Source organism: Rhodospirillum rubrum ATCC 11170, assembly GCF_000013085.1.
GTDB classification, from domain to species: Bacteria; Pseudomonadota; Alphaproteobacteria; order Rhodospirillales; family Rhodospirillaceae; genus Rhodospirillum; species Rhodospirillum rubrum.
Genome location: NC_007643.1, coordinates 2,851,903 through 2,908,249, shown reverse-complemented (window position 1 = coordinate 2,908,249; position 56,347 = coordinate 2,851,903). Strand labels below are relative to the sequence as shown.

The 56,347-nt window shown below is 66.1% G+C and carries 50 protein-coding genes (2 of these 50 running past the window's edge); 18 read left to right on the top strand and 32 right to left on the bottom strand.

From position 1 onward, the window contains the following. Together RRU_RS12935 and RRU_RS12930 are read right to left on the bottom strand one after the other, a co-directional pair. Window positions 1–111, bottom strand: partial view of a universal stress protein gene (locus RRU_RS12935; protein ID WP_011390254.1) — the beginning only. The gene continues 411 nt to the left of window position 1, outside the view; 111 of the gene's 522 nt are visible here — the first part of the coding sequence; its start codon is at window positions 109–111; the stop codon falls past the left edge of the window. 161 nt (window positions 112–272) lie between these two features. Further along, complete coding sequence (locus RRU_RS12930) at window positions 273–602, bottom strand: rhodanese-like domain-containing protein (protein WP_014626394.1); 330 nt, start codon at window positions 600–602, stop codon at window positions 273–275. A gap of 118 nt (window positions 603–720) precedes the next feature. Between RRU_RS12930 and RRU_RS12925 the strand changes: the two genes are divergently transcribed. Continuing rightward, window positions 721–1,011 (top strand): sulfurtransferase TusA family protein, encoded by a 291-nt coding sequence (locus RRU_RS12925; RefSeq protein WP_014626393.1) that lies wholly within the window; start codon window positions 721–723, stop codon window positions 1,009–1,011. Here RRU_RS12925 and RRU_RS12920 read toward each other — a convergent pair. Beyond that, window positions 998–1,828 carry an ABC transporter permease gene (locus RRU_RS12920; protein ID WP_011390252.1) on the bottom strand — a complete coding sequence of 277 codons (831 nt, stop codon included), beginning with the start codon at window positions 1,826–1,828 and terminating at the stop codon, window positions 998–1,000. The two genes, RRU_RS12925 and RRU_RS12920, sit on opposite strands and share 14 nt — an antisense overlap. Continuing rightward, the gene (locus RRU_RS12915) at window positions 1,825–2,808 is read right to left on the bottom strand and encodes an ABC transporter ATP-binding protein (RefSeq protein WP_011390251.1); all 984 of its coding nucleotides are present in this window, start codon (window positions 2,806–2,808) and stop codon (window positions 1,825–1,827) included. Before RRU_RS12915 ends, RRU_RS12920 begins: the two co-directional genes overlap by 4 nt. A 303-nt stretch (window positions 2,809–3,111) precedes the next feature. Between RRU_RS12915 and RRU_RS12910 the strand changes: the two genes are divergently transcribed. The 6 genes from RRU_RS12910 (at window position 3,112) to RRU_RS12885 (ending at window position 10,232) form a co-directional block, all read left to right on the top strand. Next, a complete protein-coding gene (locus RRU_RS12910; protein ID WP_011390250.1) occupies window positions 3,112–4,704 on the top strand; it encodes a peptide chain release factor 3 in 1,593 nt (530 codons plus the stop codon). 58 nt (window positions 4,705–4,762) lie between these two features. Next, window positions 4,763–6,034 carry a lipopolysaccharide biosynthesis protein gene (locus RRU_RS12905; protein WP_011390249.1) on the top strand — a complete coding sequence of 424 codons (1,272 nt, stop codon included), beginning with the start codon at window positions 4,763–4,765 and terminating at the stop codon, window positions 6,032–6,034. 29 nt (window positions 6,035–6,063) lie between these two features. Continuing rightward, the gene (locus tag RRU_RS12900) at window positions 6,064–7,008 is read left to right on the top strand and encodes a glycosyltransferase (RefSeq protein ID WP_237703767.1); all 945 of its coding nucleotides are present in this window, start codon (window positions 6,064–6,066) and stop codon (window positions 7,006–7,008) included. Next, window positions 7,005–7,973 (top strand): glycosyltransferase family 2 protein, encoded by a 969-nt coding sequence (locus RRU_RS12895; RefSeq protein WP_011390247.1) that lies wholly within the window; start codon window positions 7,005–7,007, stop codon window positions 7,971–7,973. The genes RRU_RS12900 and RRU_RS12895 overlap by 4 nt, the downstream gene beginning before the upstream one ends. A gap of 64 nt (window positions 7,974–8,037) precedes the next feature. After that, window positions 8,038–9,120: a glycosyltransferase gene (locus RRU_RS12890; RefSeq protein ID WP_014626391.1), complete on the top strand. Its 1,083-nt coding sequence runs from the start codon at window positions 8,038–8,040 to the stop codon at window positions 9,118–9,120. After that, complete coding sequence (locus RRU_RS12885) at window positions 9,117–10,232, top strand: glycosyltransferase family 4 protein (RefSeq protein WP_011390245.1); 1,116 nt, start codon at window positions 9,117–9,119, stop codon at window positions 10,230–10,232. The genes RRU_RS12890 and RRU_RS12885 overlap by 4 nt, the downstream gene beginning before the upstream one ends. 7 nt (window positions 10,233–10,239) lie before the next feature. On the opposite strand, the gene RRU_RS12880 is transcribed toward RRU_RS12885, so the two are convergent. Continuing rightward, window positions 10,240–11,457, bottom strand: a complete 1,218-nt coding sequence (locus RRU_RS12880; RefSeq protein WP_011390244.1) for an MFS transporter — start codon at window positions 11,455–11,457, stop codon at window positions 10,240–10,242. Window positions 11,458–11,546: 89 nt separating this feature from the next. On the opposite strand from RRU_RS12880, the gene RRU_RS12875 reads away from it, so the two are divergent. Continuing rightward, on the top strand, window positions 11,547–12,329 hold the full coding sequence (locus RRU_RS12875; RefSeq protein ID WP_237703766.1) for an AraC family transcriptional regulator: 783 nt from the start codon (window positions 11,547–11,549) through the stop codon (window positions 12,327–12,329). 59 nt (window positions 12,330–12,388) lie between these two features. Here RRU_RS12875 and RRU_RS12870 read toward each other — a convergent pair whose 3' ends face one another. Next, entirely contained in the window at window positions 12,389–13,843 is a 1,455-nt protein-coding gene (locus tag RRU_RS12870) for a catalase (RefSeq protein ID WP_011390242.1), read from the bottom strand. A 353-nt stretch (window positions 13,844–14,196) separates the two neighbouring features. On the opposite strand from RRU_RS12870, the gene RRU_RS12865 reads away from it, so the two are divergent. Next, window positions 14,197–16,011 carry an Eco57I restriction-modification methylase domain-containing protein gene (locus tag RRU_RS12865; protein ID WP_011390241.1) on the top strand — a complete coding sequence of 605 codons (1,815 nt, stop codon included), beginning with the start codon at window positions 14,197–14,199 and terminating at the stop codon, window positions 16,009–16,011. A 2-nt stretch (window positions 16,012–16,013) separates the two neighbouring features. Continuing rightward, window positions 16,014–17,264, top strand: coding sequence for a BsuBI/PstI family type II restriction endonuclease (locus RRU_RS12860; RefSeq protein WP_011390240.1), 1,251 nt, complete (start codon window positions 16,014–16,016; stop codon window positions 17,262–17,264). Here RRU_RS12860 and glk read toward each other — a convergent pair. The 6 genes from glk to RRU_RS12830 all read right to left on the bottom strand — a co-directional run bounded on the left by glk (window position 17,261) and on the right by RRU_RS12830 (window position 23,901). Then, on the bottom strand, window positions 17,261–18,235 hold the full coding sequence (gene glk, locus RRU_RS12855) for a glucokinase (protein ID WP_011390239.1): 975 nt from the start codon (window positions 18,233–18,235) through the stop codon (window positions 17,261–17,263). The two genes, RRU_RS12860 and glk, sit on opposite strands and share 4 nt — an antisense overlap. Next, entirely contained in the window at window positions 18,228–19,610 is a 1,383-nt protein-coding gene (locus RRU_RS12850; RefSeq protein WP_011390238.1) for an alpha,alpha-trehalose-phosphate synthase (UDP-forming), read from the bottom strand. The genes glk and RRU_RS12850 overlap by 8 nt, the downstream gene beginning before the upstream one ends. Before the next feature lie 154 nt (window positions 19,611–19,764). Further along, entirely contained in the window at window positions 19,765–21,456 is a 1,692-nt protein-coding gene (locus RRU_RS12845; RefSeq protein WP_011390237.1) for a methyl-accepting chemotaxis protein, read from the bottom strand. 111 nt (window positions 21,457–21,567) lie between these two features. Then, entirely contained in the window at window positions 21,568–23,106 is a 1,539-nt protein-coding gene (locus RRU_RS12840) for a bifunctional metallophosphatase/5'-nucleotidase (protein WP_011390236.1), read from the bottom strand. Between the two features lie 116 nt (window positions 23,107–23,222). Next, window positions 23,223–23,606: a helix-turn-helix domain-containing protein gene (locus RRU_RS12835; RefSeq protein WP_011390235.1), complete on the bottom strand. Its 384-nt coding sequence runs from the start codon at window positions 23,604–23,606 to the stop codon at window positions 23,223–23,225. A 1-nt stretch (window position 23,607) separates the two neighbouring features. Then, on the bottom strand, window positions 23,608–23,901 hold the full coding sequence (locus RRU_RS12830) for a type II toxin-antitoxin system HigB family toxin (protein WP_011390234.1): 294 nt from the start codon (window positions 23,899–23,901) through the stop codon (window positions 23,608–23,610). Between the two features lie 320 nt (window positions 23,902–24,221). Between RRU_RS12830 and RRU_RS12825 the strand changes: the two genes are divergently transcribed. The 3 genes from RRU_RS12825 to meaB all read left to right on the top strand — a co-directional run bounded on the left by RRU_RS12825 (window position 24,222) and on the right by meaB (window position 29,590). Then, complete coding sequence (locus RRU_RS12825; protein ID WP_011390233.1) at window positions 24,222–26,318, top strand: methylmalonyl-CoA mutase family protein; 2,097 nt, start codon at window positions 24,222–24,224, stop codon at window positions 26,316–26,318. Beyond that, on the top strand, window positions 26,315–28,513 hold the full coding sequence (scpA, locus tag RRU_RS12820) for a methylmalonyl-CoA mutase (RefSeq protein WP_011390232.1): 2,199 nt from the start codon (window positions 26,315–26,317) through the stop codon (window positions 28,511–28,513). Before RRU_RS12825 ends, scpA begins: the two co-directional genes overlap by 4 nt. Window positions 28,514–28,588: 75 nt before the next feature. After that, window positions 28,589–29,590: a methylmalonyl Co-A mutase-associated GTPase MeaB gene (gene meaB, locus RRU_RS12815; RefSeq protein WP_011390231.1), complete on the top strand. Its 1,002-nt coding sequence runs from the start codon at window positions 28,589–28,591 to the stop codon at window positions 29,588–29,590. Window positions 29,591–29,711: 121 nt separating this feature from the next. Here the strand turns inward: meaB and proX are convergent, their stop codons facing one another. From proX to RRU_RS12790, 5 genes are all read right to left on the bottom strand, one after another. Beyond that, a complete protein-coding gene (proX, locus tag RRU_RS12810) occupies window positions 29,712–30,743 on the bottom strand; it encodes a glycine betaine/L-proline ABC transporter substrate-binding protein ProX (protein WP_011390230.1) in 1,032 nt (343 codons plus the stop codon). Beyond that, window positions 30,740–31,813 carry a glycine betaine/L-proline ABC transporter permease ProW gene (proW, locus tag RRU_RS12805; RefSeq protein ID WP_011390229.1) on the bottom strand — a complete coding sequence of 358 codons (1,074 nt, stop codon included), beginning with the start codon at window positions 31,811–31,813 and terminating at the stop codon, window positions 30,740–30,742. The genes proX and proW overlap by 4 nt, the downstream gene beginning before the upstream one ends. Then, window positions 31,806–33,005, bottom strand: a complete 1,200-nt coding sequence (proV, locus tag RRU_RS12800) for a glycine betaine/L-proline ABC transporter ATP-binding protein ProV (RefSeq protein WP_011390228.1) — start codon at window positions 33,003–33,005, stop codon at window positions 31,806–31,808. The genes proW and proV overlap by 8 nt, the downstream gene beginning before the upstream one ends. A gap of 344 nt (window positions 33,006–33,349) precedes the next feature. Further along, a complete protein-coding gene (locus RRU_RS12795; protein ID WP_011390227.1) occupies window positions 33,350–34,927 on the bottom strand; it encodes an ABC transporter substrate-binding protein in 1,578 nt (525 codons plus the stop codon). 41 nt (window positions 34,928–34,968) lie between these two features. Continuing rightward, complete coding sequence (locus RRU_RS12790; RefSeq protein ID WP_011390226.1) at window positions 34,969–36,621, bottom strand: sensor histidine kinase; 1,653 nt, start codon at window positions 36,619–36,621, stop codon at window positions 34,969–34,971. A gap of 233 nt (window positions 36,622–36,854) precedes the next feature. Between RRU_RS12790 and RRU_RS12785 the strand changes: the two genes are divergently transcribed. Then, entirely contained in the window at window positions 36,855–37,487 is a 633-nt protein-coding gene (locus tag RRU_RS12785; RefSeq protein ID WP_011390225.1) for an acyloxyacyl hydrolase, read from the top strand. Window positions 37,488–37,556: 69 nt separating this feature from the next. On the opposite strand, the gene RRU_RS12780 is transcribed toward RRU_RS12785, so the two are convergent. From RRU_RS12780 to RRU_RS12765, 4 genes are all read right to left on the bottom strand, one after another. Further along, window positions 37,557–37,838: a FeoC-like transcriptional regulator gene (locus RRU_RS12780; protein ID WP_011390224.1), complete on the bottom strand. Its 282-nt coding sequence runs from the start codon at window positions 37,836–37,838 to the stop codon at window positions 37,557–37,559. Between the two features lie 67 nt (window positions 37,839–37,905). After that, a complete protein-coding gene (gene feoB, locus RRU_RS12775; protein ID WP_011390223.1) occupies window positions 37,906–40,266 on the bottom strand; it encodes a Fe(2+) transporter permease subunit FeoB in 2,361 nt (786 codons plus the stop codon). 81 nt (window positions 40,267–40,347) lie between these two features. Next, window positions 40,348–40,593, bottom strand: a complete 246-nt coding sequence (locus tag RRU_RS12770) for a FeoA family protein (RefSeq protein WP_011390222.1) — start codon at window positions 40,591–40,593, stop codon at window positions 40,348–40,350. A 13-nt stretch (window positions 40,594–40,606) separates the two neighbouring features. Then, window positions 40,607–40,894: a FeoA family protein gene (locus tag RRU_RS12765; RefSeq protein ID WP_011390221.1), complete on the bottom strand. Its 288-nt coding sequence runs from the start codon at window positions 40,892–40,894 to the stop codon at window positions 40,607–40,609. 306 nt (window positions 40,895–41,200) lie between these two features. On the opposite strand from RRU_RS12765, the gene ykgO reads away from it, so the two are divergent. Next, window positions 41,201–41,326 (top strand): type B 50S ribosomal protein L36, encoded by a 126-nt coding sequence (gene ykgO, locus RRU_RS12760; RefSeq protein WP_014626389.1) that lies wholly within the window; start codon window positions 41,201–41,203, stop codon window positions 41,324–41,326. A gap of 132 nt (window positions 41,327–41,458) precedes the next feature. Here ykgO and gloA read toward each other — a convergent pair whose 3' ends face one another. The 3 genes from gloA to RRU_RS12745 form a co-directional block, all read right to left on the bottom strand. Beyond that, window positions 41,459–41,899, bottom strand: coding sequence for a lactoylglutathione lyase (gene gloA / locus RRU_RS12755; RefSeq protein WP_011390219.1), 441 nt, complete (start codon window positions 41,897–41,899; stop codon window positions 41,459–41,461). Window positions 41,900–42,002: 103 nt separating this feature from the next. Beyond that, entirely contained in the window at window positions 42,003–43,439 is a 1,437-nt protein-coding gene (gene pyk, locus RRU_RS12750) for a pyruvate kinase (protein WP_011390218.1), read from the bottom strand. 120 nt (window positions 43,440–43,559) lie between these two features. Then, window positions 43,560–44,825, bottom strand: coding sequence for a glycerate kinase type-2 family protein (locus tag RRU_RS12745; RefSeq protein ID WP_011390217.1), 1,266 nt, complete (start codon window positions 44,823–44,825; stop codon window positions 43,560–43,562). 136 nt (window positions 44,826–44,961) lie between these two features. On the opposite strand from RRU_RS12745, the gene RRU_RS12740 reads away from it, so the two are divergent. Together RRU_RS12740 and RRU_RS12735 are read left to right on the top strand one after the other, a co-directional pair. Beyond that, window positions 44,962–45,777: an N-formylglutamate amidohydrolase gene (locus RRU_RS12740; protein ID WP_011390216.1), complete on the top strand. Its 816-nt coding sequence runs from the start codon at window positions 44,962–44,964 to the stop codon at window positions 45,775–45,777. 54 nt (window positions 45,778–45,831) lie between these two features. After that, window positions 45,832–47,001 carry a carboxylate-amine ligase gene (locus RRU_RS12735; protein ID WP_011390215.1) on the top strand — a complete coding sequence of 390 codons (1,170 nt, stop codon included), beginning with the start codon at window positions 45,832–45,834 and terminating at the stop codon, window positions 46,999–47,001. Between the two features lie 58 nt (window positions 47,002–47,059). Here the strand turns inward: RRU_RS12735 and RRU_RS12730 are convergent, their stop codons facing one another. The 5 genes from RRU_RS12730 to RRU_RS12710 all read right to left on the bottom strand — a co-directional run bounded on the left by RRU_RS12730 (window position 47,060) and on the right by RRU_RS12710 (window position 52,406). Further along, a complete protein-coding gene (locus RRU_RS12730) occupies window positions 47,060–47,653 on the bottom strand; it encodes a CHAP domain-containing protein (RefSeq protein ID WP_014626387.1) in 594 nt (197 codons plus the stop codon). 205 nt (window positions 47,654–47,858) lie between these two features. Then, entirely contained in the window at window positions 47,859–49,556 is a 1,698-nt protein-coding gene (locus RRU_RS12725; protein ID WP_011390213.1) for a methyl-accepting chemotaxis protein, read from the bottom strand. A 502-nt stretch (window positions 49,557–50,058) separates the two neighbouring features. After that, window positions 50,059–50,664, bottom strand: a complete 606-nt coding sequence (locus tag RRU_RS12720) for a DUF924 family protein (RefSeq protein WP_011390212.1) — start codon at window positions 50,662–50,664, stop codon at window positions 50,059–50,061. Next, window positions 50,661–51,854, bottom strand: a complete 1,194-nt coding sequence (locus tag RRU_RS12715; protein ID WP_014626386.1) for a GNAT family N-acetyltransferase — start codon at window positions 51,852–51,854, stop codon at window positions 50,661–50,663. The genes RRU_RS12720 and RRU_RS12715 overlap by 4 nt, the downstream gene beginning before the upstream one ends. 90 nt (window positions 51,855–51,944) lie before the next feature. Further along, window positions 51,945–52,406 carry a RidA family protein gene (locus tag RRU_RS12710; RefSeq protein WP_011390210.1) on the bottom strand — a complete coding sequence of 154 codons (462 nt, stop codon included), beginning with the start codon at window positions 52,404–52,406 and terminating at the stop codon, window positions 51,945–51,947. Between the two features lie 108 nt (window positions 52,407–52,514). Between RRU_RS12710 and serA the strand changes: the two genes are divergently transcribed. After that, on the top strand, window positions 52,515–53,750 hold the full coding sequence (gene serA / locus RRU_RS12705) for a phosphoglycerate dehydrogenase (protein WP_011390209.1): 1,236 nt from the start codon (window positions 52,515–52,517) through the stop codon (window positions 53,748–53,750). Window positions 53,751–53,872: 122 nt separating this feature from the next. Here the strand turns inward: serA and RRU_RS19870 are convergent, their stop codons facing one another. The 3 genes from RRU_RS19870 to RRU_RS12695 form a co-directional block, all read right to left on the bottom strand. Continuing rightward, window positions 53,873–54,034, bottom strand: a complete 162-nt coding sequence (locus RRU_RS19870) for a hypothetical protein (protein ID WP_011390208.1) — start codon at window positions 54,032–54,034, stop codon at window positions 53,873–53,875. A 385-nt stretch (window positions 54,035–54,419) separates the two neighbouring features. After that, window positions 54,420–55,391: a hypothetical protein gene (locus tag RRU_RS12700; protein WP_011390207.1), complete on the bottom strand. Its 972-nt coding sequence runs from the start codon at window positions 55,389–55,391 to the stop codon at window positions 54,420–54,422. Between the two features lie 80 nt (window positions 55,392–55,471). After that, a protein-coding gene (locus RRU_RS12695; RefSeq protein WP_011390206.1) for an SLC13 family permease crosses the window boundary here: on the bottom strand, window positions 55,472–56,347 show its 3' portion. 366 nt of this gene lie beyond the right edge of the window; 876 of the gene's 1,242 nt are visible here — the last part of the coding sequence; its start codon lies beyond the right edge, outside the window; the stop codon is at window positions 55,472–55,474.

Here is a 56,347-nt window from a genome sequence, read left to right as displayed (position 1 = left end):
CACCCGCATCTCGGCCGAGTTGTCGACGACAACCAGGAACGTGCGCTGGGTCGCCGCCGACCAACTGGCGCTGGCGCGCTGGCTTTCCGCGGTCTCTTTACGAAGCAACATCGCCGGTCTCTCCCATCGGGTCCCCTTTAGGGGGCCTTCTTATAGAACTAATGATGGCGACCCTTGGGAGGGATGGCAACGGGTCTTGGTTGCTGCGGCGCACCAAATCAACCAAGGCGACTAGTGTTGCGGCGCACTCCATCAACCCCTGCGTTCCGGCCTCACCCGCTGACCACCGGACCGCCGGCGGCTTGCCAAGCGATGATGCCGCCAGCCATGCGGTTGATCTTGCCCTGGAAGCCGCTGGCCCGCAGGCGATCGGCGGCATGGCCGCAGCGCACGCCGCTGCGGCAGTGCAAGACGACGGGAACCGGGCTGTCGGTGGGGATCAGCGAGGCGTCGAAGCGCGACAGGGGATTGGGAATCGCCCCTTCGATATGGGCGGCGGCGAATTCCTCGGGCTCGCGGACATCGAAAACGGTGACCTTGCCCGCCTTGACCCAGGCGATGACGCTTTCGGCGTCGACGATGGTGACTTCAAATCCGGACACGGGGGGTGGCTCCTTCCACTCGTTGGGTCTTTCTAAAGAACAAGACGAGGCGGTTTGCGCATTGCGGGCGCGACGGGGCATTGTCAAACTGCGCGTCCCACAGTGCAAAGGAAGAAAGATGACCACCCAAGACCCGCCCGCCGCCGCCGATCGGGCGCCCCTGGTTCTGGACGCCCGTGGGCTGGCTTGTCCGCTGCCGGTGCTGCGCGCGCGCAAGATGCTCAACCGCATGGAGCCCGGCGCCCTGCTCGAGGTTCTGGCGACCGATCCGGGGTCGATCAAGGATTTCGCCGCTTTCTGCCGCCATACCGGCGATGTTCTGGTGGAAAGCGGCCAGGAGGACGAGGTCTTGCGCTATCTGATCCGCCGCCGCGACGATGGGGCGGCCGGGGCGGTCAAGAAGGACTAGGGGCCCCGCGTTCGCGCCGGCCGACCCGCCAGGCCGAAGCCCCCAGGGCCAGCACCACCCATAGCGCGACGACGGCCAGCGATCCCAGATAGGAGCCGTCGCTCAGCAGGGCGCCCGGCGCCTCATAGAAGGGGGCGCGCAGGATGGTCATGCCATGGGTGACCGGGTTGATCATCATCAGCCCCTCGAGCACGGCGGGAACTCCCTGAACCGGGAACAGCGCCCCCGACAGGAACCACAACGGCATCAGCACCAGCATCATCACCGCATGGAAGCCGCTGGTCGAGGCCATGCCCCAGGCGGTCAGGAATCCCAGGCCGGTGAAGCCGAGCGACAGCAAGGTCAGGGTGACCAGGATCAGCAGATAACCCAAGGGTCCGGTGGAAAAGCCCAGCACCGGCGCGGCGCACAGCAAGACGATCGACTGGAACAAGGCGATGGCGGCGGCGCCGCCGACCTTGCCCAGCACGATGGCCAGCCGCGAGACCGGGGCGACCAGAACGCCTTGCAGGAATCCCTGGTCGCGGTCCTCGATCACGGTGATCGTTGAAAAGACGCTGGCGAACAGCACCATCATCAACAGCATGCCGGGGTAGAAATACTCGGTGTAGCTCATCGCCGCCATGCCGGTGGGGCGGAAGCTGGGCGACAGGCCCGAGCCGAGGACCAGCCAGAACAGCAAGGGCTGGCCGATCGAGCCGGCCAGCCGGGCGGGCTGGCGCACGAAGCGGGTGAATTCGCGCTTGGCGAGGGCGAATGCCACCGAGGGCACGGACACCCGGGGCGGGTCGGAGAGGGGGGTGGACAGGGCGGTCATTGGGCGGCCTCGACGGACGCGGCGGAAACCGATCCGGGCCGGGGCCGGGAAGCGGTGGTTCCGGTGATGTGGATGAAGACGTCCTCCAGCGTCGGCTGGCGGACGGCGATGCTTTGGATATCGCCGCGGAAGGCGGACAAGATGGCGTCGATCAGCGGCACCGGTCCGCTGGCCGGGATGGCCTCGATGCGGATTTCCGCGCCGTGACGGCTGACGGCGAGGCCAAGCGTTTGCCCCAGGCGCGGGGCCAGGGCCTCGGCGTCCCGCGCCGTGACCACCAGCATGTCGCGGCCAAGCTGGCGGCGCAGGGCCGCCGGGCTGTCATGGGCCAGCAAGTCGCCATCGCGCAAGATCGCCACCTTATCGGCGTCCTCGGCTTCCGAGAACACATGGCTGGTCATCAGCACGGTCATCTTGCGCTGGCGCTGAATGGCGGTCAGGGCATCGAGAAAGGCCCGGCGCGCCGCCGGATCAAGACCGCTGGTCGGTTCGTCGAGCAACAGCACGCGCGGATAGGTCAGCAGGCATTTGGCCAGCTCGACCTGACGGGCGAGCCCTCCCGACAGCGTGCCGACCCGGTCGCCAAGGCGACCCTCCAGCCCGCTCCAGGCCAGGGCCTCGTCGCGTCGGGCGGCCAGGGCCTTGCCCGACAGGCCGTAAAGCCGGCCATGCAGGGCGAGGTTTTCGGCCACCGACAGTTGCTTGTCGACGGCGGGCGACTGGAAAACCACCGACATCAGCGCCCTGGCCGCGGCCGGGGCGGCCAGCAGGTCGTGGCCGCCGATGCGCACCCGCCCGCTGCTGGGCAGGCACAGGCCGCAGAGGATGCGAAACAGCGTCGATTTGCCGCTGCCGTTGGGACCGGCCAAAATGGTGAAGCTGCCCTCGGCGACGCCAAGCGTCAGATCGCGCAAAGCGAGGCGCGCGGGCTTTCCCCGGCGGCCGGGGTAGGCGTGGGAAAGATCGTCGATGCGAATCATGACGGGACTCGAAGCTCCAGCGACGGAACGGACAAGACGGGAACGGGGCGCGGCGGGGCGATGGGGCGCATGCGGCCAGGGCCGCCACCGGGTCGGGGGTCCGCCTGACAAAGCGGGGGAGTGGAGCGCGGCGCCATGCTAGCGGTCTTCTGGAACAATTCCAAGTTTTCTGCCCCTTGTCGACAAAGTCCGTCCCGACCGGTGACGGGGGGGCGGAAAAAAACCTCTGGCTTTCGGCGGCCGGGGGAAGCAGAGTCCGGCCCCTTGTCCAGCCCCTCTTTCCTGTCGTCAGACCACGGATCCATGACCGCGATCGAAGATGAAGTCCAGCGCCGGCGTACCTTCGCCATCATTTCCCACCCGGACGCGGGCAAAACCACGCTGACCGAGAAGCTTTTGCTGTTCGGGGGAGCCATCCAGCTCGCCGGTGCGGTGAAGGCGCGGGGCGAGGTGCGCCGCGCGCGTTCGGACTGGATGAAGGTGGAACAGGAGCGCGGCATTTCCGTTGCCTCCTCGGTGATGAGCTACGAATACGCCGGCCGCGCCTTCAATCTGCTCGACACCCCCGGCCACGAGGACTTCAGCGAAGATACCTACCGCACCCTGACGGCCGTGGACAGCGCGGTGATGGTGATCGACGCCGCCAAGGGCATCGAAGAGCAAACCCGCAAGCTGTTCGAAGTCTGTCGTCTGCGCGACGTGCCGATCATCACCTTTATCAACAAGCTCGACCGCGAAGGCCAAGATCCCTTCGATTTGCTCGACGAGATCGAACAGACCTTGGCGCTGGACGTGACGCCGGCCAGTTGGCCGATCGGCATGGGCCGTGACTTCCTGGGCTGCTACGACCTGTTCAACGATCGTTTGGCGCTGATGGCCAAGGGGGCCAAGGGAAGCCTGCCGACGCCAGGGGAACGCTGTGAAGGTCTGGACGATCCCAAGCTTGACAAGATGCTGCCCGCCGATGCGGTGGCCAAGCTGCGCGGCGATGTCGAGATGGTGCGCGGTCTCTGTCCGGCTTTCGATGCCGAGGCCTATCGCGCCGGCACGATGACCCCGGTCTTCTTCGGCAGCGCCGTCAATAATTTCGGCGTGCGCGAACTGCTCGAAGGCGTGGCCCATCTGGCGCCGTCGCCGCGCCCACAACCGACCACCACCCGCGACATCCAGCCGACGGAAGACAAGGTCACCGGCTTCGTTTTCAAGATCCAGGCCAATATGGATCCCAAGCACCGCGACCGCATCGCCTTCGTGCGCCTGTGCTCGGGTCCGTTCCGTCGCGGCATGAAGCTGTTCCATGTGCGCACCGGCAAACAGATGAACATGCATAATCCGGTGATGTTCCTGGCCCGCGAGCGCGAACTGGCCGAAGAGGCCTTCGCCGGCGATATCATGGGCGTGCCCAACCACGGCCAGCTGCGCATCGGCGATACCCTGAGCGAGGGCGAGAACCTGCGGGTCACCGGCATTCCCAGCTTCGCGCCGGAAATGCTTCAGAAGGTGCGGCCCAAGGACCCCTTGCGCGCCAAACATCTGGGGCGGGCCTTGCAGCAGATCGCCGAAGAAGGCGCCGCGCGCGTCTTCAAGCCGATCATGGGCGCCGATTGGATCGTTGGCGTGGTTGGTCCCTTGCAGTTCGAGGTTCTGGCCGATCGCATCCGCACCGAATTCGATGTGCCGGTTTTGTTCGAATCGACAGCGCTGTACACGGCGCGCTGGGTGACGGCCGAGGATCCTTTGGTTCTCAAGAAGTTCCTCGATGGCAATCAGGCTTCGCTGGCCGAGGATCATGACGGCGATCCGGTCTTCCTGGCCCGCAACGCCTGGCACCTGGACCGCGCCGCCGAGGATTTCCCGCTGATCGTCTTCCATAAGACCAAAGAACAGGCGGTGTGACGGGGCGGGGGCCCGCCGGTCCCCGCCGCGTTCCTTCCCTTTTTCGGATCCGCAGCCGATGTCCGGTCTTGTCGACAGGCGCTTCAAAAGAAACGTGCTCGTCAATTACGGCGCGACGGCGATCAGCGTCGCCGCCGGCTTCGCCCATGTCACCCTGGTAACGCGCTTCGGCGGCGTCGATGTCTACGGCTCGTTTGGCATCCTGGTCGCCTTTTCGGCCATGCTGACCAATCTGATGACCGTGCGCACCAATGACGCCGTGGTGGTTTTCTATAAGCGCGGGTCGGCGACCGGGGATCCCGGGCTGTGCAAGATGGCCCTGCTGGTTGGGCTTTGCCTGGATATCCTGATCGGCGGCCTGCTGTTTGGCGCCTTCGCGCTGTGCGCGCCGTGGATCGCCCAGGCCGTGCTCAAGCGCCCCGATCTGGCCTCCGATGTGGCGCTCTATGGCTGGATCCTGCTGGCGACCTTCCTGCGCGGCACGCCGATCGGCTATTTGACGGCGCGCGAGCACTTTCCCTTGATCTACGCCATGAACGCCGGCGAGCCGGTGGTCCGCATAGCCCTGATCGGGCTGGTGGTGCTGTCGGGGGCGGCGGTCACCCTTCGCGATGTGATCACCGCCGTTCTGCTGCCCACCGCCGCCTTCAGCCTGATCGCCTATATCCTGGTGCTGGTTCCGCTGCTCGGGCGCCTGCGGCCTGTCCCCGCGGCTTGGGGGGCCTTGCGCGACTACGCCAAATTCAGCCTCAGCACCTTTTTGTCTTCGACCATCCGCGCCGCTGGCGGCATCGATACGGTGGTTCTGGGCTATGTGACCAATCCGGCCACGGTGGGGCTGGTCAATATCCTGCGCCAGTTCCTCGCCCCCTTTCCCTTTCTGGCCGCGCCGATCAACGGTCAGGCCTATCCGCGCTTCGTTCAGGCGGTCAGCGAGCACAAACGGGCCGAGATCACCGCCACCATCGCCCAGGTCAATCAAAAGCTGCGTCTGGTGGCCCTGCCGCTGATCGCCGTTCTGGCGCCGGGGCTGGTCGGTTATACGCTGTGGGTTGGCGTGCCGCTGGCCGCCACCGATTATCTGGCCTTCGGCCTGATGGCGCTGACGGCGGTGGTGACGAGCACGATGTGGTGGTGCCGGCCGCTGTCCCATGCCACCAATCCCAATATTTCGCTGCGCGCCGATATCCTCTCGACCCTGACGCTGGTGGTCACGGTCTATCCCTTAGCGCTGTTTTTCGGGGTGCTTGGCGTGGCGCTCTGTCAGGCCACCGTTCTTGCTAGTATTTATTTCTACTGGCGTCGCGTGTTGCGGGGGTTCGTCGTTTGACGGCGGGCGGTCCCCTGATCACTGCGGCCTTGACCGCCTATGACGCCGAGGACACCATCGCCGGCGCCCTGGCCTCGGCCCTGGCCCAGGATTGGCCCAGCCTGGAGGTTCTGATCCTCGACGACGCCTCGCGCGATGGCACGCGCAAGGTCATCGAGGCCGTTATCACCGAACGCGGCGACCAGGGCCCGCCGATCCGCCTGATCGCCCTTGATAAAAACGGCGGCGTCGCCCAGGCGCGCAACCGCTTGCTCGCCGAAGCCAAAGGCGAGGTGATCGCCTTTTTCGATGATGACGACATCAGCGCCCCCGACCGCCTGCGCCGCCAGTACGCGCGGTTGATCGCCGCCGAGCGCGAGACCGGGGCCGGGCTGGTTTTCTGCCACGCCGCGCGGTGCCAGATCCTGCCCGACGGCGGCGAGCGCCTGGAAGGCACGATGGGTGAGGAGGGCGGGCCGATCCCCGGGGGCGACGCCGTGGTCCGGCGCATCCTTTTGGGAACCCTGAGCCCGGGGGTGCGCGGCTCTTGCGCCACCTGTTCGCAGATGGCGCGCACCGCCAGCTATCGCGCCCTGGGCGGCTTCGATCCGACGCTGCGCCGGGCCGAGGATACGGATTTGTGCCTGCGCGCCGCTTTGGGTGGCGCGGTCTTCGCTGGCCTGTCCGCCCCCTTGGTCACCCAGCGCCTGACCCTGGGCGGCGACAAGACGCCGCGCGAGGATCATCGGGCCTATCAGGCCCTGCTTAACAAGCACCGCGCCACCCTGGCCAAGACCGGCTGGTTGACTTTTTACGCGCGCTGGCAAGATATCCGTCTGGCCCATCTCGAGGGGCGCACGGGGCGGGTTGTTCTCGGGCTGGTCGGGCTCGGCCTGAGCCATCCGCTGAAACTCGCGCGCAAGATCGTTTGGTCGCTGCCCGCCGCCGGCACCCGGGCGGCCTATCACCGCCAGCACCGCAAGGACACGTCGTGACCGCGACTTCCCCCGCCGAGGCTCTCCCTGCGCTGATCACCATCGGCCTGACCTGCTATAACGCCGCCGCCACCATCGAGCGGGCGCTCGACAGCGCCCTGGCCCAGGACTGGCCCCTGATCGAGGTGGTGGTGGTCGATGACGCCTCAAGCGATGGCAGCGCCGATATCCTGGCGCGGCGGGCGGCCGCCGATGGCCGGATCCGCCTGATCCGCCACGCCGAAAATCAGGGCTGCGCCGCGGCGCGCAATGCCATTCTGAGCGCCGCCAAGGGCGCTTTCATCGCCTTTTTCGACGATGACGATGTCAGCGCTCCCCAGCGTCTGCGCCGCCAGCGGGCGCTCATCCTGGATTACGAGCGGGAAAGCGGCGCGGCTTTGATCGCCTGTCACCTGTCTGGTCAGCGGATCTATGCCAATGGCTATGTCATGACCTTTCAGGCGATCGGCGCGCGCCCGCGCGTTCCCCGGGGCGAGGAGGTCTCGGATTACCTGTTGTCCTTCGACCGCCGGCCCGGGGTGTTTTATGGTGGCGGTACCCCGACCGCCTCGCTGATGGCGCGGGCCGAGGTTTTCAGCGCGGTTGGCGGCTTCGACAAAGGCTTGCGCCGCCAGGAGGACGTTGACTTCGCCGTGCGGCTTGGCCGTCTGGGCGGGCATTTCATCGGCCCCGCCGAACCCCTGTTAACCCAATATGCCAGCGAGGGGGTGGACAAGGCGGCGCGGGTCGAGCATGACAGCTTCCAGGCCCTGTTGATCAAGCATCGGGATTATCTGGTGGCCAAGGGGCGCTTCCATTACATGATGGGGTGGTCGCGGGTGCGCTTTCGTCATTTCAATGGGCAGGACGGCCGGGCGGCCCTGGCGTTGATCGGGCTGTTTGCCCGCTATCCCCTGCGCACGGCCCGCCATTTCGTCCTTTCCGCCAGCCGGCGGTTTCAACACGAGCGTTCGATCAGAGCCTGACAGCATGCCTTCCCTTCCCCCTTCCGCTCCCTCCGTCTTGTTCGCTTGCCGGAATTTCGACCGTATGGCCGGTGGCATCGAGCGTATGGCGACAATGATGATGAACGACATGGCGGCCCGGGGGCTGCGCGTGGGTCTTTTGACCTGGGACCCCGAGGACGCCACCGCCCATTATCCGATGGATCCGGCGATCACCTGGATGAAGCTGGCGATGGGCGAGGCCAGCCAGCGGGCGGGCTGGGGGCTGCGCTTGCGTCGACAAAGGGCCATCCGCCGTCTGGCCCGAGGCTTCCGCCCCGATGTGGTCATCGGTTTCCAGGCCGGCGCCTTTATCGCCCTGCGCACGGCCCTGGTCGGCTTGGGCATTCCGATGATCGCCGCCGAGCGCAACGCCCCCGATCTTTACGATTTCCTGCGCCAGGGGGTCCGCGCCCGCCGGATGACCGAACTGGCCCTGGCCACCGCCTCGCGCATCACCGTGCAACTGCCCAGCTACCGGCCCCGCTATCCGGCCTTCCTGCGCCGGCGCATCGTTGATATTCCCAATCCGGTCCCGGCGCTGGCCGAACCGCCCTATCCCAACGAGGCGGCCGATCCGCCGCGGCTGATCTTGAACATGGGCCGCTTGTCCTATCAGAAGAACCAAGCCTTTCTGTTGCGCGCCTTCGCCCGGGTCGCCCCCACCCACCCCGAGTGGACCCTGGCCTTCGTCGGCGATGGCGATGCCGGCGCAACCCTGAAGGCGCTGTGCCACGAGTTGGATCTCGACGACCGGGTTCTGTTCCCCGGCGCCACCCGCGATGTCGGGGCGTGGTATGCCCGGTCGGCCTTTCTCGCCTTTCCCTCGCTGTGGGAGGGGTTCCCCAACGCCCTGGTCGAGGCCTTCGCCCACGGGCTGCCGGCGGTTGGCCTGCGCACCACCTCGGGCGTCAACGAATTGATCGTCGAGGGCGAGACCGGGCTATTGAGCGCGCCTGATGAAGGGGCTTTCGCCGAGGCTTTGGCGCGGATGATCCGGGATGACGAGGCCCGGCGCGAGATGGGGCGCAAGGCCGCCCGGTCGATCCTGGCTTATGACCCCAAGGCGATCTTCGATCGCTGGGAGGCCTTGTTCCGCGCGGTGGCCAAGCGGCGGAGCGCGCCATGAAGATCGTCATGGTCATCAAGGGCTTGCACGAGACCGCCGGCGGCGCCGAGCGGATCTTCTGCGATGTCGCCAATCATCTGGCCGGGCGCGGCCATCGGGTGGGCGTGCTGTCGTTTGACAGCCCGGGCGAGGAGCCCTTCTACGATCTGAGCGGCGTTGACGACGTGGTCGGTCTGGCGATCGGCGATGTTCACCGCCCGACCTCGCCGCTGATCTTCCAGCGCCGGGTGAGCGCCCTGCGCCGGGAGATCCTGGCCCGGCGGCCCGATGTGGTCATCGCCTTCATGCACAGCTGTTTCGTGCCCACCGCGTTGGCCCTGATCGGCACGGGCATTCCCGTCGTCGCCAGCGAGCACACGGTGATCACCCATTACCGCAAGCGCCTGGGGCAACTGGCGCTTTATGCGCTGTCGGTGCCGCTGCTGCGCTCGATCACCGTCGTCTCGCAGGCGGTAAAGGAGCGCTTTCCCCGGGTGATCCGCCGCAAGATGGTGGTGATGCCCAATCCCGTCGCCTTACCCGCCGCCGTTCCCGAACCCGCCCTTGATGCCCCGCCCGGGCGGCCGGCGCGGCGGATCTTGTCGATCGGCCGCTTTGACGAGGCCAAGGGCCACGGCGTGCTGCTGGAAGCCTTCGCCCGCATCGCCCGGGATTTTCCCGAATGGGACCTGCGGATCGTGGGCGACGGCCCGACGCGCGAGGCCTTGCGCCAACGCGCCATCGCCCTGGGGCTGTCCGAGCGCGTAGCGATGCCGGGCATCGTCCGCAACATCGCCGCCGAATGGCAGGCTTGCGCGGTTTTCGCCCTGGCCTCGCGCTATGAAAGCTTCGGTCTGGTGATCGCCGAGGCGATGGCCGCCGGGCGGCCGGCGATCGGCTTCATCGACTGTCCCGGCGTCAACACCCTGATCGAGGACGGCCGCACCGGCCTGCTGGTTGGCGGCGAAGACCGCCCGGCCGCCCTGGCGGCCGGACTGTGGCGCCTGCTGAGCGACCCCGACCTGCGCCAAACCATGGGCGCCGCCGCCCGCGAAGCCATCGCCGGCCAATTCCACATCGAACGCATCTGCGACCAATGGGAAGCCCTGCTCAGCGAGACCCTGGATCCTTAGTACCCCCCTAATGCGCGACGGCCTTCTGGCGGCGGGCGAAAAGGGTTTCGTGGCCCGGTTCGGGGTGTTCGGGGACGAGGCGGGCCAGGGTCAGCGAGATGGCGGCCATCGCCGCGCCGGTCAGGAAGACCGCCGCCGGGTTGGTCAGCCACAGCAGGCCGAAGGCGCCGGGGATGCCGACGGCGGCGATGTGGTTGATGGTGAAACTCACCCCCGAACTGGCGGCGATATCGGCCGGGGCGGCGATCTTCTGGAAATAGCTGCGGATGGCGATGGCCATGCTGAACAGCAGGTTGTCGATGATATAGAGCCCGGCCGCCGCGTAAGGGTTCTCGACCACGGCATAGGCGACGAAAACGCCGATCAGCCCGGCGTATTCCAGGCTCAAAGCCCGGCGCTCGCCCCAGCGGCCGATGGCGGCGCCGATGCGGCCGGCGAAGACCATGTTGATCGCCTGATTGACGATGAACAGCAGCGTGACCTGGGCGGCCGAATACCCGAACTTCTCGACCATCATGAAGCCGGCGAAGACCGTGAAGATCTGGCGGCGCGCCCCGCTCATGAAGGTCAGGGCGTAAAACAGCCAGTACCGCTTGCGCAGGAACAGCTTCTTGGTTTGCAAGGCGGCATCGGGGAAGCGCGGATAGGCCATCCAGGCCGCCAAAGCCAAAATCACCGTCAAGGCGCCGCCAAAGGCGTAGACCCAGGCGTAATCCAGGCCATAAACATCGAGCATTAGCCAGACCCCGGCAAAGGCGATCAGTCCGGCGGCGCCGCGGGCAGCGATCTGGCGGCCCATGGCCGGGGCGGCGCGCTCGCGGTCGATCCACTGCAGGGTCAGCGATTGCTGAAGGGTTTCCTGGTAGTGAAAGCCGATGCTCATGACGATCGTCGTGATGAACAGGCCCAAAACGCTGGGAAACAGCCCGGTTATCGCCGTTCCAACGCCAAGCAGCACCAGACTGACGATCAACAGCGTCTGTTCGCGCAGCACCAGCAGAAAGAAGATGACGGTCAGGGCGAGCAGACCCGGCACCTCGCGCAGGCTTTGCAGCAGCCCCATGTCGGCGCCGCTGAAACTTGCCCGCTCGATGGCGAAATTATTGAGCAAGGCCTGCCAAGTGGAAAACGCTACCGGCTGGGCCGCCGCCGACAGCAGCAAAAAGGCCTCGGGACCGCGCGGATCGATACCAGCGAAAAAGCGGGAGAGAAAAGGCAGACGCATGGGGAAGCCCGTTTCGGTTGCCAAAGGAAGGAGGCGCAGGATAAAAGGGCCGGAAACGCCTGTCTTGCGATATTGGGACAATGAATAGCGTGAAATGGACAACCCCGCAGTCTGCCGCCTGGGAAACCATGCGGCCGATCCGCTCGGTCCGCGCCCGCACCTCGGAATGGCCGACGGGAACGGTGATCGTTCCCCATAGCCACCCCTGGTGCCAATTGGTCTATGCCATCGGCGGCGTCACCATCGTCGAGACGCCCGAGGGAAGCTGGGTGGTGCCGCCCGATCGCGCCGTATGGGTTCCCGCCGGCATCACCCATTGCGTGCGCGCCGCGCGCGGCGGCCAGAACCGCAGTGTTTATGTCACCATCGAGGCGGCGCAAGCGGCCGGTCTGCCGAAGGGCTGCAAGGTGGTGGCGGTCTCGCCGCTGACCCGCGAGTTGATCCTGGAATTCGGCCGTCGTCCCGATGATTACGATGAGGACGGCGCCGATGGCCGCTTGGTGCGCGTGCTGCTTGACCAGATCGCCGCCCTGCCGGCCCAGCCGCTGCATCTGCCCTGGCCGCGCGATCCCCGGGCCCTGGCGGTGGCCAGGGCGCTGGAGGCCGATCCCGCCGATGGCCGGCCGCTTGAGGAATGGGCGCGCGAGGCCGGGGCCTCGGCCCGCACCCTGGCCCGGACCTTCCGCGCCGACTGCGGGCTGACCTTCGGCCAATGGCGGTTGCGGCTGCGCCTGCTGGGCGCCTTGGAGCGACTGGCCGCCGGCGAGGCGGTGACGGCGGTGGCCTTTGATATGGGCTACGACCAGCCCAGCGCCTTCATCGCCATGTTCCGCCGGCTGCTCGGCACGACGCCGGGGGCCTATTTCCGCTAAGAAAAGGAGCGGCCCGGGCGGGTCGCTCCCTTGAGATGGTGGTGGGATGGAGGGGCCGGTCAGGCCGGTTGGGAAACCGGGGCCAGTCCCAGCGCCTTGGCCACGCCCTCGCCGTAAGCCGGATCGGCGCGGTGGAAATGGACCAACTGGCGGCGGATGATCTCCTCGGGCACGCCGGCCATGGCCTCGGCGATATTGGAGAACAGACGCTGGCGCTCGCCCTCGTCAAACAGGGCGAAGAGGGCGCCGACCTGGACGTAATCGTCGTTGCCCTCGCGGTGGTTGTAGTGATCGGCATCGCCGTTGATGCGCAGCGGCGGCTCCTTGACCGAGGGGTCCTCTTTGGGTCCACCGAAGCTGTTGGGCTCGTAATAGGCGTCGGCGTTGGGATTATTGGGGAAAAAGCGCATCGGCCCGTCTTTGTGGTAGTGATTGACCGGGCTGAGCGGGGCGTTCACCGGCAGGGCCTCGTAATGGGTGCCCAGGCGATAGCGATGGGCGTCGGCATAGGCGAACACCCGGGCTTGAAGCATCTTGTCGGGCGAATGGCCGATGCCCGGGACGACGTTCGACGGCGAAAAGGCCGCCTGCTCGATCTCGGCGAAATAGTTCTCGGCGTTGCGGTTGAGTTCCAGCACCCCGACCTCGATCAGCGGAAAATCGCCGTGCGGCCAGACCTTGGTGAGGTCGAAGGGGTTATAGGGGGTGGTTTCGGCCTCGCGTTCGGCCATGATCTGCACAAACAGCGTCCAGCGCGGGAAGTGACCCGACTCGATGGTGCCAAACAGCGCCTCCTGATAGCTTTCGCGCGACTCGCCGACCACGACCTTGGCGGCGGCATTGGTCAGATGAGCATGGCCCTGTTGGGTCTTGAAGTGGAACTTCACCCAAAAGCGCTCGCCGGCGTCGTTCCAGAAGGAATAGGTGTGGCTGCCGTAGCCGTTCATATGCATGGGATCAAGCGGCAGACCGCGATCGCTCATCAAGATGGTGACCTGATGCAGGCTTTCCGGGCTGAGCGACCAGAAATCCCACATGGCGGTGGGCGAGCGCAGATGGGTGCGCGGATGGCGTTTCTGGGTATGGATGAAATCGGGAAACTTCAAAGGATCGCGCACGAAGAACACCGGGGTGTTGTTGCCCGCCAGATCCCAGTTGCCTTCCTCGGTATAGAACTTCAGCGAAAAGCCGCGCACGTCGCGTTCGGCGTCGGCCGCCCCCAATTCGCCCGCCACCGTCGAAAAGCGGGCGAGCACCGGTGTCGTTTTGCCGACCGCCGAGAACAGCTTGGCTCGGGTATAGCGGCTGATGTCATGGGTGATGGTCAAGGTGCCATGGGCGCCCCAGCCCTTGGCGTGGACGACGCGTTCGGGAATGCGTTCCCGGTTCTGGTGGGCCAGCTTCTCGATCAACTGATAATCCTGCAGCAGCACCGGCCCCCGGGGTCCGGCGGTCAGGCTGTTTTGATTATCGGCGACCGGGGCACCGGCGGTGGTGGTCAGGCGCGTGGTCATGGGCTTCTCCCCGAAAGTGGATGGCGCTAAGGGCGTGATCCGATACCCCTCATCCTAGAGGCGATCTATCAGCGGAAATACATAACTTTACTGGGTTATTCGAGTGACTAAATCGATCATATTTTAGCCAAAGTAGAACCTTTAGGTTATAGTCTTTAGAATTAAGACGCAAGCTGGGGTGGCGCCATACCCGGGAGGCGCGGGCTTCTTGAGGGGGAGGGCGGGCTTCGTTTGCGCGAACAAAGCGGAAACGATGGATACTGGTGGCGGATCGCGGGCGGCGCTTGTAGCCTGCGGGCCCGGCTGGCGGCCGGGCTGGCAACGGGGTGGGGACTGGCTTGGGAGATGACGTCGTGACGCCGTGCGGGACCGCTTCCACGTCCCCGGAAAAATCCGCCGCGATCCTGGCCGGGCCGCCGTCGCCCGGGGTCGAGGGGACGCGGTCCGATTTGGCGCGCGCCCGCGTCGTCGCCCGGGCCTGGGCTGAAACCCTGACGCCGGCGCGGCGCGCCGATCAGGCCTTGCTGTTCACCACCGCCGCGATGGCGGCCCTGCGCAAGGGGATCGGCGTCGAGGCTGTTGCCCGCCCCGGTTTCGCCCGACCGCGCGGCCGCCTCGATCACGCCGGCGCCCGGGTGGCCCAGGCGATCGGCGAGGACGCCGCCCTGCTGCCTTTGGCCGAGGCGCTGCATCTGATCACCGGCCTCTATCCGGCGCTGTTGCCCGCCCGCGAGCGCGGCGCCCTGGGCGCCTTTTACACGCCGATCGCCCTGGTCGAGCGCCTGCTTGATCGCGCGACCGAGGAGGGCGCCGATTGGGCCGGGCTGCGTTTGCTTGATCCGGCCGCCGGTGGCGGGGCCTTTCTGCTGGGCGCCGTCGCCCGCATCCGCGCCGCCTTGGCCGGCTGCGAACCGGCCTTCATCCTGGGGCGGATCGGCGCCCGGGTGCTGGGGCTCGAGGTCGATGCGAGGGCGGCCGCCCTGGCCCAGGCCGCGCTCGATATTCTTCTGGCCGATCTGGCCCAAGCCGCCGGACGGCCGCCGCCGGTGGTGTTGCGGGTGGCCGATACCCTGGAAATCCCCGCCGATCCCAGCTTCGATCTGGTGGTCGGCAATCCGCCCTATGGACGGGTCGGCCTGACCCCGGCCCAGCGCGCCCGCTTTGGTCGCGGGCTGTATGGCCATGCCAATCTGTATGGGGTGTTCACCGATATCGCCCTGCGCTGGACGGCGCCGGGCGGGCTGATCGCCTATCTCACCCCCACCAGTTTTCTGGCCGGGCGCTACTATGGCGCCTTGCGCGGACTGCTGGCGGCGGAAGCGCCGCCGCTGTCGATCGATTTCGTCCATGCCCGCCAGGGGGTGTTCGAGGATGTTTTGCAAGAAACCCTGCTGGCGCTTTATCGCCGTGGCGGGCAAGCCGGGCGGGTGCGCATTCATTATCTGACCCTGGACGGCGAGGGGCGGGCGCGGATCGCCCATAATGGCACCATTGGCCTGCCCGCCGATGCCGGCGCCCCCTGGCTGGCGCCGCGCGATCCCGGCCAGGGGCACCTAGTCGCCCGGGTCGAGGCCATGGGCCATCGACTGGCCGAGTGGGGCTATGGGGTGTCGACCGGGCCTTTGGTGTGGAACCGCTATAAGGGCCAGCTCCGCGACCGGCCGACGGGCAAGCGGGTTCATCCGCTGATCTGGGCCGAGGCGGTCACGGCGGACGGCCGCTTTGTTTTCCGCGCCGCCAAACGCAACCATGCGCCCTATTTCAAGCTGCAGGCCGGCGATGACGCGCTTCTGGTCGGCGAGCCCTGCGTGCTGGTCCAGCGCACCACCGCCAAGGAACAGCACCGCCGGCTGATCGCCGCCGAACTGCCCGCGGCTTTTGTCGCCGGCCATGGCGGGGTGGTGGTGGAGAACCATCTGAACATGGTGCGCGCCAAGGGCACCCCCCGGGTGGCGCCGGCGGTGGTGGCGGCCCTGCTCAACAGCGCCGTTGTCGATCAGGTGTTTCGCTGCATGAGCGGTAGCGTCGCCGTATCGGCCTTTGAACTGGAAGCCCTGCCGCTGCCCGCCGCCGGCGATCTGGGGCCGCTGACGGCCCTGGTGGCCGCCGGCGCCCCGCGCGATGACATCGAAGCCGAATGCGCCCGGCTCTATGGGAAGGGGCTTTGACCATGGATCTGTTCTCGCGGCTCGAGGGCGCCAAGGAACCCAAGGAGACTAAGGAGACCAAGGAGGCCAAGGAACCCAAGGAACCCAAGGAACCCAAGGAACCCAAGGAACCCAAGGAACCCAAGGAGACCAAGGAGGCCAAGGAACCTCCGGCGTTCGCTCCTGAAACCCCGGCCGCGCCGCTACCGCCCTATGCGTCGCGTGATCTGATCGCTGCGCGCCTGCCGCTGATCTTTCCCGCCGGTACGCCCAACCGCACCTATTGCGTGCGCGATCTGGCCGCCAGCACCGTGTTCGCCGCGCTCTATATCGGCGCGGTCGAGGGACGCGGGTGTTTCCTGGGGCCGGTCCATGTCTACCGGATGACCAATGAGCAGGCGCTGTTGGCGGACGAGGCCGATCGCCTCGCCTATGGTCTGGCGGTGCTGCGCAAGGGCGGCGGGATCAGCGGCAGCCGCTGGTATGCCGATAACACCCGCGAGCCGATCCGCGATGAAACCCTGCGCGACGGGCTGGTGGCGATCGGCGCGGTGATCCGCCGGGGCGATCTGCCGACCACCTCGGGCCAGCCGCGCTATGCCCTGAAGGCTGCCTTCGCCGCCCTGTTCGATCCGGCGCTTGACGGCCCGGCCCTGGACGCCGCCATCGCCGCCTTCCAGGCCGCGCACCTCAGCCGTAGCGCCCTGGCCCGCGTGGCGATCATGCGCGCTGGCGCCACCGCCGGGGCCGAGGGGGTGCTGGTGCGCTTTCCCAGCGGCGAGACCCGCCAGCTGGCGCCCGGCCCCAGTTCGATCATCGCCCAGGCGGTGGTCGAGGTTTTCGCCCCGCGCTTTCTTGCGGCGCCGGCGGTGCTGTGGCTCAGCGAAAGCGGCAACAAGGTGGTGCTGCGCGACGACGCCCTGGCCCATGCCATCGGCCTGCGCATCGAAGCCGATAAAACCCTGCCCGACCTGATCCTGGCCGACCTTGGCCCCAAGGATCCGCTGCTGGTTTTCGTCGAGGTCGTCGCCACCGATGGCGCGCTCAGCCCCCAGCGCCAGCGGGCCATTCACGCCCTGACCGAAGCCGCCGGTTTCTCGCCCGCCCAGGTGCTGTTCCTGACCGCCTATCAGGACCGCCAGTCGCCGGGCTTTCGCAAGACCGTCGGCCAATTGGGCTGGGGCGGCTTCGTTTGGTTCGCGTCCGAGCCCGAGCGGCTCTTGCGCCTGCACGACAGCGCCGGCGATCCCCGCACCCTGGCCGAGCTGCTCTAATCGCTGACCAGCCCGGCCAGACCGATGAAGGCCGGATAGGGGTGGGTGACCAAGCGAATGGGGACGACATCAAGGTAATCGCGGAAGCGGCCCTTTTCGTGGAAGCGCGCCAGGAAGGCCGAGGTTCGCAAGGCCTCTGGGTGTCGGGGCAGGATACCTCCCATCAGGTAAACGCCGCCCTGGGCGCCGGTGCTCAGCACCAGATTGCCCGCCACCGTGCCCAGCAGCGCGTAAAAGGTGTCGACGGCTTCGGCGCAAACCGGGCAGCTGCGCGCCAAGCCCTTTTCCATCACCGAGGGCGGGGTTTCGGCAACCGGCTCCAAGCCATCGGCGGCGCGGATCGCCTCGCTCAGCCAAACCAGACCGGGGCCGGAAATCGCCCGCTCGGCCGAGGCGTGGCCGTGAATGGCGCGCAGGGCGCTGATGATCACCGCCTCGCGGTCGGTCACGGCGGGCAGGGTGACATGGCCGCCCTCGGTGGCCAGGGGGCTGGTGCGGTTGCCGCCGCGACCGGGGATGAGGATCGCCACCCCCAGACCGGTGCCCGGGCCGATTGCGGCGATCGGCGCCCCGGTAAGTCCGGCGCCGCCGCCGATCTCGATCAGCCCGGAGGGGCCAAGGCGGGGGATGGCCAGGGCGTTGGCGATGAAGTCATTGACCGCATGGAAAGGCGCCAAACCCAAGCGGTCGGCGACCGCGCTGATCGAGAACGACCACGCCCCATGGTTGGTCAAAGCCAGATGATCGCCGTTGACCGGACAGGCGACGCAGATCGCCCCGCGATCGGGGCGCGGTTCAAAGGCGGTCAGCACCTCGGCCAGATAATGGGCCGCCGCCTCGGCCGGGCCGGGAAAGGCGGCGCAGCGGTAAACCCGTTCGTCGCGCCAGCCGCCCTCGGGGGTGGTCAGGGCGAAGCGGGCGTTGGTGCCGCCGATATCGGCGATCAATCCGGGAATGAACGGCTCAGCCATTGAACGGCGCCGCGTTCAGATCGGCCAGATACTTCTCGCGCCAAGCTTCCAGCGAGTTTTCATCGACCATACGCATCATTTCAACCCAACGCTCCTTGCGCTCGTCCAAAGCCATGCCCAAGGCCCTGTCCATGGCATCGGCCATATCCTCGCGGTCGAAGGGGTTGACCTGAAGCGCCGTTGTCAGTTCGCGGGCCGCCCCGGCGAAGCGCGAAAGAACCAGCACCCCGGGGTCCTGGGGATTCTGGCTGGCAACGTATTCTTTTGCCACAAGATTCATACCATCGCGCATTGGCGTGACAACGCCGACGGCCCCTTGTCGGTAGAAACCGGCCAGGACCGATCTGGCGAAGTTGCGGGTGAGGTAGCGGATTGGCACCCAATCGTAATCGCCGAACTGGCCATTGATCTGGCCCGACAGGCTTTCGAGTTCCTCGCGCAGGCGCCGGTATTCGGGAACCTCGGAGCGGGAAATTGGCGCGACCTGCATGAAACTGACCTTGGCGCGATGCTCGGGATGCTTTTCGAGCAGGCGCGAAAAAGCCTCGAAGCGTTCGGGCAGGCCCTTGGAATAATCCAGGCGCTCGACCCCGATCATCAGCTTGCGGCCGTTCAGGCTGGCGCGCAGCCGGCGATAGGCGACCGTGCGCTGGGCGCGCTGGGCGGCCTCGGCGAAGGCGCCTTTCTCGATGCCGATGGGATAAACCCGGGCGACCAGCGAGCGCCCCCAGACGGTGACATGGCCGTTCTCGCCAATCCAGCCGCCGGCTTCATGCAGGACGTAATCGAAGAACGAGCGCCGGTCGTTTTCGGTCTGGAAGCCGACGACATCATAGGCGCACAGCGAACCGACCAGTCGGCGATGGTGGGTCAGGGCCAGCAATACCTCCATCGCCGGAAAGGGCGTGTGCAGGAAGATGCCCATGCGCTGGCGCGCCCCCAGGCGGCGCAGTTCTCCCCCCAGCGGGATCAGGTGATAATCATGGACCCAGATCAGATCATCATCGGTCAGCAGCGGTTGAAGCTGCTCGGCGAAAACCGTATTGACCCGCATATAGCCTTCGTAGTCCTGGCGGGTGAATTCGGCCAACCCCATGCGATAATGAAAAAGCGGCCACAGGGTGCGATTGGCGAAACCGTTGTAATACTGGGCGTGATCCTTGCGGCCAAGATCGAGCACCGCATAGGTGACCGGGCCTTCCTCGATGAAGCGCGGCCGGTCCGATGTCTGGGCGGCGACCTTGCCGCTCCAGCCAAACCAGATCCCGCCAAACGAGACCAGCGCTTCGCGCAAAGCCACGGCCAATCCCCCCGCGCGGCCGGCTTGATCCTCGGGAAGCGCCACGCGGTTGGAGACAACGATAAGACGAGCCACGCGATTCCACCCCCTTTAAAAGATTGAGTCGCCGGAAAACGGCTCAACCGGCGAGGGGGTTCCCGCAAAGCGGCCCGGGGCGCCAAGGCGCGGGGAGGGTCGGGCGGAAGCGACGGGGGGGCGCCAAGGCTCAGGGAGCGCCCCCCCGGGGGGATCAGGCGGCGCGCACGCCGCCCAGGAACCGCTCGACCAGCCCCTTGAGGGCGACGGCTTCTTTTGAGAGCGCTTGCGCCGCGGAAAGGACCTGTTGCGAGGCGTTGCCGGTTTCGCCGGCCGAGGAACTGACCCCGACGATGGTGTCGGATACCTCCTGCGTGCCCGCCGCGGCTTGCTGGACATTGCGGGCGATCTCGGCGGTGGCGGCGGATTGCTCTTCGACGGCGGCGGCGATGGCGGCCGAGATCGTGTTAATCTCTTCGATGCGGCGGACGATGCTGGCGATGGCCTTGACCGCGCCCTCGGTCGCTTCTTGAACCGCGCCGATCTGGGTGCCGATATCCTCGGTGGCCTTGGCGGTCTGGCTGGCGAGATGCTTGACCTCGCCGGCGACCACGGCGAAGCCCTTGCCGGCTTCTCCGGCGCGGGCCGCCTCGATCGTGGCGTTGAGCGCCAGCAGATTGGTTTGGTTGGCGATGTCGGTGATCAAGCCGATCACCGCGCCGATACGGGCCGAGGTGTCGGCAAGGCTTTGCACCGTCGCGTTGGTCTGCGCGGCTTCTTGGGACGCGATCTGGGCGACGTGCGAGGATTGTTCCATTCTCCGGCCGATTTCGCTGATCGAGGCGCTGAGTTCCTCGGCCGCCGTGGCGACGGTCTGAACACTGGCCGAAGCCTGTTCGGTGGCGGTGGCGACGGCGGAGGCCTGGATATTGGTCTGGTCGGCGGTGGCCGAGAGGCCGCCGGCGGTCGTTTCCATTTCGGCGCAAGCGCCGGCCACCACGCCCAGCACGTCGGAGACCGCATGGTCGAAGTCGCGGGTAAGCGACTCGATGGCAGCGGAGCGCTTGGCGCGGGCCACCTGCTCGGCGGCCTGGGCCTCGCGCAGTTCTTGGGCTTTGCGCGCATTGTCGCGGAAGATCAAGGCGCTGCGGGCGATATCGCCAACCTCGTCCTTGCGCTCGGTGCCATCGATGGCGCGTTCCAGATCGCCGGCGGTGAGGGCCTGCAACGAGCCGACAAGGGAGCCGATCGGCTGAACCATCCCGCGGCGGGCGATCAGCAGACCGGCGATGACGCCGAGCACGATGCCGCCAAAGGCGACACCGAACATCCAGCGGGTCAGGGTCTGGAAGGTGGCGTCGGCGGCATCGCCCACCTTGGTTCCTTCGTCGTCAAGGTCGTCCGACAGCGCCAGGGTGCTGTCAAGCAAGGGGTTGGAGATCGCCCGCGAAACGGTGACGGCGTCATAGATCTGGCGTTGCGCCTCGCCAATCGTTGCGCCCTGATTGGCGCGGGCGGTGGCGATGGTTTTTTCGGCGGCGGCAAGGTAGTTGACGAAGTTTTCGCGCAAGGTCGCGATCTCGGAAAGATGGCTTGCCGGCAGCATGCCTTCCAAGGTGGTGATCCGCTCCTCGAACTGGGCTTTGTTCTTCGAAAAAAAGCCGTAGGCGTCCTCGAACTCCGCCGGATTGGCCGCCATGCGATATTCCGCCCGGCTCATGGTCAGCAGGTTCTGGTTCATCCGCGCGCCGGTCTTGATCATGTCGCCGTAGCCATCGATCTGTCGGGCCGCCTCGCCCAGGGTGCGCATTCCCATGAAGCCGACGGTACTGATGATGATGGCCGCGACGGCCATGATGGCAATGACGATGCCGATCTTTCCGGCGATGCGGATGTTCGCAAGCATGGGGTCGTCTCCAGAATGGACCTTTTCGGATGGGTTTCCGGGCTATTTTGCCCTTCACATACCGGCGTGCAATCCCCTTTAGGATATATCTAACCAAAGGCCAAAGGCGGCTTACTTTCGCAAAACCAGCCGCCCCTCGATCTGGGCGCCGATCCGGCCGGCTTGGGCGATATGATCGGCGACAAGGGTGACGAGAAGCCGACCGGCGGCGGCATCGATGATCGGCCGCCCGCCGCCAAGGGCGTCGTAGCCGTCACCGCCGCGCGCGATGTAATCATTGACCGCCACCGTGTAATGGCCCTCGGGCTCGACAGTGCGTCCGTCGATTTGCAGGGCGACGACGCGCTCGCCGACCGGCAAGGCGGGATCGTACAGGACCTCCATTCCCGAAACCTGCGGGAAGCGCCCGGCCCCTTGGGCGATTTGCGAGACGCCGTTCTCCAGGGCGGCCTTCACCTGGGCGCCGGTCAGATCCAGAACCACGGCGACATTGCCAAAGGGCAGTTCGGCCAGGATGTCGCGGCGGGTCAACGCGGTTCCGGCGTTATACAGGCGATCGCCGCGCAAGCCCCCGCCATTGGTCAGGGCCGCCTGGGCGCCGGTGGCCAGGCGCATGGCGTCGGTGACCAGATTGCCCATCGTGCTTTCGGCCCCGCGCACGACCGAGCGCCGGCTGTCGAGTTCCGTGGTCGTCACCCCCAGCGGCTGATCAAGATCGCTGGCCAATTGGGCCTCCCAGGCGGCGAGACGGGCGGCGACCGCGGGGGAGGGGGCGAGGCCGACATTGGCGCGGAACGACCATTCGGGCAGAACCACCACCGCGCTGCCGGCGCTGGTGATCTGCTCGTCGATCCGCAGATCGATAACCCCCAGATAGCGGGCATTGGCCCCGGCCTTGAGCACCAGTCCCGTACTTTCGCGCCAGGACAGCGAGTCGTGGTCATGTCCCCCCACCACCACCGCCACCTCGGGCAGGGCCTGGGCCAGGGCGCGGTCTTCGGCCTGCCCCTGGTGGGTGAGGGCGATGATGACATCGGCGCCTTCGGCCTTGAGCGTGGCCACGGCGGCGCGCGCCGCCGCCAGCGGCTCGGCGAACCGCACCTCGGGACCGGGCGAGGACAAGACCGTGGTCTGCGGGGTGAGCAGCCCCAGGAAGCCGATCTTATAGGGACCGACGGCGCGGATCGCCGTGGACGTCAGCCCCGTGATCGGGGCGCCCTCGGCGGTCGACAGCGCCGGGCCGTCCAGATTGCTGGCCAGCCAAGGGAAGGGCGAGGTCGACAGCCGCTCGGCGAAGACCTTGGGGCCGAAGTCGAATTCATGATTGCCCGGCACCGCCAGATCGACGCCAAGCAGCCCCATCGCCTCGACCATATGGGCGCCCTTGTCGATGCTCGACAGCAGCGAGGGCGAGAGCAGATCGCCGCCGAAGGTGACCAGCGCCGCCGTGGCGCCGGGGCGGGCCTTCTCGGCCTCGATCAGCGTCTTCATCTCGGCCAATCCGCCCGACCCGCCGCCATTGCCGACTTCGGCGATGTCGTTGAGATGAAGAAGGCGCAAGGTGACGGCGGGCCGACCGTCCTCGGCCATCGCCGGTGCGACCAGCGACAGGGCAAGCAGAAAACCAACAAGCCAGCGGGAAAAAGCCATGACGCGCCTCCGAGACTAGACGAGAGCCCCACTGTGGGGGCAAAGGCGCGCGAAGGAAACCGTGTCAAACGCCATGAGGGAAGCCGATGTGCCCGGCCTCGCATCCTCCTCTCGCGTCAGGGGGCGAGGGCCGGTCGCTCCTCCTGCTGCTGAAGCAAAACTTCGGCCGGGATGCCCAAGTGGATATGAAGCGCCCGGGCCATCGCCAGGGTGAGGGGGCGCGTTCCCGCCAAAACCTCCAGAACTTCGGCCTGACTGCCGATAAGCGGAACAAGGTCCTGGGGCGACAGGCCGGCTTGCTCCATTCGAAAGGCGATGGCGGCATGAGGGGGGGGATAGCCGATCGGAACCTGCTTGGATTCGTAATGCTCGATCAGGTCGGCAAGGACATCGAGGTCTTCCCCTTCGGCTGTTCCGGGCTCCGCGTCCATCAAGGCCTCAAGGCGGGCAAGAGCGGCGGCGTGGTCCGCCGGCGTCCGAATTGGCTTCAAAATACCCATTTTACACCTCTTCGACATTGATCTCGTCGTATTCGGCATGGGTTCCAATAAACCAAATATAGACAATGCGATAAGCGTAATTTATTTTTACAACAAGTCGATAAGATTTTCCTTTTATATTGAAGACAACCCGATTTCCTCGAATGATGCTTGCACTGCGATATTTAATCTTAATTTTTGCTGGACTATCCCAATCTTCTGTTAAAACTTCTCGATACCATGCAAGCAAAGGATCCTCAGCATCGGGCTGACGGTCCCAGAAGGCTCGGAGGACTTTTTTGGCGATGATCCGCATGGCCTATGTGGGAGCCTTCCGATTTTTCCACAACATTCGTCGCCGATGATAAGCGCCTCCACAACCGTAATGAAACATCCTCTCCGGGAAAGTTGCCGGTTTTGCCGTCTATTTGCTATCCTGCGGATCTGACCGCGTCACACTGCAGCCGGAAGGGCCGGGACGCGGCGGGCTTGGGGGCCGGGGACGGGGAGGACCGTCGTCAGCAACCCCCGGGAGGAAAGGCGTCGCATGCGCTCCCCCGTTCGCTTCAGACTGGGGAGACGGCCCGACGCCCGTTACCGTCCATGTGAAGCACGACCGCAAAGCGACCGAATGCAATGACCCAGGATATTCTCGCGCTCGCCGGCGATTTTCCGACCCTGTCCCGTGAGGCGTGGCTGGCCCTTGTCGACAAGGCGCTGAAGGGCGCGCCGTTTGAGAAAAAGATGGTGACGAAGACCCACGAGGGGTTTTCGATCCAGCCGCTTTACACCCGGGCCGACTGGCCCTCGACGGGTGATCCCTCGGGCTTTCCCGGGGTGATGCCCTTCACCCGCGGCGGGACCGCCGCCGGGGCGGTGCTGCACGGTTGGGATGTGCGCCAGGAGCACGCCCATCCCGATCCCGCCGCCGCCAACGCCCAGATCCTGACCGATCTCGAGCGCGGGGCGTCGAGCGTCACCTTGCGGTTCGATGCCGCCGGTCGCGCCGGCTTCGATAGCGATGACGCCGAGGCTGCCGATCTGGCCGGCGTCGAGGGGATGATGATCGCCTCGCTTGACGATCTCGATACGGCCCTGGCCGGGGTCTTCCTTGATGGCGCGGTGGTCGGGCTGCAGGCCGGCGCCGCCTTCGAACCGGCCGCCGCCTTGCTGGCCGCCCTGTGGGCGCGCCGTCAGATCGCCCCCGCCGCCGCCCTTGGCGCCTTCAACGCCGATCCTTTGGGCACCCTGGCCGCCACCGGAAGCCTGCCGATGAGCGCGACGCGGGCGCTGTCGCGTCTGGGCGCCCTGGCGGCCCATACGGCGCGGAGCTATCCGCAGGCGACCGCCGTGATGGTCGATGGCGCGCCCTATCACGATGGCGGCGCCAATGAGGTTCAGACCCTGGCCGCCGTTCTGTCCACCGGTGTCGCCTATCTGCGGGCGATGGAGGCGGCGGGACTTGGCATCGACGAGGCGGCGGCGCAGATGGTGTTCTCGCTGCCCCTTGATGCCGATATCTTCCTGGGGGTGGCCAAGCTGCGCGCCGCCCGCCGGCTGTGGGCGCGGGTTCTTGAAGCCTCGGGGGCCAGCGAGCCGTCGCGCGCCATGCGCCTGCACGCCACCACGGCGCGGCGGGTTCTGACCCGGCGCGATCCTTGGGTGAACATGCTGCGCGGCACGGTCAGTTGCTTTGCCGGCGCGGTGGGCGGGGCGGACAGCATCGCCGTCGCCCCCTTCGACGCCGCTTTGGGGGTCGCCACCGATTTCTCGCGGCGCATCGCCCGCAATGTCCAGGTCATCTTGCTTGAGGAATGCAATCTCGGCCGGGTGAACGATCCGGCCGGCGGGTCGTGGTATGTTGAAACCCTGACCGACCGTCTGGCCCGCGAGGCCTGGAGCGCCTTCCAGGGGCTCGAGGCCGAGGGTGGCATGGTCGCCGCCCTGGAAAGCGGCGCCCTGGCCGGGCGCATCGCCGCCACCTGGGACGATCGGCGCAAGGCGATCGCCAAACGCAAGGATCCGCTAACCGGCGTTTCGGAATTCCCCAATCTCGCCGAAGCCCCCGTCGCCACCGCCCCCGTCGATCTGGCCGCCTTGCGCCAAGCGGCGACAACGCGGCTGAGCGCGGCGCGTTGGGACGGTGTGGCGCCGGGCGATTTCGCCGCGGCGATCGAAGCCGTGGGCACAGGGGCGACGCTGGGCGCCCTGGCCCGCGCCCTGGGCGATGGCGCCGCCTTGCGGGTGCCGGCCGTTGTCCCCCATGTACTGGCCGAGGATTTCGAGGCCCTGCGCGACGCCTCCGACGACTGGCTGGCCGCCCATGGCCAGCGGCCAAAGATCTTCCTGGCCAATCTGGGGCCGGTGGCCCAGCACACGGCGCGCGCCACCTTCGCCAAGAACTTCTTCGAGGCCGGTGGCATTGAAGCGGTCGCCGGCGCCGGTTTCGACGAGGCCGCCGACTGCGTGGCCGCTTGGCGCGACAGCGGGGCGAAGGTCGCCATCCTCTGTTCGTCGGACGGCCTTTATGAAACCAAGGCCGAGGATATGGCCCGGGCGCTGAAGGCCGCCGGGGTCAGTCGGCTTTATCTGGCCGGGGCGCCCGGCGAACGCCGCGCCCTTTACGACGCCGCCGGAGTGGATGCCTATATCCAGGCCGGATCGGATGTTCTGGGGGTGCTGGGCGACCTGCACGCCCATCTTGGCCTTGCGGTGGAAGGATCAGCACGATGAGCCGGATTCCCGATTTCTCCAGGGTCGACCTTGAGGGGGGCGAGGCCCCCGGTTCGGCCGATCTGTGGACCGACCGGATCGAGCATCGCGCCGGCAAGGCGGTGCGCGACCTGCTGTGGACGGCGCCCGAGAAGATCGACGTCAAGCCGCTCTATCAGGCCTCCGATCTCGACGGCCTGGATTTCCTCGATACCTATCCGGGCGCGCCGCCGTTCCTGCGCGGCCCCTATCCCAGCATGTATGTCAATCAGCCGTGGACGGTGCGCCAATACGCCGGTTTCTCCACCGCCACCGAATCCAACGCCTTTTACCGGCGCAATCTGGCCGCCGGCCAGAAGGGCCTGTCGGTGGCCTTCGATCTGGCGACCCATCGCGGCTATGACAGCGACCACCCCCGGGTGGCCGGCGATGTCGGCATGGCCGGCGTGGCCATCGACAGCATCTTCGACATGCGCACGCTGTTTGCCGGCATCCCGCTTGATAAGATGAGCGTGTCGATGACCATGAACGGCGCCGTCTTGCCGATCATGGCCTTGTTCATTCTGGCCGGCGAGGAACAGGGCGTTAGCCCCGAGCAACTGTCGGGCACCATCCAGAACGACATCCTCAAAGAATTCATGGTGCGCAACACCTATATCTATCCGCCCACGCCCTCGATGCGGATCATCAGCGATATCTTCGCCTATACCTCCACCAAGATGCCGCGCTTCAATTCGATCTCGATTTCCGGCTATCACATGCAGGAAGCCGGGGCGACCGCCGATCTGGAACTGGCCTATACCCTGGCCGACGGCGTGGAATACGCCCGCGCCGGTCTGGCCGCCGGGCTGACGATCGACGCCTTCGCCCCGCGCCTGTCGTTCTTCTGGGCGATCGGCATGAACTTCCCCATGGAAGTCGCCAAGATGCGCGCCGCCCGCCTGCTGTGGGCCAAGCTGATCAAGGACTTCAAACCCAAAAGCGACAAATCGCTGTCGCTGCGCACCCATTGCCAGACCTCGGGCTGGTCGCTGACCGCCCAGGATGTGTTTAACAACGTGACGCGCACCTGCGTCGAGGCGATGGCGGCGACCCAGGGCCATACCCAGTCGCTCCATACCAACGCCCTGGACGAGGCCCTGGCCCTGCCCACCGATTTCTCGGCGCGCATCGCCCGCAACACCCAGTTGTTCTTGCAGCAGGAAGCCGGAACCTGCCGGGTGATCGACCCCTGGGGCGGCAGTTACTATATCGAGCGGTTGACCCATGATCTGGCCGCCCGCGCCTGGCATTACATCCAGGAGGTCGAGGAGACTGGCGGCATGGCCAAGGCCATCGAGGCCGGCATCCCCAAGATGCGCATCGAAGAGGCCTCGGCCCGCACCCAGGCGCGCATCGACAGCGGCCGTCAGACGGTGGTCGGCGTCAATAAGTACAAGGTCGACGAGGATCGTTCGATCGAGGTGCTGAAGGTCGAGAACGCCTCGGTCCGCCGCCAGCAGATCGAGCAACTCGAACGCCTGCGCGCCGAGCGCGATCCGGCCAAGGTCGAAGAGAAACTGGCGGCCCTGACCCATTCGGCGCAAAGCGGCGAAGGCAATCTTCTGGCCCTGGCCGTCGATGCCGTGCGCGAAAAGGCGACGGTGGGCGAGGTCTCCCTGGCCCTGGAAAAGGTCTGGGGCCGTCACAAGGCCGAAATCCGGGCGATTTCGGGCGTCTATAGCAGCGAGGTCGGGTCGATGGCCGAAAAGGTGGCAAGCATCCGTCATCTGGTCGAGGAGTTCGAGGCCAATGACGGCCGCCGTCCGCGCATCCTGATCGCCAAGATGGGCCAGGACGGCCACGATCGCGGCCAGAAGGTGATCGCCACCGCCTTCGCCGATCTCGGCTTCGATGTCGATATCGGCTCGCTGTTCCAAACCCCGGCCGAAACCGCCCGTCAGGCGGTGGAGAACGATGTCCATGTGGTCGGCGCCTCGTCGCTGGCCGCCGGCCATCTGACCCTGGTACCGCAGTTGCGCGAGGAATTGCGCAAGCAGGGCCGCGAAGACATCATGATCGTCGTCGGCGGGGTGATCCCGCCCCAGGATTTCGACGCCCTCTATAAGGCCGGGGCCGAGGCGATCTTTCCGCCCGGCACCAATATCGCCGAATGCGCCGTTGATCTGATGGGCAAGCTCAACGCCCGCCTAGGCTATACCAGCAAGGCCGCGTAACCGTCGTTTCCCGCCCGTTCCGCGCGCAGCGAAAGGAACGGGCGGGATCTTTCCCCCCTTTGGTTCGGACGTTCCATGGCAAGCCCCCCCCTGTCCGTCGACGCCTATGTGGACGGCGTGTTGTCTGGCGATCGCGCCAAGCTTGGTCGCGCGATCACCCTGGTCGAAAGCCGCAATCCCACCCATCAACAAGCCGCCCAGGAGGTATTGACCCGCCTGCTGCCCCATGCCGGCAAGGCGTTGCGGGTGGGCATTTCCGGAGTGCCCGGCGTTGGCAAATCAACCTTTATCGAGGCTTTGGGCTGTGATCTGACGGCCAAAGGCCACCGCGTGGCGGTGTTGGCCGTCGATCCGTCGTCGTCGCGCTCGGGCGGCTCGATCCTCGGCGACAAGACGCGCATGGAGCGGCTGTCGATCGATGACAACGCCTTCATCCGCCCCTCGCCGACCGGCGGCCGGCTGGGCGGGGTCAACCGGGCGACGCGCGAGACGATGATCGTCTGCGAGGCCGCCGGCTTCGATGTCGTGCTGGTGGAAACCGTCGGCACCGGCCAGTCGGAGACCCTGGTCGCCGGCATGGTCGATTTCTTTCTGGTGCTGATGCTGCCCGGCGCCGGCGACGAGCTGCAGGGCATTAAGAAGGGTATTTTGGAACTGGCCGATATGATCGCCGTCAACAAGGCCGATGGCCCCAATGACACCCGGGCGCGGCTGGCGATGAACGAATACAAAACGGCGCTGCATATCATGACCCCGGCCCATCCGGACTGGACGCCGCCGGTGGTGCTGTGCTCGGGCCTCAAGGGCATGGGATTGGCCGAGTTGTGGCAAAAGATCGAAGAGCACCGCTCGATCATGGACGCCAATGGCGCCCTGGCCGAGCGCCGCCGCGCCCAACAGGTAGAATGGATGTGGTCGATGGTCGAAGACCGGCTGATGGATGCGGTCAAAGCCCATCCCGCCGTCTGCGACGCCCTGCCGGGTCTGCGCCAAGCGGTGGCCCAGGGCTCGACCACGGCGACCCGCGCCGCCCAGCGCATCCTGGAGGCTTTCGGCGTCGATGCCGAGGCGGACTAAATAAAATCGTCGCCGCATTCTGGTCCAGAGTGCGGCGACGATTTGCTTCACGATCAAGCTCTTAGAGCGGTACGCGGGGACCATGGGTCCCGCGCACCGTATCTAAAGGGCTGGCCTGGGCTTAATGCGCGGCCTTGCGGGCTTGGGCCAGCCAACCGTCCCAGGTCTGGCGATGGCCGGCGATCCAGCCGTCGACATGGCGGGCGATATCGGCTTGGCTGTTCTCGCCGTTGCGCATGCGCAGGTTCTGGGCGTTGATATCGGCGTTGGGCAGACGCATCAGGGAAAACAGCGTGGCGGCGGCCGGATTGGCCTCGGCCCAGGCGCGATTGGCGACGATTTGCTGAGTGTTCGCCTGGAAGCCGTAGTTCTGACCGGTGGCCAGCGCCGTATCAACATCCTTGCGGCTGCCGGGCAGGGCTGAGAACGGCACTTGCAGCCACGTGACATCGCGCCCGGGAACCAGAACCCCGGAAACCCAATAGGGGGTCCAGGTGTAATAGAGCACCGAGGCGCCCTTCTTGAAGCGGGTGATCGTATCGGCCATCAGCGCCGAATAGGACCCTTGCTGATGGGTGACGGTTTTGCGCAGGCCATAGGCGTCGAGATGGTGCTCGATGACCGCCTCGCAGCCCCAGCCAGGGGTGCAGCCGGCGAGATCGGCCTTGCCGTCGCCGTCATGGTCGAAGAGGGCGGCGATCTTCGGGTCTTTCAGTTGGTCGATGCGGGTGATGGCGTGGGCCTCGGCCGTCTTCTTGTCGATCAGATAGCCCTGCAAGGCGCCTTCGGAATAAACCCCGTCGCGATAGAGCTTGGCGTCGCCGCCGGCGCGCTCATAGAAATCCTTATGAAGCGGATTCCAATGGGCGGCCAGGAAGGTGGCGTCGCCATTGGCCAAGGCCACGTGACCGGCGGCGTAATCGATCTCGCCGATGTCCTTCACGTCATAGCCCAGCTCTGCCAGGGCGCGCGAGACCAGCAGCGTCTGGAAGGTCTCTTCGGCGATCGAGGATTTGATCGGCAGGACGGAGACGCCTTTGCCCGGCTGCTCGGCGGCGTTTGCCGGCAAGACGCCAAGGGCGCAGACAACCGCCAGAACGGGGGCCGACACGGGGGCGAGAAAGCGGAGGCGCGGCGCGGCGGGCAAGATCATGAGATCGGTTCTCCTTTTGGCAGGCTTTCGCGAGCGGGGTGGGCGGTGCCCTTGCGCAGGGACACCAGACGCACGACCAGTCCGACGGGACCGCTGGTGTACCAGGGTGCCTTGGCCTGGGCGGCGCTGGCGACGCCCATCGACTGGGTCAGGCGATCGATCAGAATGGCCAGCAAGACGATGGCGACGCCGCCAACGGTGGCCAGCCCCATATCAAGCCGGCCGATGCCGCGCAGAACCATTTGCCCCAGCCCGCCAACGGCGATCATCGAGGCGATCACCACCATCGACAGCGCCAGCATCAGCGTTTGGTTGATGCCCGCCATGATCGTCGGCAGGGCCAGCGGCAGTTGCACCTTGGTCAGCAACTGGGTTTTCGAGGCGCCGAAACTGCGCGCGGCTTCGACCAGATCTTCGGGAACCTGCCTAATCCCCAGATTGGTCAGGCGGATCAAGGGCGGCAGGGCGAAGATGATCGTCACCACCACCCCGGGCACATTGCCGATGCCAAACAGCATGACGATGGGCACCAGATAGACGAAGGCCGGGGTCGTCTGCATGGCATCGAGCAAAGGCCGCGAGAGTTTGGCCAGCCGGTCGCTGCGCGCCATCAGGATGCCCGAGGGCAGGCCGAGGGCGATGCAGAACATCACCGAGGTCAAGACCAGCGACAAGGTCAGCATCGCTTCGCTCCAGGCGCCGATCAGACCGATGAGAGTCATCGAGATCAAAGAGCCGATCGCCATCTTGCGCCCGGCGATTTGCCAAGCGAGGAGGGCGATGATCGCCAGCATGACGGGGGGCGGCACACCGACGAGCGTGCCGTTGAGCGCCGTCAGCACGGCGTCGATGGGCCAGCGGATCGCCTGGAAGAGCGGGCGGAAGGACAAGACCAGCCAGTCGAGCCCCTGATTGGTCCAGTCGTCGAGCGGAATCAGCGGCCGGGCGAAGGGGTCGGCCCAATCGAAGGCCGGCGGCGGAGCGGAGGCGCCCCCCAGCCAATCGCCGGCCGGCGTTTCGGCGGGGGAGGGCGGGGCCGCGCCCCAGGGGTCGCTCGCGGGGTCAGCCATTGGTCAGGGTCTCCCGGTCGAGGGTTTCAAGAAGAAGGGCCCGCGAGATGACGCCAAGGTAGCGACCGGCGTCGTCGATGACGGGAAGACCGCAAGGCGCCTGGGCGACCTGGGTGATGATCTCTGACAGGATCGTCGCGGCCGGCACCGGCGAGACATCACCAAGGAAGGCGTCGTGCAGGGCGGCGCCGGGCTTGTGGCGGAGGGCTTCGAGCGAGGCGACCGAGACCACGCCGTGGTAGCGTTGCGCCTTGTCGATCACATAGGCGTAATCGCGATCGGCCTCGGCCAGACGCTGAAGGGCGACGCGCAGGCCGCCTTCGCGGTCGATCATCGTGACCTGCCGCTTGCGGGCGATGGAGCCGGCCGACAAGACCGCCCCCAGATTGACCCCGCGGAAAAACGACCGGACATAGTCATCGGCCGGATTGTTCAAGATCTCGTCGGGGGTGCCGATCTGCACGATGCGCCCGGCTTCCATGATGGCGATGCGATCGCCGATGCGCATGGCCTCGTCGAGGTCGTGGGTGATGAAAATGATGGTGCGCCGCTGCTCGTCTTGCAGGCTGAGCAACTGGTCTTGCATTTCGGCGCGGTTCAGCGGGTCAAGGGCGCTGAAAGCCTCGTCCATCAGCAAAACATCGGGATCGGTGGCCAGGGCCCGGGCGAGGCCGACGCGCTGGCGCATGCCCCCCGATAAGGCGGTGGGAAACTGGTTCGCCCAATCGGCCAATCCGACCTGGGTGAGGGCGGCGCGGGCGCGGGCTTCGCGTTCGGGGCGTTTGACACCCGACAGCTCCAGACCGAAGGCGGCGTTTCCCAAAACCGTCAAATGCGGCATCAGCGCGAAGGACTGGAAGACCATGCTGAGGTGACGGTGGCGAAAGGCGTTGAGATCGGCTTCGGCAAGCCCGGCGATGTCGATCCCGTCGATGACGATGCTGCCGGCGCTGGGTTCGATCAACCGGTTGAGCAGGCGGACCAGGGTGGATTTCCCCGATCCCGAGAGCCCCATGATCACGAAGATCTCACCCTCTTGGATGGTGAACGAGGCGTCGCAAACCCCCATCGTCATACCGGTCTTGCGCTGAATGGCACTCCGGTCGGCTCCCGATCGCGACAGGGCGATCGCCGTCTCGGGGGTATCGCCAAAAACCTTGTAAAGGCCTTTGACGGCAATCTTGTTTGGCATTTCCAAAAGCAAAATTCCAGACGCATCAGTTAAAGAACTGCGGACTCATTGCCGCCATAATGTGTGCGCTGATAATTTCCCTGTCAACCCAATGATTCCGTCTGAGTTGGTTTGCTTGGATTGATAAGAATACGGTTAAGTAAAACGATGATTTAAGCTTGAGATTTTTTGATTGAATAAAAAACGGAGTGATTGTGGAAATATTGTGGAGGATTGGCGAAGATAAACCGCCTTCCCGGTTTCCCGGGCGGGCGCCGCTGGGGTCGGCGAGGGGGGAGTGTAATCGACTGTTTTGCTTGGTTTTTAGCGGCGCGGTCGCGAGAGCCGGGATCGCGGGGGGGATATCAGCGCCCTTGCGGGACGGGCGCCGGGCTGACCCAGCGGAGATCAAGCACGCCGTCGGCGCGCTGGCGCAGACCGATATCGGCCCGCGCCCCCCAGATCACCGGTTCCTGGTGGAGGGGGACATAGACGACGTCATCGCGCAGTTTGAGGACGATTTCGGCGGCAAGGGCGCTTTGGCGGGCCGGGATCATTTCGTCGGCCAGACGGCGGATAAGCCGATCGACGGAGGGGTCGCAATAGCCCGCGCCATTGGCTTGGCCAAAGCCGTCCTTCGGCGAGCCATCGGTCGGCGGACAAGCGGCCAGGGCGCGCAAGGGATCGAGGATATCCAAGGTCAACGGTTGGTATCCGGTTAGGAAGAACCGGCTTTCCCCGCGTAAAACCCTCGGGAAATGATTTTCGGCCAAACGGGTGGCGACGGCGGTATGAATGCCGACTTCCGAAAGAGAGGTGGCGATGGCGTCGCAAAGGGCGCCGTCGTTCAGGAAGAAGCCCAGCGGGCAATCCAGGGTGACGCTGACTCCGGCGGGGCCGACTCCGGCTTCGGCAAGCAGGGCGCGGGCCCGGTCTGGGTCGGCGGCCGGGCGGATATCGGCGGCGGCGGGCACCCCGGCGATCATCGGCCCGGCGATCAGGGCGGCCGGGGTCGCCTGATTGGCGAAAAGGCGCTGGTCGATGTCGGTCATATCAACGGCGCGCAGCACCGCCTCGCGCAACAGCCGGTCGCGAAAGGGCGAGCCCTGGCCGCGAGCGGCGCCCAAGGGCGGCGGGCGCTGGTCCATCCCCAGCATGACCGTGCGCGTTCCGCCGATGACCAGGGCGCGCAGGCCGGGGGTGGCGGCCAGGGGAGGCACCACGGCGGGCGGCAGATCCAGCGCCAGATCCACCTTGCCTTCAAGCAAAAGCCGCAAGCGATCGGCCGGGCGGGCGGCGGGAATCAGGGTGGCGCGCTCAAGCCGTGGAGCGGGCGGCGCCGTCGTCCCCAGCGGGTCCGCCGGGATCGTCCGTCCCCACCAGTCGCCATTGGCCACCAGCGTCACGGCGCCGCCGGGGGTGAAGCGGTCCACTCGGAAGGGGCCGGTGCCATTGGCCGGCATCGCCGGATCGGCGCGGGCGATCCAGCCGTCGTCGAGGATTCTGATCAGGGCGAGGCGTTGGGGCAGATCGGGGGTGGGCGTTTGGGTGTAAAGATCGACCGTCGTATCATCGACCCGGCGGACGCGGCGCACCGGCGCCAGCGCTTCGGCCAGACCGCCGCCGCGGGCGCTGGCGCGCTCCAGCGAGGCGACCACGTCATCGGCGGTGAAGGCGGCGCCGTCATGGAAGCGCACGCCCCGACGCAGGGTGACCCGCCAGCGTAAATCGGTCACCGCCTGCCAAGCGGTCGCCAGGGCCGGTTCAAGGTCAAGATCGGAGTCGCGGCCGATCAGCGTTTCATAAACGTCGCCCAGAACCCCGGGGTCGGCCAGGGCTTCCGGGGATTGGGGCTCCAGCGTCGCCGGGCCCTGCGCCGCCGTCCAGCGGAACTCGGCGGCGGTCGAAGCGGCGGGGGCCGTCAGGACTATCCAGGCCGTCATCAGCAGCGCCATCCTTTGGCGCCTTGCCGCCCGGGCCACCGTCATCCCTCGGGAAGGCCGGCCGAAAGGCGCGGGACCCTTATCAAAAAGATCGCGCCCTGACCGGGGGGGCTGTGCACGGCCAAGCTTCCCCCCAGGGTTTGCGTGACCAGATTATAGACGATGTGCAGGCCCAGGCCGGTTCCCCCTTCGCCGCGTCGCGTGGTGAAGAACGGGTCGAAAATCCGCTTGAGATTTTTCTCGGGAATGCCCCTGCCGGTATCATGGTAGCGAAAAACCACGCAATCGGTGTCTTTTTCGTGCCCAACCCGCAAGACCATGTGCCCCGGCGGCGCCGTCGCGCCCTCCTCAAGGCCATGCATCAGCGAGTTGATCACCAGATTGGTGATGACCCGGAAAAGCGCCCCCGGCGGGCCATACATCGCCAGATCGTCCGGGCATTCAAGGGTCATCGTGTGGGGGGTGCGCTTAAGGCGTGGCTGGAGGCTGAGCAGGATTTCTTCCAGGTAGTCGCGCACCTTGAACAACCGGCTTTCATCGGTCGCCTGATCGACGGCCACCTGCTTGAAGCTTTGGATCAATTCGGCGGCGCGGGTCAGGTTCGATAGGATGAACCGCGAGGATTCCCGGGCGACGTGGAGATAAGCGTCAAGCTGCGAGCGCCGCAAGGCTCCGGCCTCCACGGCCTGGACCAGGGATTGGGTCTTTTCGGCGAGCAGCGAGGCCGCGGTGACGCCGGTGCCGATCGGCGTGTTGATCTCATGGGCGATGCCGGCGACCAACTGGCCAAGCGAGGCCATCTTTTCGGAAACCAGCAAGGCGTCCTGGGCCCGTTTGCCTTCGGTGATATCGGTAAAGGTGCGGACCCAGCCGCCGCCATCAAGGGCGAAGGTCTCCACGCCCAGCGTCCGCCCGTCCCGTAACGGTCGTTCGGTGGTTCCGGGCGAAAAAACGAAGCCTTCGATCCGATCCCAGAACGGCCGATGGGTAACGTCGGCGGGCAGGATGTCGAAATCGCCCCGTCCGATCTGGAAGGCGATGATATCGGCCGCCCGCGGCGGAAAGGGCTCGAGCATATAATCGGGCAGATCAAGAAGCTCGCGGTAGCGGCGGTTGCACAGCACGATGTGCAGGGAGGGATCGACCAGGATGATTCCCTGGGCGATGGTTTCCAAGGTGGTGTCGAGAAGCCGGGTCTTTTCGGCCAGGGCCTGTTCGGCGGCCTTGCGTTGGGTGATGTCGGTGAAGGTTCTTACATAGCCCCCCTCGGGCAACGGCGAGGTGCGGACCTCGATGCGCAGGCCGGTCGGATTGCCGCGTTCATAGATCAAGGGGCGGCGTTCGCCTTCGGGAAGATCAAGCCACGCGGCGATGAGGGTGCTGACGGGATCGATCTCGGCGGTGACCAGGGCGCCGGTGCGGATCATCTCGCCCAGAACCTCGACATGGGTTGGCCCGCTGGCGAGGAAGTCGGCCGAGACCCCCAAAAGCTCGCAGGCCCGGCGGTTCCAGGCGATGACGCGGGTTTTGGCGTCGGCGACCAGCACGCCCTGGTCCATATGCTCGATGACAAGGGAATGCAGGCTGAGGCCGGTAAGGCGATCGGCCGAGCCGTCGCTTTGGGGGAGGGACTCACCACCGGCGACCGGCTTGACGGCGCCATCCTGGTCTGCCTTTACGCGGCTGTTTGTCACCGTCGCCTCATGGGGGGCAGGAAATAGCCAGAATTTAAAGTAGGCTCGCGCGGCCCGGGACTCAATACATATGACGAAAAGTCAGGGTTGCGGCACGACGGGGGCGATTCGGGGGCGATCTGTCCTCTCTGGTCAAAAGCGGCCCGTCCCGTTATCCTGGTGACGGTCGCCCGGTCGGGCCGGCCGAAATCGCCGCGCCCTGGCGTGGCCTGGACCGGATGTCGGGGGAACAGATGCGCAGTCTTTCCGTGGTGGCGCTGGTGGCGGCGCTTGTGGTGGCCCCGGGCACGGCCCGTCAGGCCAAAGCCGATTCGGCCTTCAACGCCATCTGGATGTCTTCGGCCGCCTTGCTTGCCGCCGGTATCGTGGGCGATCTGGTGCGCGGAAACGAGATCTCGTCGAAGGCGATGCCCAAGGAAAAGGACCTGCTGACCTTCGGTGTCGGCGCCTATAATGTCATCGAAGACAATAAGAACGATTTTGACTCCACCCCGGCCCTGTTCCGCTTCGAGTATCGGCCAAGCTATTACGCTTGGATCGCCCACCCCTTCCTGGGGTTCGAAGCCACCCATTTGGGATCGACCTATCTCTATGGCGGGGTGATGGCCGATGTGCGCTTCGGCAAGCATTTGATCTTGTCGCCAAGCGCCGCCGTGGGGTGGTACAACGAAGGCAACGCCCGTGACCTGGGCTATCCATTGGAATTCCGCACCGGCATCGAAGCCGCTTGGCGCTTCGATGATGGCCTGCGGGCTGGCGTGGCCTTCCACCACATCTCCAACGCCGGTATCGGCGACATCAATCCCGGGATCGAGGAAGTGACCTTGAACCTGTCCTTCCCCATTCAGTACTTCGTCGGCAAATAAGCCGATCCCTAAAGAAAACGGCGTTAAAGGGATCCTTTAACGCCGTTTGCTCTCTTTTTAACGCCCGCATTACGACCCGGACTGTCCGCAGCCACAGCCGCAGCCGGACCCGGGGGGTGTTTGCTCGGCGGTGGCCGCCCATTCGTAAATTTCCGACAGGGTCGGGTCGCACGAGCAGCACGACCCGCCGCAGCCCGCTTCGGGCGGATGGTGGATCACCCGGCCCTTGCGCACCCACAGCGCCATCATGTCGCGGATGGTCTCGGGGCTGGCGGTGAAGGCGGCGCAAAGGTCGCCCAGGGATACCCGCTTGCGGGTTTGAACGTAGCTTCCAAGCTCGGTCAGGATCATCGGTCAAGCTCCCCTCTCCCCGCGTTTGCTGGCGGGAAGAGGATCCAAGGAGAAGGGGGAAGGGCGATCACGATGCCGTTTGGCCGGCGCTGATCGGCCCGGCCTCGGCGCTTCCCCGCCCGGCCAGACGGAGCAGGGCGATTGCCGCCGCCAGCACCGCCAGCACCACGGCGATATCCACCGCCGAGCTGACGGGATGGCGCGAGAAGGTGCCGATCTGATAGGTCAGCACGGCGGCCCCATAGCCCATGCCGGTGGTCCAGGCGGCGGCGAACAGCGTCCAGCGGGTGCCGACTTCGCGCCAGATGGCCGAGACGGCGGCGACGCAGGGCATATAGAGCAGCACCATCAGCAGATAGGCGAAGGCGCCGATCGCCCCATCGAACAGCAGGGCGATGGCATCGATCGACGAGGTTGAAATCTCCTGATCGGCGGCCACGGCCGAGCGGTCGCTGAGATCGCCGACCTCGATGCCAAGCGGATCGGCCAGGGCGCCGGCGACATTGCTCAGATTGGCGGGAATGGTGGCGAAGGCGCCGGCCAATCCGCCCCACAGATCGAAAGCCTCGGGCTCTTCGGTGGCGGCGGCCTCCGGATCGGCCTCGGCTTGGGCGGCGGCGGCATTGCCTTCGGCGATGGTGCCATAAAGCGCATCCAGGGTGCCGACGACGGCTTCCTTGGCGAAGATGCCGGTGAAGACGCCAACGGTGGCCGGCCAGTTCTCTTCGGAAATGCCCATCGGCGCGAAGACCGGAACGATCGCCTTGCCGATCGCGGCGAGGACGGACTTATCGGTGTCCTCATTGCCGAAGCTGCCGTCGGTGCCCCAGGAATTGAGGAAGCTGAGGACGACGACCACGGCGACCACCAGCTTGCCGGCGCGCAGGATGAAGCTTTTCAGGCGATCCCAGGTGCGCAGCAGGATGCCCGCAACGGTGGGCAAGTGGTAGGGCGGCATCTCCATGACAAAGGGCGAGGCCTCGCCGCGCAGGGCGGTGGTCTTGAGCAACAGGCCGGTGGCGATGGCGACCAGGATGCCGATCAGATAGAGCGCGAAAACCAGGTTCTGGCCGCCCGAGGGGAAGAAGGCGGCGGCGAACAGCACATAGACCGGCAAACGGGCGCCGCAGGACATGAAGGGGGCCATCATCACCGTGATCAGTCGGTCGCGCCGGCTGTCCATGGTGCGGGTGGCCATCACGGCGGGCACATTGCAGCCAAAGCCGACGATCAGCGGCACGAAGGCCTTGCCGGGCAGGCCGATGCCGCGCATGAAGCGGTCCATGACGAAGGCGGCGCGGGCCATATAACCCGAGTCTTCGAGAACCGACAAAAACAGGTACAGAAAGCCGATGACGGGAATGAAGGTGGCGACCGTCTGCACGCCGCCGCCAACGCCCTTGGCCAGCAGCGCGGTTAGCCAGTCGGGGGCGCCGGCGCCGCCCAGCAGATGGCCAAAGCCGTCAACGAACAAGGTGCCGGCGAACTGGTCGAAGAAATCGATGAAGGCGCCGCCGACATTGATGGTGAAGACGAACATCAGATACATCATCGCCAGGAAGATCGGGATGCCCAGCACCCGGTGCAGCACCACCTTGTCGATGCGGTCGGTCAGGGTGCGCGACATCTGGCCCTTGCGGATCACGGCGCCGAGCGCGATGGCGCCGACGAAGCCATAGCGGGCATCGGCGATCAGGATATCGAAGTCTTCGGTTCCGCTTTGCGCCGCCTGTTTGAGGTCGCTCTCCAGGGCCAGGGCCGTCGCCGGGGGCAGGTCGCGCAGCAAGGTGGAATCGCCTTCAAGAAGCTGCAACGCCGTCCACCGCCGGTCGGCGCGGCTATCGGCGGGCAGGGTGGCGGCGATCCTGCCGACCGCCTCGCTCACCGCCGGCGGATAGGGGGCCGAGGCGGCCGGCGGGGTGGTTCGTCCCATCGATTGGGCGATAACCTCGCGCAGATCGTCAAGGCCGCGGCGGCGGCTGGCCACCATCGGCACCACCTTGCAGTCGAGCGATTTGGACAGCGCGTCGATGTCGATATCAAGGTGGCGCGAGGCGGCGATGTCCATCATGTTGACGATGACCACCATCGGCACCCGCATTTCCAGCAACTGGGCGGTCAGATAGAGGTTTCGTTCCAGGTTGGAGGCATCGACGATGTTAAGGACGAGGCCGGCTTCCCCCGACAGGATGTAATCGCGGGCCACCCGCTCGTCCTCGGACGACGACGAAGTCGGCGTCAGCGAATAGACGCCGGGCAAATCGACGATGGTCACGGCTTCGCCGCCGTGGCGGTAGGCGCCGACCTTTTTCTCAACGGTGACGCCCGGCCAGTTGCCGACGCTTTGGCGTCCTCCGGTCAGGGCGTTGAACAGGGTCGTCTTGCCGCAATTGGGATTGCCGACGACGCAAACGACGGAAGCGCTCATAGGTGGTCTCTCCAGGACACGGGGCCAGGATGCGGGGTCGGGACAAGGGGCCCGGGAAGGGGCCCCCGGTGCGCGATCGGGTCAGGCGAGGTCGGCCGCGGCAAGGGGCTCGACGCGCAGCACCTGGGCTTCTTGTTTGCGCAAGGACAGCGCAAATCCCCGCACCCTGATTTCCACCGGATCGCCCAGCGGGGCGACTCGGGTTACCGAAAAGGTCGCGCCGGGGGTGATGCCCAGCGACAATAGGCGCTTGCGATAATCCGAGGCGCCCTGATCGAATCCAAGGACGCGTCCCTGGTCGCCGGTCTTCATGTCACCAAGAAGCATCGTTTTTATCCGTTCAAGGGGTGCGTAAAGGGGAAACCAGGATGGCCTGGGCCATCTCGGGGCCGAGGCCCACCCGTCCATCGCCCAGTCCGACGACCAGCGGGCCGCCATCGGATCCCTTGATGACGCGGATCTCGCAGCCGGTTCGCAAGCCGAGATCGGCCAGCTTCTGGGCAAGGTCGCGTTCGGCGCGGATGCGCGCGACCACGGCGCGGTGACCTTCGGGTAGGCGCGAAAGCGCCAGGATGCGGGGGAGGTCGGCGGCGGTCGACGGGGCGGAAAGGGGCGAAAGCTGGGGCATTGGGCCTCGACGGGCGACTGTTTGTTGAGAGTAAGAAGGGATCTCAGAGCGAATAATAATCACATTTTCCCTATGGGTGGAACTCTCTAATCACCCGCCCCCCTCAGAGAACCCATGCGGCTGGTGCAGGGCGCGGGGCGGTCCGGCGATAACCGCGCCGAGGCCGGCCAAAATCAGTTTGACTCATAAAGGGAGCGCCCTTATGGTCCCGGCTCCCATTTCATCAGTGGGCTGGTCGAGCCGGCCGGGGGAAGCATGTCCGCTTCTCGCGCGCGGGACCGGCTCCAGCCGGACGAGGATAGTGTCATGCGTGTCCGCAATTCCCTGAAGTCGGCCAAGGTGCGCGACAAGAACTGCCGCGTCGTGCGCCGCAAGGGCCGCGTCTTCGTGATCAACAAGAAGAACCCGCGCTTCAAGGTTCGTCAGGGCTGATTGGCGCCGGCTTCGGCCGGCATCGCCTCTGAGCTTATGCTATAAAAGCCGCGTCCGGATCTTCCCCCAAGGAAAGATCCGGACGCGGCTTTTTGGCGTTTCCCCCCGGCGAACCGGGGGGAGGGAAAGGTTTTACCAGCTTCCGGTATTGGCCATGCTGGCCCAGGGCTCGGCCGGCGCCAGCGGCGCGCCTTCTTGGAGCAGTTCGATGGAAATGCCGTCGGGCGAGCGGATGAAGGCCATATTGCCGTCGCGCGGCGGGCGGTTGATCGTCACCCCGGCGTCCATCAGCTTTTGGCAGGTCGCATAGATGTCATCGACCTTATAGGCGAGATGCCCGAAGTTGCGCCCGCCCGTATAAACCTCGGGATCCCAGTTGTAGGTCAGTTCGACCAAGGGCGCCTTGGTTTCGCGGGCCGTCTCCTCGTCGGCGGGGGCGGCGAGGAAAACCAGGGTGAACCGGCCCTTTTCGTTATCCTGGCGGCTGATTTCGCGCAGGCCGAGCTTGGCGCAATAGAAGTCGAGGGAGGCGTCGAGATCGGCGACGCGGACCATGGTGTGCAAGAAGCGCATGAGAAAAGTCCCGGACTGGGCGCGAGGGGGGCCTCGCGCGGGTCATGGTCCCGGACGGGCGAGGGCATCGCCCGCCCGGGAGTGAGTCGGTAAACAGGCGGGCTTATTCCGCCCAGCTGTCATCGCCTTCGACCCAGGCGATTCGCAGAACATTGGTCGTGCCCGGGGTGCCAAAGGGCACGCCCGCCGTCATCACGATGCGCTCGCCGATATTGGCGAAGCCTTCGCGATAGGCGGCCTTGACCGCCAGTTCGACCATTTCCTGGAAGTTGGAGATGTCCTTGTCGAGCACCGAATGGACGCCCCAGACCATCGCCATCCGTCGGGCGATGCGGGGGTTGGTGGTCAGGCAAAGGATCGGCACGCCGGGGCGCTGGCGGGCGGCGCGCAGCGTCGTCGATCCCGAGGAGGTATAGGTGACGATGGCGGCGGCCTTGATGGTCTCGGCCACCTGACTGGCGGCGGCGCTGATGGCGTCGGCGGCCGTGCCCTCGGGGCTTTCGCGGCGGGCATTGCGCAGATACTGATAATGCTCGTCGGTTTCCACCTGCTGGATGATCTTGTCCATCATCGCCACGGCTTCGACCGGATACTGGCCGACGGCGGTTTCCGCCGACAGCATCACCGCATCGGCGCCATCATAGATGGCCGTCGCCACGTCCGAGGCCTCGGCGCGGGTCGGCGTCGGGGCGTTGATCATGCTTTCAAGCATCTGGGTGGCGACCACCACCGGCTTGCCGGCGAGGTGGCAGGCGGCCAGGATGCGCTTTTGCAAGATCGGCACGCGCTCGGGCGGCACTTCCACGCCCAGATCGCCGCGGGCGACCATCAGGGCGTCGGACAATTCGATGATATGGGTGAGATGGTCGAGGGCGGCGGGCTTTTCGATCTTGCTGATGATGGCGGCGCGACCGCCGATCAGCTTGCGCGCCTCGGCCACGTCCTCGGGGCGCTGCACGAAGCTGAGGCCAACCCAATCGACCCCGAGGTCGAGGCCGAACTGCAGGTCGCGGCGGTCCTTTTCGGTCAGCGCCGAGATCGGCAGAACGGCATTGGGCACATTGAGGCCCTTGTGGTCCGACAGCACGCCGCCGGTGATCACCCGGGTAATGGCGTAATCGGCGCCGAAGGTTTCCACCCGCAGCCGCAGTTTGCCGTCGTCAAGCAACAGATCGGTGCCTTCGCCGATGGCGGCGAAGATTTCGGGGTGGGGCAGGCGGACACGCTGGATGGTGCCCAGGTCCTTTTCCATGTCGAGACGGAAGGTGGCGCCGGTTTCCAGCTTGACCTTGCCGCCGACGAAATCACCGACCCGCAGCTTCGGACCCTGGAGGTCCATCAGGATGCCGATCGGTCGGCCGAGCTTGTTTTCAACGGCGCGGACCACGTCGTAGCGGCGCCGGTGTTCTTCGTGGGCGCCGTGGCTGAAATTCAGGCGAACCATGTCCGCACCGGCCCGAACCAGGGTCTCGAGGGTGCTTTCCGAGGACGTGGCCGGGCCGAGGGTGGCCAGAATCTTGGCGCAACGGTTTCGTTTCATGGAGCGTTCACACGGGCTTGGGCCCTGTGACGGGGCGCGTCACCGAGCTAGGGAGGGGGGATGTGGCGGCATGGGGCCACCGTTGTATTTTTTAACATCATGGGGCGGAGATGTCGTGTGTCACTCCGCTGAAATAAGGATTGCGCGAAAATCATTGACGTTGGTCAGGGTCGGTCCGGTCATCACCAGATCGCCCAGAGCCTGGAAAAACCCGTAGGAGTCGTTATCGGCGAGATGGGCTTCGGCCGACAGGCCGAGGCGGGCGGCGCGCGCCAGGGTATCGGGGGTGATCAGGGCGCCGGCGTTGTCCTCGGAGCCGTCGATGCCGTCGGTGTCGCAGGCCAGGGCCCAGATATGGGGAGTGGAGTCGAGCCGACGGGCCAGCGCCAGGGCGAATTCGCCATTGGGTCCGCCCCGGCCGTCGCCGCGCAGGGTAACAGTGAATTCGCCCCCCGAGAGCAAGACGCACGGCGGGACCGCCGGTTCGCCGTGCAGGGCGCAAGACAGGGCCATCGGTCCAAGCAGCAGCGCCGCGTCGCGCGCCTCGCCTTCCAGGGAATCGCCAAGGATTACCGGGGTGATGCCGGCGGCGCGGGCGAAATCGGCGGCGGCGGTCAGGGCCATGCGCGGCGTGGCGATGAGGTGGGTGGTGGTGCGGGCGAAGGCCGCGTCGCCGGGCTTGGGGGTTTCGGCCGCCGGCGTCTTGAGGTGGGCCAAAGCCGAAGCCGGCTCGCTGATGCCATAGCCGGCCAGGATGGCCAGGGCATCGCCCGCCGTCGTCGCATCGGGCACGGTGGGGCCCGAGGCGATCACTGCCGGGTCGTCGCCGGGCACATCGGAAATGATCAGGGTGACCACCCGGGCGGGCGCGGCGGCGGCGGCTAGGCGGCCGCCCTTGATGGTGGACAGATGCTTGCGCACGGTGTTGATGGCGCCGATCGGCGCGCCGCAGCGCAAAAGGGCGGTGGTGACGGCGCGCTTGTCGGCCAGACCGACCGTATCGGGCGGCAGGCTGAGCAGGGCCGATCCGCCGCCGGAAATCAGGCAGATCAGCAGGTCGTCCTCGGTCAATCCCCGGGCCAGGGTCAAGATCTCGCGGGCCGCCCATTGGCCGCGCTCATCGGGAACGGGATGCCCCGCCTCGACCACCTTGATCCGTGCGCAGGGCACGCCATGGCCGTAGCGGGTGACCACCAAGCCGTCGAGCGGACCGGTCCAGGCGCTTTCCACGGCCAGGGCCATCGCCGCCGCCCCTTTGCCGGCGCCGACGACGACGGTTCGTCCGCGGGGCGGCTCGGGAAGGTGGGCGGGCACGAGAAGGGCCGGAGCGGCGGCGGCCACGGCGGCATCGAAGAGCGCGCGGAGAAAGATGGTTGGCTCGGTCATGGCGCAGACGTGGGAAGGCGAACCGGTCCGTTCAAGCGCCAAAACGCCCGAGTCCGGGCAAAGGGTGGCTTTTCGCCGATGGCTTGTCCTAATCTCGGACTCCCGATTTCTCTGGCTTTAAGGGCTTGCCCCGGCAATGACGGACCGTCCTTCCCCGCTTTCCCCCGCTCCCTCCCTCCTCGCCGACGACGAACCCCCGCCCTTCGTCGTTCTCAATCCCGAGGCGACCCGACCACTACTGCTGATCTGCGACCATGCCGCCAACCGCGTGCCCCGGGCCCTGGCCGGGCTGGGGCTGGAGGCCGATACCCTGGGTCTGCATATCGGCTGGGATATCGGCGCGGCGGCGGTGACCGAGCTTTTGGCCAAGCGTTTCGCCGCTTGCGCCATGTTCGCCTGCTATTCCCGCTTGGTGATCGATTGCAATCGGGCGCCGGGCGATCCGTCGTCGATCCCGGCGGTGTCCGATGGCATCGCCATTCCCGGCAATGAGGGGCTGGACGAGGCGGAGGCGCGCAGGCGCACCGAAAGCCTGTTCTGGCCCTATCACCACGAGATCGGCGAACGCATCGCCCATCTGTGGCGTCAGGGGCGGCCGCCGGCGGTGGTCTCCATCCATAGTTTCACCCCGGTCCTGGGCGGCGTGGAACGACCCTGGCATCTGGGGTTTCTTTATAACCACGACGACCGGATGACCCGTCGGCTGATCGACACCCTGGCGCGGCGCGCGCCCGAGGTCATCGTCGGCGAGAACGAACCCTATTCGGGCAAGGATATCGGCTTCACCATCAATACCCATGCCGAGCCCGCCGGCCTGCCCAGCCTCGGCGTCGAGATCCGTCAGGATCTTTTGGCCGACGCCGCCGGGATCGGGCGCTGGGCCGGGGTGCTGGGCGAGGCTTTGGCCGAGGTACTGGCCGACGAGGGGCTTTATGTGCGGCGGATGACCTGAGCGGGGTCGGCGTCGCTAGCCTCCGATGGCGCCAAAACAAAAAAGGAAACGCCCATGCGCGAACCGGCTTTTACGGTGGGGATCGAGGAGGAGTACCTGTTGGTCGATCGCCAGAGCCGGGCTTTGGCCGCCGATCCCCCCGAAGCCCTGATGACACGGTTGGCCGCGGCGTTTGGCGATACCAACCACGGCGCGGTCACCCCCGAATTCCTGCGCGCCCAGATCGAGGTGGGAACCAAGGTTTGCGACAGCCTCGCCGAGGCCGGCGAGGCGCTGGGCGCCCTGCGGCGGGTGCTGGCCGAGGAGGCGAAGGGCTTCGGTCTCGCCCCGATCGCCGCGTCCACCCATCCCTTCGCCGAATGGGCCGACCTCAAACATACGCCCAAGGAGCGCTACGACCTGCTGGCCGAGGACCTGCAGGCGGTGGTCCGCCGGCTGGTGATTTGCGGTATGCATGTCCACGTTGGCATCGAGGATCCCGATCTGCGGATGGATCTGATGGCCCAGGTCAGCTATTTCCTGCCCCATCTCTTGGCTTTGACCACCTCGTCGCCGTTCTGGCGCGGCGAGGACAGCGGGCTGAAATCCTATCGCATCGCCGTGTTCAGCGCCTTGCCGCGCACCGGCCTGCCCGACAGCTTCAGCTCCTTCGCCGAATACCAGCGCCATGTCGAGGTCCTGGTCAGCGCCGGGCTGATCGAGGATTCGACGCGCATCTGGTGGGATATCCGCCCCAGCCACCGCTTCCCTACCCTGGAAATGCGCATCGCCGATGTCTGCACCCGCCTTGATGACGCGCTGTGCGTCGCGGCGCTGTTTCGCTGTTTGCTGCGCATGCTCTACCGCCTGCGCCGCGCCAACCAGCGCTGGCGCCACTACGCCCGCTTGCTGATCGCCGAGAACCGCTGGCGGGCCCAACGCTATGGGCTTGATGGCGGGCTGGTGGATTTCGGACGGGGCGAGGTGGTGCCCTTCGCCGATCTGATCGAGGAACTGCTTGAGCTGATCGCCCCCGATGCGGCGGTTTTCGGCTGTCAGGCCGAGGTTCTGCACGCCCGGACCATTCTGCACCGGGGTACCAGCGCCCATAATCAACTGCGCGTCTTCGCCGAGGCGAGGGCCGGCGGCATGACCCGGGACGAAGCCCTGGTGGCGGTCGTCGATCACCTGATCGCCCAGACCGTGGCGCCGCTGGGCGCGGATGCCGGGGCTCCGGGGCCTTGATAAGCAAAAGGCGCCGAAAAACGGCGCCTTGGCAGTGGGATCGCAGGGGGGGGCTTGCTTACCGCGAAGCGGTTCGGGTGGTGTGGCCCGAGGTCGGGTAGATGAAGCCATAGGTCGGGTAGCTGGTGGATCCCAGGCTGTTGATCGGCCCGTACCAGACGCGGGTGGCGCTCCAGTCGTTCTTCTTGGAGACGTCGCGGACGCGAACGGCGATCTCGATGCGGCCCTTGGCCGAGCCCTGGCCCCAATTGGCGTGATCGATCAACACGGTGCGCTTGTCGATGACCTGACGAACCACGGCGACATGGCCGCGCGACAGGCCCTTTTGCTTCTTGAAGACCAGCACCGATCCGGGGCGCGGCGTCTGGCCCCGGTCGTAACGGCCCTCGGCGTTGTTCCACCACTGCCAGCCGTCACCCGACAAGGCGATCGACGAGGAGGCTTTGACGAAGGGGACGCAACTCCAGTAGCGATTCCGGGGAAGCTTGATCCCGGGGTCTGCAACCAAGCCGGGTATGGGCTTGGTGAAGGACGGAATGAACGGACCGCTTTTGGTCCCTTTGGAGCTTGCCGAGGCATCCAGCGGAAGAAGGAAGATCATCAGCGCGAACAGCGAAAGGATCAGAGCTTGCGGTCGGTTTCCGTAGCGCATTGAACCTCTTCCAGACTGTTTTAGGGAACCGGCGGATAGGGATGACGCCAGGGACGATGCCATGCTCGGCAGGGTCATGCAACCCTCATGTTTCAGATTGTTTCATCACCTTCTCTTTTTCGGGTGCGGATCCGGGGGTGACCGCCCGGGGGGACGGTCACCCTGAGGTTGGATTTCCATGCACAAATAAAGGGTGTTAGCCGGGTTAATTCGCGCTGCGGATATAGGAGACGAAGTCCGAAACGGCGGTGTTCAATTCCTTGTTCCGGTGGAACAGATCCTCGGCCGCCCCCAGAACGTCGGCGGCGGTTTCGCCCCCGCTGCGCGCGGCCTCGCTCACCAGGGAGATCGCGCCGCTGACCTCGCGCGAGGCCCCTTCGGCGCGTTGAATATTCATCGAAATCTCCTTGGTCGCGGCATTTTGCTCCTCGACGGCGGCGGCGATCATGCCGGCCACCTCGCTGAGGCCGTTGATCGATTCGCCGATCGCCGAAATCGCCTGGACGGTGCTGGTGGTGACGCTCTGGATGTCCTCGATCTGGCGGGAAATATCCTCGGTCGCCTTGGCCGTCTGCTGGGCCAGGGATTTCACCTCTCCGGCAACCACGGCGAAGCCCTTGCCCGCTTCGCCGGCGCGCGCCGCCTCGATCGTGGCGTTGAGCGCCAGAAGATTGGTCTGGCTGGCGATGTCGGTGATCAGGGCGACCACGTCGCCAACCCGCAGGGCGGCGGAATTCAGCGCGGCGACGGTTTTGTTGGTTTCGTCGACGCGCTCGACGGCGGTGCGCGCCATGGCGTTGGAGTGGGAAGCCTGACGGCTGATTTCCTGGATTGAACTGGCCAGTTCCTCGGTCGCGGCGGCGACGGTCTGAGTGTTTTCCGAGGATTCCGAGGCGGCGGCGGTGACCGTGCTCGCCTGGCTCAGGGTTTCCTCGGCGCCGCTCGACATCGTGCTGGCAGACACCCGCAAGGCCTCCGAGGCCGATCCCAGACCGTTCACGAGGTCGCCGATCTGGTTTTCGAAACGACTGGCCAGGGCCAGCATTTCCTCTTTGCGGGCCAGCGCCGCCTGTTCGGTGCGTTCGGCGTTTTGGCGGCGCTCTTCGGCGGCCTCAAGCAACAGGCCGCGCAGGCGCTCGAAGGCCGAGGCGATGCGCCCGACCTCGGAGCGCGACGCCGGGATGTCAAGCGACCGGCGATAATCGCGATCGGCCAGACCGTCGAGTCCCTCGACGACGGTCTTCAGAGGCTTGGTGATCCCGCGGGCGATGATCAGGCCGACTCCGCCGAGGATGAGGGCGGCGACCAGGGCCATCAGGCCGATCAGCCGCGCCTGGGAGGCGATCTGGTCCTCGATGTCGTCGACGAACAGGCCGCTGGCCAGAATCCAGCCATAGCTTGGTTCCTGGAGGGCGTGGAACATCTTCGGGGAGTTATTGACCGTCGACCCGGGACGCCGTCCCATCGAGGTGTGGAAATCACCCTTTTCGCCGTTGCGCATGGCCAAGGGAATGAGCGTGCCATAGAGCTCCTTGGCGACGGCGTCGCTGCCTTCAAGAACATTGGTGCCGACTTGGTTCTGGCGGGTGGGGTGCATCAGCAAAACGCCGTCGGAGCGCAAGACAATGAAATAATTGCCCTTGCCATACGTGATCGAGGTCAGGGCGACCAGGGCCCGTTTCTGGGCTTCCTCGGTGGTCATCTCGCCGGCGTCGGCCCGGGTTTTCAGGCCGGCGATCGTCGTCACGGCGGTCTGGGCCAGAAGATGAAGGGTTTCGCGACGGTCCTCGAAACGCGCCTGATAGGTGCTGTAGATGGCGATCGAGGCGATCGCGGCCAGCGTGGCGAAAGCGACCAGACCCAGAAGCGTCAGGCGGGCGCCAATGGTTAAATTTTTTAACATGATAAGAACGTCCTGTATCGGGGGATAAAGGGGGACGGGAAACCTATAGTCCTCATGGCGATGCGACGTAAACACGAAAATTATGGGTTAGTCTTCCTCAGGGATTTAGAGGAATATTGCGTGGCTTTTGACGCTTTTCGCGAGTAGTCGACGTCCGTTACCCTTGGCGTCCTCTTTGTAGAAAGAATTAATGATTGGTTTACGGCGGCCGTTTTCGGCAAGGGGGACCAAGTCTAACCGGTCACCGCCAAAGGGCGTCGTTCGATCTCGTCTATGGCCGGAAAGACGGATTTTCTCCCCATAGGAAGAAACCGCCTTGTAACGGCAAGGCGGTTTCTTCGGCCGAAGGCGGAGGGAGAGGCAATGGGGGACGCCGACGCGGGGCGCACCGGACGCGGACCGGGGCATCCGCCGCAAGCCCGCCTGCGAAGTCGGTTAGGGCGGGGTGGGGGGACCCTTGTCCCCGCACTGCGCTCTGATGCAGAGCGCTTGGGGATTTGGGTTAGAAGCGCGACCAGGGTTCGGTGAGGAAGGCCTCTTCGGCCGGGGTCGATGTGCGCTTGAGGGCGACGTTCCGGTGGGGGAAACGGCCGAAGCGGGCGATGACCGTGTAATGATGCATCGCGTGGAAGTACCAGTCCTGATTGTTCAAGCGCACGATCAGGCTAAGCGCGCGTTCCTGATCGACGATGTCTTCGCTATGCTCGAAAGGCATGGCGCAGAACAACCGCTCCACCTCGGAATAGCCCTTGTCGTAGTCTCGGCGCAGGATCTCGGTCGCCACCGCGCGGGCCTTGGCGTCGGCGGCGAAGGACTTGGCATGGCCGCGCCAGATGTTGCGCGGAAACTGATCGAGCAACAAGACCAGGGCGAGGGCGCCCCGGGGCGTTTCGATCAAGGACTCGAGCCGACCGGCGGCGGCATCGCCGGTGATGCCGGTAAACAGCGCGATCATCGTCGCGTCGATGGCGGTGTTGGCGCTCATCCACCAAGGCCGGAAGGCATGGCGCAAAGGGTCGTCTTCGCTACCGAACCAGAAGGTCAGAACCCGGTCTTCAACGGCGGCCTGGGCATCGGCGACCAGGGCGGCTTGCAGGGGGGGCATCATGGGGCGGGGCCTTCGCAGCGGAAGGGACCAAGGTCTTCAAGGGCTTCCATCGTTCCCTCCAGGGTGGCGCGCTCGCGCTCGACAAAGGCGGCCACCGCCCGGCGAAAACCGGTATCGGCGATCCAGTGACCCGACCAGGTGGGGCGCGGCAGATACCCCCGGCTGATCTTATGGTCGCCCTGGGCCCCGGCCTCCACCCAAGTCAGGCCATGCTCGATGGCGAAATCGATGGCGCGATAGTAACAGACTTCGAAGTGAAGATACGTGTAGGGGGAGAGCGATCCCCAATTTCGGCCGTATAGGGTGTTGGTCCCCAGAAGATTGAGGGCGCCGCAAACCACCTCGCCGCTGGTTTCATCCTCGCCGACCACCAGCACCACCCGCTCGCCCATGGTGGCCCCCAGGCGGGGAAAGAAATCGGCGCTGAGATAGGCCTGACCCCACTTGCGCTCGACGGTATCAAGGTAAAACCCATGGAAGGCCTGCCAGTGGCGGGGTTCGATCGCCGCGCCGGTCAGGGTGCGGATCCGCACCCCCTGGCCATTGGCCCGCTCGCGTTCCTTGCGGATGGTCTTGCGCTTGCGTGACGACAGGGCGGCCAGGAAATCATCGAAGCTGGCGTAACCCCGGTTCTGCCAATGATACTGCATCCCCAAGCGCACGAGCATCCCTTGGGCCTCAAGGACCGGAACCTCGGCCGCCGAGGGAAAGGTGATATGCAGCGAGGAGACCTTGAGGCGGCGGGCGATCTCGATCAGCCCGGCGGCCAGGGTGTCGCGCAAGTGGTCGGCTTCGGGATCGTCGGCGGGAACCAGCAGGCGGGGGCCGGTGGCCGGGGTGAAGGGAACGGCGCATTGCAGCTTGGGATAATAGCGTCCGCCCGCCCGCTCATAGGCCTCGGCCCAACCCCAGTCGAAAACATATTCGCCGTAGGAATGGCTTTTCAAGTAAAGCGGGGCGCAGGCGCGCAACCGCCCCTGGTCATCGTGGAGAACGGCATGGCGGGGCAGCCAGCCGGTCTTGACCGAGGCCGATCCCGAGTCTTCCAGGGCGAGCAGGAAGGCGTGACTGACAAAAGGGTTATCGTGTCCGGCGCAGCGGTCCCACGCGGCGGGATCGACGGCGCTCAGGCTTTCGACAACGGAAAGGCTAAGGGCGCCGGGGGCTGCGGGATCGCTTGAGGGGGACATCGAGGGACCAGAACCGGGGAGCGACGGGGGACGGGGTTTTTCATAGATCGGACCGCGCCCCCCATCTTGCAACCGCATCCGTCGCCGCGATCAGGCGATGGCGAAGATCCCCTCGACCTCGACCGAAACGCCCAAAGGCAGGCTGGCGCAGCCCACGGCCGAACGGGCGTGGCGGCCGCGATCGCCAAAGACTTCGACCATCAGGTCGCTAGCGCCATTGATCACCTGGGGATGGGCGGTAAAGCCCGGAGCGCAGGCGACGAAGCCACCCAAGCGCACGACGCGGCGCAGGCGCTCCAAGTCGCCCTCCAGGGCGTTGCGCAACTGGGCGATCAGATTGATGGCGCAGAGCCGCGCGGCGGCGCGGCCGGTCTCGACATCCAGATCGGCGCCAAGCGTTCCAAGGTATTGGGGCTTGCCATCTTGAAGGGTGATCTGGCCGGAGACGAAGACCAAGCCATTGTCGATGACCCAGGGCACGTAATTGGCCACGGGGGCTGCGGCCTCAGGCAGGACGATCCCCAACTCCTGCAAGCGGGCGGCGACGGACATGCGTAAAACTCCTTTTCCACACCGGTTCGTTCCATGGTAACCAGAGCCCCGCCACCGGTGGCCGTTTGGGGGCACCGGACCAGCCTCGCATATCGGAAGGGAATGGTCGTGAGCAATCTTTCACTGCCCAAGGACAAGATCCGGGTCGTGCTGTTCGAGAACATCCATGACAGCGCCGTCGAGTATTTTCACAGTCGCGGTTACCACAACATCGAGCGGCTGACCGGGGCTCTGGACGGTGAGGCGCTGAAGGACAAGATCCGTGACGCCCATATGGTCGGGATCCGATCGCGAACCCGCTTGACTCGCGACGTCTTGGAATCAGCCGAAAAGCTGATGGCGGTCGGCTGCTTTTGCATCGGCACCAATCAGGTCGATCTTGACGCCGCCGAGCTTCTGGGGATCCCCGTTTTCAACGCCCCCTATTCCAATACCCGCTCGGTCGCCGAACTGGTGGTCGCCGAGGCGGTGATGATGATGCGCGATATCCCACGGCGCAATTGGGATACCCACGAGGGCGGGTGGAACAAGGCGGCGACCGGCTGTCACGAGGTGCGCGGCAAGACCCTGGGCATCGTCGGCTATGGCCATATCGGCACCCAGGTGTCCGTTCTCGCCGAAAGCATGGGCATGTCGGTGCGCTATTTCGACATCGTCGAAAAGCTGGCGATCGGCAACGCCCAGCCCTGCGCCACCCTGAACGAGCTGATGGCGGTGGCCGATGTCGTCACCTTGCATGTGCCCGATACCGCCGATACCCGCGATATGATCCGCGCGCCGCAGATCGCGGCGATGAAGGACGGGGCCTATCTGATCAACGCCTCGCGCGGCAAGGTGGTTGATATCGACGCCCTGGCCGAAGCCCTGACGGCGGGCAAGCTGCGCGGCGCCGCCGTCGACGTGTTCCCCAAGGAGCCGGCCAGCCTGGGCGATCCGTTCGAAAGCCCGTTGCGCGGCATGCGCAATGTTCTGCTGACCCCCCATATCGGCGGCTCGACCGAAGAGGCGCAGATGGGGATCGGCCGCGAAGTGGCCGAAAAGCTGGTGAAATATTCCGATGACGGCTCGACTCTGGGCGCCGTCAACTTCCCCGAGGTGGCCTTGCCCCAGCAGGCCAGCGTGACCCGCTTCTTGCACATTCACCGCAATGTGCCCGGGGTGATGAGCGCGCTCAACGAGGTGTTTTCCAGCCACCACATCAATATCCGCGGCCAGTATCTGATGACCAATCCCCGGGTCGGCTATGTGGTGGTCGATGTGGAAAAGGACCTGAAGGCCGGCGAGGGCTTCCGTCAGGCTTTGGCGGCGATCAACGGCACGCTGCGCTTCCGCTTCCTGAATTAAGCGGCTTCACGGCGGCGGAGAGCCTTGAAAAAACAAGAAAGCCCCGGAGCTTGGGTTCCGGGGCTTTCAGGCGTCCAGCGCGGAGGGTTTGTCTCCGGCTGGTCGAGAGGAACGGACAACCATCATTCGGCGGGCACCGCGGTGTGGACGTCCTGAAGCTTGCGCTCAAGGGCGCGCAGGAAGGCGCGTTCCTCGGCGGGGGAATGACCGTACCAGCGCGCTTGCAGCCCGGTGTGGCGAGTCAGCCCCAGTCCCTGCGCAAGAATGAAAAATCGACCCATCATGAAATCCTCCTCGACCGGTTTCCGGTCCGTTTTTGCCTGTCTGCGCCTGGGCGATCCCTTGTCCGGGGGATCAGCTTGGGGGTGTCGTTTGCCGGCGCGGCACCCGGGGAGTGAAAGGCGCCGCGTTCGACACAGTGAATATAGCGCACACCGTGCGCGGCTTCAAGGGCGCGATCGGGAAATACCGTTTTGTATCCAAGGAGTTATAGTGCGGTAGCGAAAGGAATTATCCCCATGGACGGATCGCCATCCACCGCCGGCCCAATGGAAACAAGGGCTTAGGAATAGCGCACGCCGTGCGTCCCGGCCGCCGCGGGCGGCCGTCCCTATCGAAAGTCGAGGGCGAAAAAGGCGGGGAAAAAGGCGGTGGGTCAGGCGGCTAGGGTCAGGCGGCCAGGGTCAGGCTTGGCAAGGGAAAGGCCGGGCCGAACAGCCCGCGCCAGATTTCGGCGCTGCCCAGAACATCGCCGGTCCTCGCCCGATGGCGCGCCGCCACCGCCTGCCAATAGGCCGTCGCCGCCGCGCCGTGCCAGTCTTCGCCCACCACCAGCTTGCGTCGGCCGCCGGGCAAGGGGAGGGCGGCCGGGGTGGCGTTGCGGCCCCAGGCCAGGAAGGCTTCGAAGACCTCGGCCAGATCGGCGCCAGGGTGGGCCATGCCATCGCGGAAAAACGCCTGGACGAGGATCTCCACGCCATAGCCCGACAGGGCGACCCGGTGATGGCGGCGCCAGACCTTGAGCAGGGTGATCATCTGGCGCGGCCGGTCGCCATAAAGGCTGTTCAGAAGCCGCATGGCGGCGGTTTCGGCCAAAGGATCACAGATCGTCCAGCGCAGGCTGGCGTTCTCGGCCGCCACCGGCAGGGCCAGCCGGCCGCGCGTCGGCAGGGCCGGGCGCAGGGCGAAGGGCAGATCCTCCCACGCTAGGCCATGGGCGGTTCGCCCCTCGCTTGGCGGGCGGCAGGGCAGACCGGCGGCGGCGAGGGCGGCGCCCAGGCGGTCGACGGCGCAGCGCGGGTCCCGGCAGGCGGGATCGTCAAGCAGCACGAACAGATCGGTGGTCGGCGGCCTGTCGGTCAGGGTGACGGCGGTACGCCGGCCGACGGAGCCGCCGACCAGATAGCCCCCGCCTCCCTGATCCCCGCCGACCAGCGGCAGGTGGGGGGTCAGCCGGTCGACGACGGCCCGGGCGCCAGCGCGCAAACGGGCCTGCAGGGCGGCATCGGGCATATGGGCGGCAAGCACGCTTTGGAAGCCGGCCGCCAGGGCGTCGCGGGGCTGGAAGACGGCCACGGGATATCCCGCACCGTCGCCGCGCCGGCTTATCACCATGGCCCTGGAGCCGCTGTCGGCCGTCATCTGAAAAAACTCCGCCCCGGATGGTCCGTGAAAAAGGCATTTCATCGCCGGGGGGTAAAGAATCCCTTAGCGGCCGTCATTCAGGCGATCAGGGCGAACCATCCCCAAGCGAACCCCAGCGACAGCAGCGTCATCGGCACCCCGCAACGGGCATGATCGAGAAACCCCAGGCTTACCCCCTGGCGGGCGGCCTGATCGGCGACGATTAGATTGGCGATCGACCCGATCAGCAGGAAATTCCCCGCCAGCGTCGAAAAGACCGCCAGCCGATACAGCGCCTCGGTCGGGGCGGCGGGCAGGATCGACAGCCAAAGCGTGATCAGCGGCACATTGCCGATGGTATTGCTGCCCGCCAGGGTCAGGGCGACCATCGGCCCCGTCGCCAAGGGATCCAGGCCACGGGTGGTGGCGGCGTCAAGCAGCAGGCTCGGCAGGCCGGTGGCGGTGAAAGAATCAACGACGACGAACAGGCCGACGAACAAGATCAGCAACTGCCAATCGACCAGTCCCAAGGTGTCGCGGCTGCGCAGTCTGCGGCTGGTCAGGATTAAACCAGCCACGATCAGCGCCGCCGTCGCCCGGTCGAGGGGGGTGAGGAACAAGACGAGCAGCAGGGCGGTGGCCACCAGCCCCTTGATCAGCCCCGACCGATCGACCGCCGGCGGCGCCATCGTGGCGGGTGGGGCGGCGGGTGGGGCGGCGGGCGGGACAGCGGGGCGGCGCAGCGCGGCGCGCCAGATCACCGCCACGCAGGCCCAGCAGCAGGCCATGCCGATCAGCGCCGGCGGCAGGCAGGCGCCAAGGAAGGGCAGCAGATCAAGATCGCCGGTCTGGGCGATCAGGATGTTCTGGGGATTGCCGATCAGGGTCGCCGCCGACCCGGCATTGGCCGCCCCGGCCAGGGCGATCAGATAGGGCTTGGGATCAAGGCCGCGCGCCATCAGGCCACGCGTCAG

Excerpts from the sequence above, each read along its gene's own strand:
- RRU_RS12925 (WP_014626393.1), top strand. The coding sequence starts at position 721 with ATGACCACCCAAGACCCGCCCGCCGCCGCCGATCGGGCGCCCCTGGTT.
- RRU_RS12920 (WP_011390252.1), bottom strand. The coding sequence starts at position 1,828 with ATGACCGCCCTGTCCACCCCCCTCTCCGACCCGCCCCGGGTGTCCGTG.
- RRU_RS12915 (WP_011390251.1), bottom strand. The coding sequence starts at position 2,808 with ATGATTCGCATCGACGATCTTTCCCACGCCTACCCCGGCCGCCGGGGA.
- RRU_RS12910 (WP_011390250.1), top strand. The coding sequence starts at position 3,112 with ATGACCGCGATCGAAGATGAAGTCCAGCGCCGGCGTACCTTCGCCATC.
- RRU_RS12905 (WP_011390249.1), top strand. The coding sequence starts at position 4,763 with ATGTCCGGTCTTGTCGACAGGCGCTTCAAAAGAAACGTGCTCGTCAAT.
- RRU_RS12890 (WP_014626391.1), top strand. The coding sequence starts at position 8,038 with ATGGCCGGTGGCATCGAGCGTATGGCGACAATGATGATGAACGACATG.
- RRU_RS12885 (WP_011390245.1), top strand. The coding sequence starts at position 9,117 with ATGAAGATCGTCATGGTCATCAAGGGCTTGCACGAGACCGCCGGCGGC.
- RRU_RS12880 (WP_011390244.1), bottom strand. The coding sequence starts at position 11,457 with ATGCGTCTGCCTTTTCTCTCCCGCTTTTTCGCTGGTATCGATCCGCGC.
- RRU_RS12870 (WP_011390242.1), bottom strand. The coding sequence starts at position 13,843 with ATGACCACGCGCCTGACCACCACCGCCGGTGCCCCGGTCGCCGATAAT.
- RRU_RS12860 (WP_011390240.1), top strand. The coding sequence starts at position 16,014 with ATGGATCTGTTCTCGCGGCTCGAGGGCGCCAAGGAACCCAAGGAGACT.
- glk (WP_011390239.1), bottom strand. The coding sequence starts at position 18,235 with ATGGCTGAGCCGTTCATTCCCGGATTGATCGCCGATATCGGCGGCACC.
- RRU_RS12845 (WP_011390237.1), bottom strand. The coding sequence starts at position 21,456 with ATGCTTGCGAACATCCGCATCGCCGGAAAGATCGGCATCGTCATTGCC.
- RRU_RS12840 (WP_011390236.1), bottom strand. The coding sequence starts at position 23,106 with ATGGCTTTTTCCCGCTGGCTTGTTGGTTTTCTGCTTGCCCTGTCGCTG.
- RRU_RS12835 (WP_011390235.1), bottom strand. The coding sequence starts at position 23,606 with ATGGGTATTTTGAAGCCAATTCGGACGCCGGCGGACCACGCCGCCGCT.
- RRU_RS12830 (WP_011390234.1), bottom strand. The coding sequence starts at position 23,901 with ATGCGGATCATCGCCAAAAAAGTCCTCCGAGCCTTCTGGGACCGTCAG.
- RRU_RS12825 (WP_011390233.1), top strand. The coding sequence starts at position 24,222 with ATGACCCAGGATATTCTCGCGCTCGCCGGCGATTTTCCGACCCTGTCC.
- scpA (WP_011390232.1), top strand. The coding sequence starts at position 26,315 with ATGAGCCGGATTCCCGATTTCTCCAGGGTCGACCTTGAGGGGGGCGAG.
- meaB (WP_011390231.1), top strand. The coding sequence starts at position 28,589 with ATGGCAAGCCCCCCCCTGTCCGTCGACGCCTATGTGGACGGCGTGTTG.
- proX (WP_011390230.1), bottom strand. The coding sequence starts at position 30,743 with ATGATCTTGCCCGCCGCGCCGCGCCTCCGCTTTCTCGCCCCCGTGTCG.
- proW (WP_011390229.1), bottom strand. The coding sequence starts at position 31,813 with ATGGCTGACCCCGCGAGCGACCCCTGGGGCGCGGCCCCGCCCTCCCCC.
- proV (WP_011390228.1), bottom strand. The coding sequence starts at position 33,005 with ATGCCAAACAAGATTGCCGTCAAAGGCCTTTACAAGGTTTTTGGCGAT.
- RRU_RS12795 (WP_011390227.1), bottom strand. The coding sequence starts at position 34,927 with ATGACGGCCTGGATAGTCCTGACGGCCCCCGCCGCTTCGACCGCCGCC.
- RRU_RS12785 (WP_011390225.1), top strand. The coding sequence starts at position 36,855 with ATGCGCAGTCTTTCCGTGGTGGCGCTGGTGGCGGCGCTTGTGGTGGCC.
- RRU_RS12780 (WP_011390224.1), bottom strand. The coding sequence starts at position 37,838 with ATGATCCTGACCGAGCTTGGAAGCTACGTTCAAACCCGCAAGCGGGTA.
- feoB (WP_011390223.1), bottom strand. The coding sequence starts at position 40,266 with ATGAGCGCTTCCGTCGTTTGCGTCGTCGGCAATCCCAATTGCGGCAAG.
- RRU_RS12770 (WP_011390222.1), bottom strand. The coding sequence starts at position 40,593 with ATGCTTCTTGGTGACATGAAGACCGGCGACCAGGGACGCGTCCTTGGA.
- RRU_RS12765 (WP_011390221.1), bottom strand. The coding sequence starts at position 40,894 with ATGCCCCAGCTTTCGCCCCTTTCCGCCCCGTCGACCGCCGCCGACCTC.
- ykgO (WP_014626389.1), top strand. The coding sequence starts at position 41,201 with ATGCGTGTCCGCAATTCCCTGAAGTCGGCCAAGGTGCGCGACAAGAAC.
- gloA (WP_011390219.1), bottom strand. The coding sequence starts at position 41,899 with ATGCGCTTCTTGCACACCATGGTCCGCGTCGCCGATCTCGACGCCTCC.
- pyk (WP_011390218.1), bottom strand. The coding sequence starts at position 43,439 with ATGAAACGAAACCGTTGCGCCAAGATTCTGGCCACCCTCGGCCCGGCC.
- RRU_RS12745 (WP_011390217.1), bottom strand. The coding sequence starts at position 44,825 with ATGACCGAGCCAACCATCTTTCTCCGCGCGCTCTTCGATGCCGCCGTG.
- RRU_RS12740 (WP_011390216.1), top strand. The coding sequence starts at position 44,962 with ATGACGGACCGTCCTTCCCCGCTTTCCCCCGCTCCCTCCCTCCTCGCC.
- RRU_RS12735 (WP_011390215.1), top strand. The coding sequence starts at position 45,832 with ATGCGCGAACCGGCTTTTACGGTGGGGATCGAGGAGGAGTACCTGTTG.
- RRU_RS12730 (WP_014626387.1), bottom strand. The coding sequence starts at position 47,653 with ATGCGCTACGGAAACCGACCGCAAGCTCTGATCCTTTCGCTGTTCGCG.
- RRU_RS12725 (WP_011390213.1), bottom strand. The coding sequence starts at position 49,556 with ATGTTAAAAAATTTAACCATTGGCGCCCGCCTGACGCTTCTGGGTCTG.
- RRU_RS12720 (WP_011390212.1), bottom strand. The coding sequence starts at position 50,664 with ATGATGCCCCCCCTGCAAGCCGCCCTGGTCGCCGATGCCCAGGCCGCC.
- RRU_RS12715 (WP_014626386.1), bottom strand. The coding sequence starts at position 51,854 with ATGTCCCCCTCAAGCGATCCCGCAGCCCCCGGCGCCCTTAGCCTTTCC.
- RRU_RS12710 (WP_011390210.1), bottom strand. The coding sequence starts at position 52,406 with ATGTCCGTCGCCGCCCGCTTGCAGGAGTTGGGGATCGTCCTGCCTGAG.
- RRU_RS19870 (WP_011390208.1), bottom strand. The coding sequence starts at position 54,034 with ATGATGGGTCGATTTTTCATTCTTGCGCAGGGACTGGGGCTGACTCGC.
- RRU_RS12700 (WP_011390207.1), bottom strand. The coding sequence starts at position 55,391 with ATGACGGCCGACAGCGGCTCCAGGGCCATGGTGATAAGCCGGCGCGGC.